The following is a 55,093-nucleotide window of genomic DNA, read 5'->3' as shown; positions in this document are numbered from 1 at the left end:
TCTGGGTGATCAGCTCGGGGACGATCCGCGAGTCGGCACAGGTGATGAACATGGCGCGCGGCGTTTGCGCGGTGGCGAGCTTCTTGAACAGCTCTTGCTGCTCGGGGAAGACGTCATGGTGAAAACGCAGGAAGCCGTCGACGATGTGCTTGAGGGCGGCATCGGCGCTCTCAGCAGGGACCTGCGGAACGACCTTGGATGGGTCCTTGACGGGCATGATTCATCCTCTTGACGGTGTGTAGGTAAATCCATTTTACCGGTGAAAGATTCTGGCTATGCGCAGATTTAGATGACGCACACGGGTAAATAATCACAGTCTTCGCTGACTGGATTTCTACGCTAGCGGGGAAAACTTAACTGAAGCTTAATTCGGAGGCTCTAGAACGGGCGTTCCAGACAGTAAAGGCGGGATCTGAATAATAGCAAAAAAACATCAACTGCCAAGACCCCCGCATGAAATTATGCACTTGGATTAGTTGCACTGAGGTATCAAAACAATGCCATCTGACCGCCTGGCGGGCAGAACGCGGAACAATCCAATGCCTGTGCTTCCCGCCCTGCGAACTCCAGCCGCCGCATGGCCTTGGCAAAGCGCTGCGCCAGCAGCTCGGCGAACACCCCCTCACCGCGCATTCGCGCACCGAAACGGCTGTCATACAACTCGCCACCTCGGCTTTGGCGAATCAGGCTCAAGACATGGCTGGCGCGTTGCGGGTAGTGGTCCTGCAGCCACTGCTCGAACAGCGGCGCCACTTCCAGCGGCAGGCGCAGCATCATGTAGGCCGCACTCTGTGCGCCTGCTTCTTTGGCGGCTTCGAGCAGGCGCTCCAGTTCGCTGTCGTTGATCATGGGAATCATCGGCGAACACAACACACCCACCGGCACCCCCGCCTCGCGCAGCACGCGGATCGCCCGCAACCGCGCCCTGGGCGATGCCGCACGGGGCTCCAGCACGCGCTTGAGGTCGTCGTCCAGTGTGGTCAGGCTGATCATCACCCGCGCCAGCCGCTGGCTGGCCATCTCGGCCAATAGATCGAGATCGCGCAGCACCAGCGAGCCTTTGGTGACGATGGTCACCGGATGGCGAAAACGCAGCAGCACCTCCAACAAGCGCCGGGTCAACTGCTGCTCGCGCTCGATCGGCTGGTAAGGGTCGGTGTTGGACCCAAGGTTGATCGGTGCGCAGACGTAGCCTGGCTTGCTGAGTTGCTGTTCGAGCACTTCGGCGGCATTGGTCTTGGCGATCAGCTTGGTTTCGAAATCAAGGCCCGGGGACAAGTCCCAGTAGGCGTGGGAAGGGCGCGCATAGCAGTAGATGCAGCCATGCTCGCAGCCTCGATAAGGATTGATGGAACGGTCGAACGGCAGGTCGGGCGAAGTGTTGCGGCTGATGACCGACTTGGCGGTCTCGATCCTGACCTCAGTGCCTTGAGTCAGCGGCACTTCCTGATACCAACCGTCATCCTCTGCCACCGAATGGCTCGGGGCGAAGCGGTTATGAGGATTGTGCGCCGTGCCACGGCCTTTTTGCGCTGCTGGAGGATTCATGGCTCACCCCGATACTGTATTCATATACAGTATCGGGATTGCCCATTCGTTACCAGCGCCTCCGGTCAGGGCAAGCCTTACTCAGAGGGTTTCTTCAGCTTCGGATTGGGGAAGAACTGCACGGTCTGAACCTTGGCCGGCGCCGCCTTGGGTGCCAGGTGGTTGACCCGGGTACCCAGCTCCTTGGGCACCGACAGGCCCTGTTCATTCAGGGTGTCGGTGAAGCCGCAGGCCACGCACTCGCGGTGCGGCACGTCGTCTTCGTTCCACATCATCAGCTTGTCCGGCTCGCTGCACGCCGGGCAGACCGCCCCGGCGATGAAGCGCTTCTTGGTCTTGTTCACAGCTACCTCGCTCATGCCGCCGCGTCCTCGCTCAGCCCGCAGTGGCGCAGCAATGCATCGATGGAAGGCTCACGGCCACGGAAGTCGACGAACAGCACCATCGGCTCACGCGAACCGCCCCGGGCCAGGATCGCCTCGCGGAAGGCGCGGCCGGTTTCGGCGTTGAGCACGCCTTCTTCTTCAAAGCGCGAGAAGGCATCGGCCGACAGCACTTCGGCCCATTTATAGCTGTAGTAGCCCGCCGCGTAACCGCCAGCGAAGATGTGCGCAAAGCTGTTGGGGAAGCGGTTGTACGCCGGCGGGCGCATGACCGACACCTCGTCGCGCACGCCTTCGAGCACCTGCAGCACGCTGCGGCCATCGCCATGACTGGCGTGCAGCTCGAAGTCGAACAGCGAGAACTCCAGTTGGCGCACCATCATCATGCCGGACTGGAAATTCTTCGCTGCCAGCATCTTGTCCAGCAGGTCCTGGGGCAGGGCAGCAGCGGTTTCATAGTGGCCGGAGATCAGCGCCAGGCCTTCCGGCTCCCAGCACCAGTTTTCCATGAACTGGCTCGGCAGCTCGACCGCATCCCAGGCCACACCGTTGATGCCGGATACGCCGGCATGCTCGATGCGGGTCAGCAGGTGGTGCAGGCCGTGGCCGAATTCGTGGAACAGGGTGGTGACCTCATCGTGGGTCAGCAGCGCAGGCTTGCCAGGGGCGGCCGGGGTGAAGTTGCACACCAGGTTGGCCACCGGGCTCTGCAGCTCGCCGACGGCGGTGCGGCGACGGTCGCGAGCGCCGTCCATCCAGGCGCCGCCACGCTTGTTGGCGCGGGCGTAGAGGTCGAAGAAGAAGCGGCCAACGTGCTGGCCGTTTTCCTTGATCTCGAACAGGCGCACGTCCGGGTGCCAGCTGTCGAAGCCCTTGAGTTCGGCGATTTCGATGCCGTACAGGCGCTGGACGATGCCGAACAGGCCGGACAGCACCTTGTCGATCGGGAAGTAGGCGCGCAGGGTTTCCTGCGACACGCTGTAGCGTTGCTCGCGCAGCTTCTCGCCGAAGTAACCCGCGTCCCAGCTGGCCAGCTCGGCGCAGCCTTGCTCGGCGGCGTAGGCCTTGAGCTGCTCCAGGTCCTGGGCGGCGAATGGCTTGGAACGCTTGGCCAGGTCGCGCAGGAAGCTCAGCACCTGGTCGCTGGACTCGGCCATCTTGGTCGCCAGGCTCAGTTCGGCGTAGTTCTTGTAGCCCAGCAGGCCGGCCAGCTCCTGACGCAGGTCGAGGATCTCGCGCATCACCGGGCCGTTGTCGAACTGGCCGGCATTCGGGCCTTGGTCCGAGGCGCGGGTGCAGTATGCGGCGTACAGTTCTTCGCGCAGGGCGCGGTCGCTGGCGTAGGTCATCACCGCGTAGTAGCTGGGAAATTCCAGGGTGATCAGCCAGCCGTCGAGGCCCTTGGCCTGGGCGGCGGCAGCCATCTGCGCCTTGGCCGAATCGGTCAGGCCGGCCAGCGCGGCCTCGTCGGTCACGTGCTTGGTCCAGGCCTGGGTGGCGTCGAGCAGCTGGTTGGAGAAGCGGCTGCCCAGTTCGCTGAGCTTGCTCTGCACTTCAGCGTAACGCTGCTGCTGGTCGGCCGGCAGGTCGATACCCGACAGGCGGAAGTCACGCAGGGCGTGTTCGAGGATGGTTTTCTGGGCCACGTCGAAGCCTGCGGCTTCCGGGCTGTTGATCAAAGCCTGATAGGCTTCGAACAGCGCTCGGTTCTGGCCCAGTTCGGTAGAGTAGGCACTCAGGGCCGGCAGGCAGGACTCATAGGCCTCGCGCAGCTCTTTGCTGTTGCACACCGCATTGAGGTGGCTGACCGGGCTCCAGGCGGCGCCCAGGCGGTCATTGAGTTCGTCCATGGCCAGCACCAGGCCGGCCCAGGTGGGGTTCTTGCCTTGCTTTTCGAGGATCTCGGCAATGGCTTTGCGGTTGTCGGCCAGGATCGCTTCGATCGCCGGCAGCACGTGTTCGGCACGGATCGCCGAGAAGGGTGGCAGATCATAGGACTGCAGAAGTGGGTTGTTCGCACTCACGGTTTGGCTACCTTGGCAGAAGAAACACTGGCCCATCTTAATTACAATCGACGCCGACCGCAGCAGGCAGCCTGCCTATCGGCACAGATGAGAGACCCTATCATGGCCATCCGAAGCTTCCAGCAACACACTCCGAAAGTTGGACTGCGGGCCTTCGTCGACCGTTCGGCGGTAGTGCTGGGCGACGTGGAGATCGGTGAAGACAGCTCGGTGTGGCCGCTGACGGTGATCCGCGGCGACATGCACCGCATCCGCATCGGCGCGCGCACCAGCGTGCAGGACGCCAGCGTGCTGCACATCACCCATGCCGGCCCGTTCAATCCCGACGGTTTTCCGCTGATCATCGGCGACGAAGTAACCATTGGTCACAAAGTCATGCTGCATGGCTGTACCCTGGGCAACCGCATCCTGGTCGGCATGGGCAGCACGATCATGGACGGCGCCATCGTCGAAGACGAAGTGATCATTGGCGCTGGCAGCCTGGTACCGCCCGGCAAGCGCCTGGAGAGCGGCTACCTGTACGTCGGCAGCCCGGTGAAACAGGCCCGGCCACTGACCGACAAGGAGCGCGCCTTTTTCCCCTACAGCGCCGGCAACTACGTGAAGCTCAAGGACCAGCACCTGGCCGAAGGCTACGACCGCCCGGAATGAACCTGACTACCGAGACCTCCATGCACCAGCAGAACATCCTTTTCGACCTCGACGGCACCCTGACCGACCCGCGCCTGGGCATTACCCGTTCGATCCAGTACGCCCTGGCCAAGCTGGGTATCGACGAACCGGACCTGGCGCGCCTGGAACACTTCATCGGCCCACCCCTGCTGCAGGCCTTCATGCAGCACTACAGCTTCGATGAGGCCAAGGCGTGGGAGGCGGTGAATTTCTACCGCGAGCGTTTCCGCGTCACCGGGCTGTACGAAAACCTGGTGTTCGAAGGGGTGCCGGAATTGCTCGAGGCCCTGAATGGCCAAGGTCGTACCCTGTACATAGCGACGTCCAAGCCGTGGGAGTTTGCCCGCGAGATTGCCCGGCATTTCGCTTTCGACCATCACTTCAAGGTGATCTACGGCAGCGAGCTGGATGGTACCCGCACCAACAAGGTCGAGCTGATTCGTTACCTGCTGGATGAGGAAGGGCTGGATCCGGCGCAGACGCTGATGATCGGCGATCGCAAGCATGACCTGATCGGCGCGCGCAACAATGGGCTGCAGGCGGTGGCGGTGGGGTATGGGTTTGGGAGTGATGAAGAATTGAAGGCGCATACGCCGGAATTTCACTTTGCGACCTTGGCTGAGATGCATCAGGCATTTATCAAGGCCTGATGCCCATGGGGCTGCTTCGCAGCCCATCGCGGATGAATCCGCTCCTACAGGTGCAGCGCCAGCCCGTAGGAGCGGATTCATCCGCGATGGGCCGCGCAGTGGCCCCAGGTTCTCACTGACTCGCCAACAACCGGACCAACGCCGCCTTGCGCTCTGCAGCCGGTAACCGCCCCAACATTTCAACCCGCTCATAAAACCGCACCCAATCCCCACCAACCTCACGAAACACCGCCGCAAACGCCGGCACCCACTGGTCATACAGCCCAAACGGCAACAGCTTGGCATTGCTCATCGGCCCGTACATCCAGGCGTCATAACGCTTATCCCCCGCCCACTCGCTGTCACGCACCTGCCGATACTCGCGCCGCAATCGCTCGAACTCGGCCTGTTTGGCCATCCGCTTGTGCGCATCATCCAGTGGCCCGACATAGATCGCCTGCAGCCGCTCGCGACTGGCCAGCACCAAGCGGATGAACTGCTCGCGCTGCTGGCCCTGATCCCCTTGATCCGCTGCAAGCCCACGCGCCACGCGCCATTGCCGCGTCCCCTCCTGTTCGACGAAGCTGGCAAACGACTCGTTGAACTCGGTATCGTCCTGCACATAAAAGCGCTGATGCGCCAGCTCATGGAATATCAGCGTGGCCAGGCGCTCGTCCCCCCAGGCGACCATCGACGAGAGGATCGGGTCATCGAACCAGCCCAGCGTCGAGTAGGCTTCGACCCCGCCCACATAAACATCCATGCCTTGCTCGCGCATCAGCGCTGCGGCGCCGCGCGCGGCGCCCTGGCGGTAGTAACCGCGGTAGGCCACGCACCCGGCGATGGGGAAGCAATGCGTCACCGGCTGCAGCGACAGCTCCGGCGTGGCGAACACGTTCCACACCACATAAGGCCGCCCCAGGTCGGCATACACCCGGTAGCTATCGTTATCCGGCAGCTTCAACTGCGCGCTGGCGAACACCCGCGCCTGTTCCGCGTGTTGCAAGCGGGCGCGTAATTGAGGGCTGCTGGCGGGGTCGGCGAGCACCTTTTCCACAGGTTGGCGCGCGCGCAGCAACTGCCACTGACCTTCGCCCAACTGGGCGTAATAGCCGACGCTTGTGCAACCGTTCAGCAGAAAGGCACCCAGCACGGGAACCAACCCCCTGAAAACACGGTCGAGTGGCCCAGGGCCTGAGCGCTTCAAAAGAAAAAACCACACCATCTTGGGCAATCCAACTCGCTCACGGCCGACGCTCCAAGACTATCTCGCCAAGGGGGAGTTTCGCCATGCGTGCACTGTTCGTCGCCGGTTCGTTGTTACTGGTATCGGCCTGTTCGACCCTGCCAGACCCCGACCCGAATCAGGCCTGGGTCGACCTGGCCCCACAAGATGACAACGCGCTGCACGCCGTCCAGGTGGACGAACGCGATTGGGCAGACACTCGCTATTTCGAAGTGCAACCCGGCAGCCACGAGTTGACCGTGCGCTACCAGTTCCCGGTCACACCCAGCAATATCGGCCCGGTCAACGAGCCGTTGTGGCGCGATTGCCAGCTCAACCTGACCTTCAAGGATTTCAGTGCCGGGCAGCGATATCAGTTGCAGGCCGGCAGTATTGGCTTCCGCCCATGGATCAAACTCTACGATCACCAGCAAAAACTGGTCGGCCAAGGGTTACCAGCAGGTTGCCAACGCACCTGAACTGCGCAAACGGCGCTATGCTTGGGTATGTAAATCGCAAGTGGGAGTTTCACCATGCGCCAGCCCATGATGCTGATGGCCCTCAGTGCACTGGGGGGTTGCGCCAGCCCCTTGCCCCCCGTCGACGCAAAACAGGCCTGGATCGACCTCTACACCACCACCCCCGGCCGCGTGATCATGGCCGACAAACTCGATGGTCAGCGCCTTGAGGACGGCCGCTATTTCCAGGTAACGCCTGGCAAGCACGAGTTGGTGGTGCGTTTCGATTATGAGTTCTACGGCGGTGGCATGATGACCGAGCCACGTGATCGCATCTGCTACCTGACCGTGCGCTATGACGGTTTCAAGGCCGGCGAACGCTATCGTCTGGAGGCGCGGGCCCCCGCGATGCAGCCGCAGGTTCTGTTGTACGACGCCAGCCGCAAGGTGGTGGTCAACGAACCGAGCAACGTGTTCTGCATTCCCTGAATGCCTGAGGGCCGCAGCGCGGCCCTCAGCTTTTAACGACCATTCTTCTGGTAAATGATCTTCTTGGTCCCGCCATCACAGCTGCCGACGATCATGTTCTGATCCTTGACCTCGCTGTTTGGCACGATCTCCAAGGTGTACGACTGAACACCCTGGGCCTGGATCTTGGCTTCGATCTCGGCTTTCAGTTCCTCGCACGGTTTGACCGCCGCCAGTGCAGAAGTGGCCAGCAGAGACGCCAGCACGGCGATTGCTACGCGGATCATGGAACGGCTCCTGGAAGGGCAGCAGCGCTGCCGACGCTGTTTAGACTACAGCAAACCGCCCCTGTTGCGCCGCTTAGCCCACCAGCGTTGCATCCAGACTGATCTTCGCGTTCAGCACCTTGGACACTGGGCAACCGGCCTTGGCCTTGTTGGCAATCTCAAGAAACTGCTCCTGGCTCGCTCCTGGCACCTTGGCCTTGAGAATCAGGTGCACGGCGGTGATGGCGAAGCCGTCCGGCTGCTTGTCCAAGGTCACTTCGGCAATGGTGTCGATACGGTCAGCTGTCAACCCCGCCTCGCCGAGCATCATCGACAGCGCCATCGAGAAACACCCGGCATGGGCAGCGCCGATCAGCTCTTCGGGGTTGGTCCCCGGTGAGCCCTCGAAACGCGTGTTGAAACCGTAGGGGTTCTGCTTGAGCGCGCCGCTTTCGGTCGAAAGCAGGCCCTTGCCGTCCTTCAAGCCGCCTTGCCAGATCGCCGATGCTGTCTTTTTCATGTTGCCTCCTGGTCACACGGTTACTTGCCTATGGGTTCAGAGGCTACCCACCTACAGCAAGTTCAGCGCAATCGCACAGCAAGCATTGAATCCACCGAATGTGCCCATACAGAGATGAAAAGGCCTTCGGCCATTCACTCTTGCGGAGGCTCCGATGACGCAGCTGCGTGACCTGAAAATTTCCACCCTCGACCTGGTGCCGGTGCGTGCCGACGGCGGCCCCGCGCAAGCGCTGCGCAATTCGCTGGACCTGGCGCAACACGTCGAGCGCTTTGGCTACAACCGTTTCTGGGTCGCCGAACACCACAACATGGATGGCATCGCCAGCTCGGCGACTTCGGTACTGCTCGGCTACCTGGCTGGCGGCACCTCGACCATCCGGGTCGGCTCCGGTGGCGTGATGTTGCCCAACCATGCGCCACTGGTGATCGCCGAACAATTTGGCACCCTGGCCAGCCTGTATCCGGGGCGCATCGACCTGGGCCTGGGCCGTGCGCCGGGCTCCGACCAGATGACCGCCCACGCCCTGCGCCGCGAGCGCTCGGGCAGCGCCGACGACTTCCCGGACGATGTTGAGGAGCTGTCGCGCTACCTGGGCCCGCGCACCGATGATCAGAAAGTGATCGCAGTACCCGGCCACGACACTGAAGTGCCCATGTGGCTGCTCGGTTCAAGCCTGTTCAGCGCTCAGCTGGCCGGGATGCGCGGCATGCCCTACGCGTTTGCCTCGCATTTCGCACCGCGCTTCATGCATGAGGCGATCCGCGTTTACCGCAACCATTTCAAGCCGTCCACCACGCTGGACAAACCCTACGTGATGCTGGGCATCCCCATGGTGGTGGCTGACACCGACGAGCAGGCCGAGTACCTGGCCACCTCGGTGTACCAGCGTATTCTGGCCCTGATTCGCGGGCAGAGCCTGATGCAACGCCCACCCGTGGCCAGCATGGACGGGCTGTGGCTGCCGCATGAACGGGAGACGGTGGCCAGCTTCCTGGGGCTGGCGATGATCGGCAGCCCGCAGAAGGTGCGGGCCAAGGTTGAAGTGCTGCTGGAGCAGACTGGAGCGGATGAGCTGATCTTTACCTGCGACCTATATGAGCATTCGGACCGGGTCCGGTCGTATGAATTGATGGCGCAGGCCTTGAAAACCGAGTGAAATTCTTCGCGGATGAATCCGCTCCTACAGGGCTCTGTGGGAGCGGATTTAGCCGCGAAAAGGCCGCCGCTTAACTACGGCGATAGACAATTTCCTTGCTGCCAGCCTCACAACTACCCACGACCTTGCCAGCCGGCTCGCCTTTCTTGACCACTTCCAGCGTGTAACCCTTCACACCCTTGGCATCGAGCTTCGCGGCAATCTCCGCCTTGAGCTCTTCGCAAGGTTTGCCCGCAGCCAGCGCGCCGCCAGCCAGTGTCATCAGGCCCATCGCCAGAATCACTTTCTTCATCACTCGCGTTCCTTGATCAGACGAACATTGAAAGGGCGCCGTCAAAGGCGCCCCTTGACTGTATAACGCCATCACGCCCGACGTTACCAACTGGAAATGTTTCAGCTGTTGGCGATACGGAAGCCCACCTTCAGCGTCACCTGAAAGTGCGCCGCCTTGTTGCCTTCGATGTGGCCACGGGTATCGACCACTTCGAACCACTCCAGGTGCTTGATGCTCTTGGCCGCTTCGGCCAGGGCATTGTTGATCGCCTCTTCGATGCTGGTGGGCGAAGAACCTACCAGTTCGATCTTCTTGTAAGTGTGATGATCGGTCATGAGCGCTCTCCTTGGATGACAGTGAGATTGAGCCTAGCAGCGCAGGCCTGTTTTACCTGCGAGCCGTCACCCCACGGGAAAGTTCGATCGCACTTTCCCCACACGGCGCAGTCGCAATCTTTACAGCCCATACTGCAAAGGAGAGTCAACATGCACCGCAACTCGCTGCGTAAAACGTCCCTGGAGAGCATGGAAGCAGAGATCGAAAGCCTGCTGAAAACCTTGGAAAGCCTCAAGCACGACGCGTCTGAGGAGTCCCAGAAATCGGTGAAGGCCATCCGCAGCAACGCCGAAAGTGCGCTGAAACACTCGCGCAGCCTGATCAGTGATGCCTACGAGGAAGTGAAGACCCGCACCCGCGAGACCGGCATCGCCACCCGTGATTACGCTCAGGAACACCCGGTGACCACCGCAGGTGTAGCCATTGGCGCCCTCGGCCTGCTGGCCGCCTACCTGTTATACCGCCGTAACTAACCTGCCTGCCGTTCCAGCTCGCGGCGCAGCCACTGCGCCAACTGCTCGGCGCGCCCGTCTGCGGCGCGCCGGGGCACCCACAAAGCCAGCGCTGCCGGGGTAGGGGAGAACCCCCACGGTGCGCTCAGGCGCCCGGCGCGCAAATCGTCAGCTACTAGCGGCTGTGGCGCAATGGCGACACCCAGGCCTGCGACTGCAGCCTCCAGCAGATAATACAAATGCTCGAAAGCCTGGCCGTACTTCAACGCGGAAGGTGTCAGCCCCTGATCATCAGCCCAGGTTGGCCATGCCTGGGGACGCGATGTGGTATGCAGCAGCGCCTCATCCAGCAGGGCGGTGGCGGCAGCCCCACGCAACCGCTCAAAGCCGGCGAAATGCGGGCTGAGCACAGGCCCGATGCGCTCCTCGGCCAATACATGGACCTGCATGTCCGCAGGCCAAGGTGGTTCGGCATACACCAGTAACGCATCCAAACCAGGCCGGCGCGGGTCGAGGTCGCCTTCACCTGCCGAAAGGTGCAGGCGCAGTTCCGGCAGGTCGGCCTTCAAACGCCCAAGCCTGGGGATGAACCAGCGCGCCAGCAGGCTCCCCGAGCAACCCAGCACGAAAGGTGCCTCGCTGACATCCCGGCTCAGCTCGGCACACACACCTCGCAGCCGGTCGAACGCTTCGCCGCTGGCATCACGCAGCCTGACACCGGCATCTGTGAGTTTGATGCCACGCCCGTCCTTGACGAACAGCGCCACGCCCAGATGCTCTTCAAGCACCTTGAGCTGCCGGCTGACCGCCCCATGCGTGACGTGCAGCGCTTCCGCCGCCTGGCTGACGCTATTGAGTCGGGCAGTCGCCTCGAAGGCCCGCAGGGCATTCAGAGGAGGGAGATCGTGGGCCATTTGACGTGTGAGATTTCCTGACAGGTTGGCGCAATCTTATCGGTTTTCAACCGGGCTTGCCGTGGTTAGAGTAAAGCCCATCACTCATTCATTACGCTCTGGAGCGACCCATGACCCAGTCCCAATACCGCGCCGGCCCCGATGCCAACGGCCTGTTCGGCTCGTTCGGCGGCCGCTACGTGGCCGAAACCCTGATGCCACTGGTGCTGGACCTGGCACGCGAATACGAAGCGGCCAAGGCCGACCCCAAGTTCCTCGAAGAACTGGCCTACTTCCAGCGCGACTACATCGGCCGCCCAAACCCGTTGTACTTCGCCGAACGCCTGACCGAGCACTGCGGCGGCGCGAAGATCTTCTTCAAGCGTGAAGAACTGAATCACACCGGCGCGCACAAGGTGAACAACTGCATCGGCCAGGTGCTACTGGCCAAGCGCATGGGCAAGAAGCGCCTGATCGCCGAAACCGGTGCTGGCATGCACGGCGTGGCCACCGCCACCGTCGCCGCGCGCTTCGGCCTGCCCTGTGTTATCTACATGGGCGCCACCGATATCGAGCGACAGCAGGCCAACGTGTTCCGCATGAAGCTGCTGGGCGCCGAGATCGTCCCGGTCACTGCCGGTACCGGCACGCTGAAGGACGCCATGAACGAGGCCCTGCGCGACTGGGTCACCAACGTCGACGACACCTTCTACCTGATCGGCACCGTGGCCGGCCCGCACCCGTACCCAGCGATGGTCCGCGACTTCCAGTCGATCATCGGCAAGGAAACCCGCGCCCAGCTGCAAGAGAAGGAAGGGCGCCTGCCCGATAGCCTGATCGCCTGCGTAGGCGGCGGCTCCAATGCCATGGGCCTGTTCCACGACTTCCTCGAAGACGAAAGCGTCAAGATCATCGGCGTCGAAGCCGGCGGCCATGGTGTGCACACCGACAAGCATGCGGCCAGCCTCAACGGCGGCGTACCGGGCGTGCTGCACGGCAACCGTACCTACCTGCTGCAGGACGACGACGGCCAGATCACCGACGCCCACTCGATTTCCGCCGGCCTCGACTACCCAGGCATCGGCCCGGAACACGCCTACCTGCATGAAGTGAAGCGCGTGGAATACGTCAGCATCACCGACGACGAAGCCCTCGACGCGTTCCACGCCACCTGCCGCCTGGAAGGCATCATCCCGGCGCTGGAGAGCTCGCACGCGCTGGCCGAGGCGATCAAGCGCGCGCCGAACCTGCCCAAGGACCACCTGATGGTCATCTGCCTGTCCGGCCGTGGCGACAAAGACATGCAAACCGTGATGAACCACATGGCCGCCCAGGAGAAACAGGCATGAGCCGTCTTGAACAACGCTTCGCCGATCTGAAAGCCGAAGGCCGCGCCGCGCTGGTCACCTTCGTCACCGCTGGCGACCCTGGCTATGACGCTTCGCTGCAGATCCTCAAGGGCCTGCCGGCAGCTGGCGCCGATGTGATCGAGCTGGGCATGCCGTTTACCGACCCGATGGCCGACGGCGTGGCCATCCAGCTGGCCACCCTGCGTGCCCTGGAAGCCGGCCAGACCCTGGCCAAGACCCTGCAGATGGTCCGCGAATTCCGTGTGGATAACCACACCACGCCGATCGTGCTGATGGGCTACTACAACCCGATCCACCGCTTTGGCGTGGAGAAGTTCGTCGCCGAAGCGAAGGAAGCGGGTGTCGATGGCCTGATCATCGTCGACCTGCCGCCAGAGCACGACGCCGAGCTCGCCACCCCAGCCCAGGCCGCAGGCATCGACTTCATCCGCCTGACCACCCCGACCACCGACGATGCGCGCCTGCCGCGTGTGCTGGAGCGCAGCTCTGGGTTCGTCTACTACGTATCGGTGGCCGGTGTGACCGGTGCGGGTTCCGCCACCACCGAACACGTGACCGAGGCCATTGCCCGCCTGCGTCGGCATACCGACCTGCCGATCAGCGTTGGTTTCGGCATTCGCACGCCGGAGCAGGCTGCGGCAATTGCGCGCTTGGCTGACGGCGTAGTGGTGGGTTCGGCGCTGGTCGACAAGATCGCCCAGGCCAAAGATGCCGACCAGGCAGTGGCCGATGTGCTTGGCTTATGCTCGGCGCTGGCTGAAGGTGTGCGCAGCGCACGACGCTGATCCGCGTCGCCTGATTCGCGGGCAAGCCCGCTCCCACACGTTCAGTGCCGCTCTTGAGGGTTGTGCATAACTGTGGGAGCGGGCTTGCCCGCGAAGAGGGCCGCTCAGCCACCAAAAATCGACAGCTTCAACGGCCTCACAGCCCCCATCCAGATCGCATGATCCCGGTGATCCGCCAGCTCATCCCCCGTCTCCGGGTGCAAAAACACCACTAGCCCCTTGCGATACAACGCCAACCACGGCAACACCACCCCTACCACCTCCGGCCCGAACGCCAACTGGCAGCTCCAATCCGGATGCGGCCCGACTGGTTTCTGGTGCATGCGCCCCATGGTCACGGGAAACAGCCGCGTCGCTTCCTCGCACAATTCCCGCGCCTGTTCCATGGTCGATGCGTCGTAGTAAATATGGGCGTGGTAACCCTTGATCCTCTGCACGATGTCTCCTGATTGCGGTCCAACCATCACCCACCTGCAAAGGGAGCGATGCGGTGAAAAATGCCGAAACCCCAGTATTCAAGCTGGTGCTGTTCGGGGCTGAAAACAGCCTGGGCAGTGCTCTGATTGCCGAGATGCTGTCGCGCCAGCACGAAGTCACGGCCGTGGTCGACGACCTCAACCGCCATGCCCCGCGCCCGGGCCTGCATTTCAAGATAGGCGGGTTGGGCGATGCCGACCAGGCGGAGCAGAGCGCGGCAGGTGGCTCGGCGGTGGTTGCGCTGTTGTCGGGTGAGCTGGCCGGACAAGGGCAGATGGCCGAGGCGCTGGTGGCTGGGTTGTCTCGCACGACTATACGCCGGGTGTTGCTGGTGGGCGATTTCGATGTGCTGGATGCGCCGGGCAAGCACACCGACGAGGAGCGTGAGAGCGTGGACCGGGTAGTGGATGTGCTGCAGCGCAGTGCGTTGCACTGGACGGTGATCAATGCTCCAGCTGCCTTGGCAGATCTTGAGAGAGTCGCAGCAGGGATGGCCGATATGCTGGAGCTGGATCTGCATCGCGGCGAGCATCTGAACTTCAGGTAGTGCGCTCCTGCTCCAGCCAATCCACAAACCGCTCGATCAGCGCCCCCCGCCGTTTACGGGGCGGCAGCACCACGTAATACCCCCGCTTGGAGCGCAAACTGCCCTCCAGCGGCCGGCACAGCAACCCTTGTTCGACCAACCCATCGACCAGGTGCCCCCAGCCGATCGCCACCCCTTGCCCGGCAATCGCCGCCTGGATCAGCAAGGTGTAGTTATCGAAGCGTAACTGCCCAGGCGGCGGTGCACTGGCCACGCCAAAGCCACGAAACACCCCCGCCCAATCGAACCATCCACTGGCCTGCTCGCCGCGTAAATGAAGTAACGGCAATCGTTGCAAAGCCACGGCTGACAAGGGTTTGCCATGAATCAGCCGTGGGCTGCAAACCGGAAAAACCTCTTCATCGAACAGCCAGCGACTCTCACCCTGGTGAAACCGCCCATCGCCAAACAGCACCGCCACATCGATATCCGGTCGCAGCATGCCCTGGCTGCGCTCACCGGTCACCAGGCTTACATCCACTTGTGGATAAGCCTCGTGAAAGCGCTGCAGCCGTGGCATCAGCCAGAACGACGCAAAGGCAAAGTCGGTGGCCACCTGCAGCACCTCGCGCTGGCCGCGACCACTCGCTTGGGAAATACCGTCGTCCATGGCCTGCAGGCCTTGGTGCACCTGCTCGAAGAGCATCTGGCCCGCATCGGTAAGCGCGATACCGCGGTAGATGCGGTCGAACAACCGGGTGCCCAGTTGTGCCTCCAGCCTTTTCACCTGCTGGCTCACCGCCGGCTGGGTGGTGCCCATCTCCAGCGCCGCCGCCGTGAAGCCACGCAGGCGAGCAGCAGCCTCGAACACGCGCAGGGCATCGAGCGACAGTTCGGCGAGGTGATCAAACATAAGCTCAACTAATCCCAGTCATTGCCCGCCATGGGCTTTACCCACGTTATCCACAGTCGCATCTTGAAAGGCAAGCGGTTCGCATAACCTTCAACGATGGAAGCCAACCATGACGCGCCCCAACATCCTGTTCATCATGGCCGACCAGATGGCCGCACCCCTGCTGCCGATCTACGGCCCTTCGCCCATCCAGATGCCGCACCTAAGCCGGCTTGCTGAACAAGCCGTGGTATTCGACTCGGCCTATTGCAACAGCCCGCTGTGCGCGCCATCGCGCTTCACCCTGGTCAGCGGCCAGTTGCCCAGCCGCATCGGCGCCTATGACAACGCCGCCGATTTCCCCGCCGATGTGCCGACCTACGCTCATTACCTGCGCCGCCTCGGCTACCGCACGGCGCTATCGGGCAAGATGCATTTCTGCGGCCCGGACCAGTTGCACGGCTACGAAGAACGCCTGACCAGCGACATCTATCCCGCCGACTATGGTTGGGCGGTGAACTGGGATGCCCCGGACGAGCGCCCGAGCTGGTATCACAACATGGCGTCCGTGCTGCAAGCCGGCACCTGCGTGCGCACCAACCAGCTGGATTTCGACGAAGAGGTGGTGTTCAAGGCCCGCCAATACCTCTACGACCATGTGCGCGAGAATGATGGGCGGCCGTTCTGCCTTACCGTGTCGATGACTCACCCGCACGACCCATACACCATCCCCAAGCGCTATTGGGATCGTTACGAGGGTGTGGATATCCCTATGCCGCGCGCCGAGTTCAGCCAGCACGAACAGGACCCGCATTCGCAACGCCTGCTCAAGGTCTACGACCTGTGGAACAAGCCCCTGCCTGTGGACAAGATCCGCGACGCCCGGCGCGCCTACTTCGGCGCCTGCAGCTACATCGACGACAACATCGGCCAGTTGCTGCAAACCCTGGAAGACTGCAACCTGGCCGACGACACGCTGATCGTGTTTTCCGGCGACCACGGCGACATGCTTGGCGAGCGTGGGCTCTGGTACAAGATGCACTGGTTCGAGATGTCGGCGCGGGTGCCATTGCTGGTCCACGCCCCCAAACGCTTCGCCCCAGGCCGGGTCAGCGCCTCGGTATCGACCTGCGACCTGCTGCCGACCCTGGTGGAACTGGCCGGCGGCGCTGTGGATAACAGCCTGCACCTGGACGGCCGCTCGCTGCTTGGCCATCTGCAAGGGCAGGGCGGCCACGACGAAGTGATCGGCGAGTACATGGCCGAAGGCACGGTCGGCCCATTGATGATGATCCGCCGCGGCGCGTACAAGTTCGTGTACAGCGAGGACGACCCCTGTCTACTCTATGACCTGAGCCGCGACCCGCACGAGCGGGAGAACCTCACCGGCAGCCCGGACCATCAGGCGCTGCTGCAGGCATTGCTCGATGAAGCCAGGCAGCGCTGGGATATCCCCAGCCTGCGCCAACAAGTTTTGGCCAGCCAGCGGCGCCGCCGCCTGGTGGCCGAAGCCCTGGCCATCGGCAAACTGAAAAGCTGGGACCACCAACCGCTGGTTGACGCCAGCCAACAGTACATGCGTAACCACATCGATCTCGACGACCTCGAGCGCAAGGCACGTTATCCACAGCCCGCACCCATGGATTGAGAAGAGAGGCCGCCATGCACAAGTTCTCCCCCGCCGCGATCGCCCTGGCCCTGAGCCTGGGCGCCGCCACGGCCCACGCCGAAGACGCGCAATGCACTACCGTCAAGCTCGCCGACCCTGGCTGGAGCGATATTGCCAGCACCAACGCCGTCGCCCGCCTGCTCCTGGAAAGCCTCGGCTATCAGGTGAAGATCGACAGCCTGGCGGTGCCGATCATCTATGGTGGCCTGAAGGACGGAAAGGTCGATGCCTTCCTGGGCAACTGGATGCCAGCCCAGCAAGGCTTTCACGACAAATTCATCGCCACTGGCGACGTGCAACAGTTGTCGCGCAACCTGGAAGGCACCGAATTCACCCTGGCCGTACCCGACTACGTGTGGAATGCCGGTGTGAAGGATTTCGCCGACCTGCAAAAGCATGCCGACCAGTTCGACAAGAAGCTGTACGGGATTGGCTCGGGGGCACCCGCCAACCTGTCGCTGAAGGAAGTCATCGACAAGAATGAATTCAACCTCGGCCAGTGGAAGCTGGTCGAATCCAGCGAGCAGGCGATGCTCGCGCAAGTGGACCGCGCGGTGAAGAAAAACCAGTTCATCACCTTCTTGGGCTGGACACCGCACCCGATGAACGTGAAGCTGAAGATGCATTACCTGACGGGTGGCGAGAAGTGGTTTGGCAGCAAGGGCGAGGTCTATACCCTGACCCGCAAAGGTTATCCACAAGCCTGTCCGAACCCGGCCAAGTTGCTGAGCAATCTGAAATTCACCCTGGACATGGAAAACAGCATCATGGCCGAGGTTGTGGATAAAAAGATCAGCTTCGATGAAGCAGCCAAGGCCTGGGTCAAGGCGCATCCAACATTGCTGGAAGATTGGTTGGCGGGGGTCACTACCAAAGGGGGTGGTGACGCTGCTCAGGCTGTGAATGCCAGACTTTGAGATCGTGGGAGCGGCTTAAGCCGCGAACACCGGCTAAGCCGGTGCCATTCACCGCGTCGCCTGCTTCGCGGCTAAAGCCGCTCCCACCCGCTCGCGCGCATTGTGCTCTGCGCAAGGAATTTGATTAACCATGCACCGCCTCATCCACCTGCTGCCCTTTCTCACCTGGCTGCCCCGTCAATCGGGCCGCAGCCTGCGTCAGGACCTGCTGGTAGGCCTGAGCGGTGCCATCCTCGCCCTGCCGCAATCCATCGCCTACGCCTTGATCGCCGGGTTGCCTGCCGAATTCGGCCTGTACGCGGCCATCGTGCCGGTCTTGATTGCTTGTTTGTGGGGCTCGTCCTGGCACCTGATCTGCGGCCCGACCGCCGCCATTTCCATCGTCCTGTACGCCAGCATCAGCCCGCTGGCCGTGGCTGGCAGCAGCGACTATGTGACGCTGGTGCTGCTGCTGACCTTCCTCGCTGGCATCTTCCAACTGCTGCTCGGGCTGTTGCGCTTCGGCGCGCTGGTCAATTTCGTGTCCCATTCGGTGGTGCTCGGCTTTACCCTCGGCGCCGCCATCGTCATCGCCCTCGGCCAACTGCCCAACCTTCTTGGCATGGACTTGCCGAGCCAGGCAACGGCGTTGAAAACGGTGCAAGACCTGGCCAGCCATGCCGGTGAGGTCGACCTGCCATCCCTGATCCTGGGCCTGGCCACGGTGTTGATCGGCGTCGCCTTCAAACTTTTGCGGCCACGCTGGCCGAGCCTGTTGATAAGTTTGATCGCCGTCAGCCTGCTGGCCTGGCTGCTTCCCGGCTACTTTGGCCACGTACCGCGGGTGCCCTCGTTTACCGGCCAATTGCCGCCGCTCAGCCCGCTACCGCTGCTGGATGTGGAACTGATACTGAGACTGCTGCCCAGTGCCGTAGCGGTGGGCATGCTCGGCCTGGTCACCAGCCTGTCGATTGCTCGCTCATTGTCGGCACGCTCGGAACAACTGATCGACGCCGACCAGGAGATCCGCGCCCAAGGCCTATCGAACATGGTCGGCGCGTTCTTCTCCGGTTACTTGTCGTCCGGCTCTTTCACCCGCTCGGGCCTGAGCTACGACGCCGGTGCTCGCTCGCCAATGGCCGGAGTGTTCTCGGCATTGTGGGTAGCGTTGTTCGCCGTCGCGGGCGCCAGCCTGATCGCGCACCTGCCGATTCCGGCCATGGCTGGCAGCATTCTGCTGATCTGCTGGGGGTTGGTGGACCATCGGGGGATACGCGCGCTGTTCCGCGTCAGCCGTGCGGAGTTTCTGGTCATGGCCCTGACCGCCGCCGCCACCTTGCTGTTGGAGCTACAGACAGCGATCTACGCGGGCGTGCTGGCTTCGCTGTTTTTCTACCTCAAGCGCACCTCACGGCCTCGGGTGCAGCAGAGCCGCGAAGGGCAGGCCGATGTGCTGCGGGTGGGTGGGTCGATCTTTTTCGGTGCGGCGCATTATCTGCAGGTGCGGCTGCAACGCTGCCAGGGGCCGGACGTGGTGATCGATGCCCGGCAGGTGAATTTCATCGATTACTCGGGGGTGGATATGTTGCATCGCGAGGCGCGGCGGTTGCAGCGGGGCGGGGGGAGTTTGACGTTGCAGCGGGCCAGGCCGCAGGTGATCGAGGAGCTGCAGAAGCTAGAAGGGGTTGAACTGTGCCCGATTCGGTTTGAGGAGTGACTGGGGCCGCTTCGCGGCCCATCGCGGATGAATCCGCTCCTACAGGGATTGCGCTGAACCTGTAGGAGCGGATTCATCCGCGATGGGCTGCAAAGCAGCCCCAAAAATCTCAGCCGCGAGCCAATTGCCGACGCAACTCAGCCAATACAGGCGCCGTATCCGGCCGCACCCCGCGCCAGATAAAGAACGCCTCGGCCGCCTGCTCAGCCAGCATCCCCAACCCGTCCAGCACCTTGGCCGCACCCAACCGACTGGCCCACTGGCAAAACGGGGTCGGCTCCTTGCCATACATCATGTCGTAGCACACCGTCCGCCCAGCCTCGACCAGGCTGTCCGCAATCGGCGGCAGATCACCGGACAGGCTCGCCGAGGTAGCGTTGATGATCACATCCACCGGCTCCTGCAGCCAGGCGAACCCGCTGGCCACCACCGGCCCCAGCTCATCGAACTCGCGCGCCAGCTGTTCGGCTTTTTCCACTGTGCGGTTGGCAATCACCAGCGACTGCGGGTTGTGGGCCAGAATCGGCTCCAATACACCGCGCACCGCACCACCGGCACCCAGAATCAGAATGCGTTTGCCTGCCAACTCGACCCCGGCATTCACCGTCAGGTCACGCACCAGCCCGGCGCCGTCGGTGTTGTCACCGCGCAGCGTGCCGTCGGCCAGTTTGCTCAAGGTGTTCACCGCGCCGGCACGCTGGGCGCGAGGGGTGAGGCTGTCGCACAGGCGGTAGGCCTCTTCCTTGAACGGCACGGTGACGTTGGCGCCGCTGCCTTGCTTGAAGAAGCCACGGGCGCAATCGCTGAACTCGTCCAGCGGCGCCAACAAGGTGGCGTATTCCAGGTCTTCGCCGGTCTGCTCGGCGAACAGCCGGTGAATCAACGGCGACTTGCTGTGGCCGATGGGGTTACCAAATACGACGTACTGGTCCATGGGGGCTCCTCGGTTATCCACAGGCTTATTGGGCGAGCCAGTCGCGGTCTTGCAGGAAGTACTCGGTCAGGCGGGCTTCTTCGCTGCCGGGCGCGGCCTTCCAATCGTAACCCCAGCGCACCTGCGGCGGCAGCGACATGAGGATCGACTCGGTGCGGCCACCGGATTGCAAGCCGAACAGGGTGCCACGGTCGTAGACCAGGTTGAATTCCACGTAGCGGCCACGGCGGTATTCCTGGAACTCGCGCTGCTCGGCGGTATAGGGCGTGGCTTTGCGGCGCTGGACGATCGGCAGGTAAGCGTCGACGAAGGCATCACCGATGGCGCGGATGAAGGCGAAGCAGGTGTCGAAGTCCCACTCGTTCAAGTCATCGAAGAACAGCCCGCCGATGCCGCGCGGCTCACCACGGTGCTTGATGTGGAAATAGCGGTCGCACCAGGCCTTGTAGCGTGGGTACACGTCGGCGCCGAACGGCGCGCAGGCCTGCTCGGCCACGCGGTGCCAGTGGATGCAGTCTTCTTCGTTGCCGTAGTACGGCGTCAGGTCGAAGCCGCCACCGAACCACCACACCGCTTCCTCACCCTCTTTTTCGGCGATGAAAAAGCGCACATTGGCGTGGGACGTTGGCACATGCGGGTTGTGCGGGTGGATCACCAGCGACACGCCCAGGGCCTCGAAGCCACGGCCTGCCAGCTCAGGGCGATGGGCACTGGCCGACGGCGGCAGGCCGGCGCCGAACACATGGGAGAAGTTGACCCCACCTTTCTCGATCACCTGGCCGTCACCGATCACCCGCGTGCGGCCCCCGCCACCGGCTTCGCGCACCCAGGCATCCTCGACGAAGCGGGCGCCGCCGTCCTCGGTTTCGAGGGCGGAACAAATGCGGTCTTGCAGGTCGAGCAGGTAGGCTTTCACGGCCTCGGTGCGGCTAGTCATCGGGTCACCAGAAACGGGCAGGGAAGAATTCGCCGCGTAGCATATCACCGCCAGCGCGCGCGCCGCAGTTGACGGCGATCAAGCAAAGGCGTCCGATAGAAGGCCTTTCCCGATCCCGACAACAGGAGTGCGAGATGGCCAAGCGTATCCAGTTCAGCCAGCATGGCGGCCCCGAAGTGTTGCAGCTTGTGGAATTCGACCCGGCACCGCCCGGGCCGCAGCAAGTCCGCGTGCGCAACCATGCGATCGGCCTGAACTTCATCGACACCTATTTCCGCAACGGGCTGTATGCCCCGCCAGCGCTGCCTTCGGGCCTGGGCACCGAAGGTGCCGGGGTGGTCGAGGCAGTAGGTGAGGGCGTCACCCGCCTGAAAGTGGGCGACCGCGTGGCCTACGGTGGCGGTCCGCTGGGCGCCTACAGCGAGGTGCACACGCTGCCGGAAGCCAATCTGGTCAAGCTGCCCGACAACATCAGTTTCGAGCAGGCGGCGGCAGTGATGCTCAAAGGTTTGACCGTGCAGTACCTGTTGAAGCAGACCTATGCCGTGCAGCCGGGCGACGTGATCCTGTTCCACGCAGCGGCTGGCGGGGTCGGTTCGCTGGCGTGCCAGTGGGCCAAGGCGCTGGGAGCCAAGCTGATCGGCACTGTGAGCTCTGCCGAGAAAGCCGAGCGGGCCAAGGCGCTGGGTGCATGGGCCACCATCGACTACAGCTTTGAGGATGTGGCCAAGCGGGTGCTGGAGCTGACCGATGGCAAGAAGTGCCCGGTGGTGTATGACGGCGTGGGTGCCGACACCTGGCTGACCTCGCTGGACTGCCTGCAGCCGCGCGGGTTGATGGTGAGTTTTGGTAATGCGTCGGGTGCGGTGAGCGGGGTGAACCTGGGGATTCTGGCGCAGAAGGGGTCGCTGTATGTGACCCGGCCGACCTTGGCGACCTATGCCAACAATGCCGAGAACACCCAGGCGATGGCGGATGACCTGTTTGCGGTGATCGCCAGCGGCAAGGTGGTGGTGGATATTCAGCAGCGGTATCCGCTGAGTGAGGCGGCGAAGGCGCAGGCCGAATTGTCCGCACGCAGAACCGTCGGCTCTACTGTTTTGCTGCCTTGAGCATGTGGGAACGGCTTTAGCCGCGAAGCAAGCGACGCGGTGAATGGCACCGGCTTCGCCGGTGTTCGCGGCTGAAGCCGCTCCCACAGTATGGACGCTATGCCGATGTCGACTCGATGCCATCGAGTATCGCCTCGACCAATCCCTCAGCCAGTTCAATCGCATGCAGGTTCGACCAGTACATGCCGCGGCCTTCTTCGCTCATGTAGTCGAGCGTCTTGTAGCCGGTTTCGTAGGCGCTGCGCAGGTAGAGGGCGACGTGCACCAAAGCATCGGCGGCGCAGATGTTGGGGTTTACGCTGAACAGGGCTTCATGGCCGGCGTCGCAGCGGCCGAAGGCTCGGATGGAGGTGCAGGGAAGGGGTGGATCGGGAACGATTTTCTTGCTCATTGGAATTCACCTGGTCAAGGCTAGCCCTCAATCCGTTACCACACGAATTGGTGGCAGCTGTACGCAGGGTGGTAAACCGGACGAATCCCAAACCCGGCAGGCTCGAAAGCCTCCCGCGCACAGCCGCCATGGACTGCCATCAGGAATCAGATTTTCCGGGTTACCACACCCGATCGCCAAGTTGTTCGGCGACGGTCTGAAGCCTAGAGACAGGACTTCCCACTGAGAAGGTGATGGTATTCGATACGGGGTGTAGGAATTTTCCCAAACTGAGGTATGGGGTGCGAAGTGCTCGCCGACAGAGATTCATCGCCTACGAAATCGAGCGCCGCGCGGGCGGCGCTCGATCTTACCGGCGACGAATCACTATCGGCTTACACTTGGTAGCCTTCACACCATCCCGCTTATAAATTCAGCCAGGCCGCACAACCTCACCCGTCACCAAATCCCGAATCACACTTGGATTCTTCCGCCCCCCCAGCGCCCCACCGAGCACCAGGTCCAGCTGACCATGGAAATACTGCTCCACCCGCAACCGCGTCTTCGCAGCAGGCCGCCCGCCCGGGTTGCACGAGGTGGAAATCAACGGCCCCACCAGCGCGCACAACTCACGCACCTGCGGATGATCACTGACCCGCAGCGCCACGGTGTCGTGCTGCCCCGTCACCCACTCCGGCAACAAGTCCTGATGCGGCACCAGCCAGGTGTTCGGCCCAGGCCAAGTGCTGCCCATGCGGTCAATCCAGTCTTCGGGGAAATCCTCGAACAGGAAGTCGAACTGGCGGATGTTGTCGGCGATCAGAATCAGCCCTTTATCCACAGGCCGGGATTTGAGCGCCAGCAGGCGATACACCGCGTCCTCGTTCCAGGGGTCACAGCCCAGGCCCCAGACCGCCTCCGTCGGGTAGGCGATCACTGCGCCCGCCCGGATCTCACGTGCGGCTTGTTGCACACGAAAACTGCTCACCATTTGTGTCTCTCCGCATTTAAGCCATGCGCGCAGTTTACTTAGCCCACGCGGGCAAACCAACGGCCAGCTTCATTACTCACCCGGCCTTCGAGTTCCAGCTCGGTCAGTTGCGCCAGCACCTGTGCCAGCGGCTGATCGCTGCACAGCGCCAGTGCCTCGCTGGTCTGCGGCGCGGCATGCAGCAAAGCGAGCAAGGGATTGCCGGGTTTATCCACAGCAACCGGCGGTAGGTTCTGCCACCCCTGCAACGTTTCCAGGATCTGCTCCACGCTTTCCACCAGCAACGCTCCATCGCGGATCAACTGGTGGCAGCCCTTGGCACCGGGGTGGTGGATGGAGCCGGGCAGGGCATAGACCTCGCGGCCCTGTTCGGCCGCCAGGCGGGCCGTGATCAGTGATCCGCTGGCCAGACTCGCCTCGACCACCAGCACGCCAAGCGACAGCCCGCTGATGATGCGATTTCGTCGCGGAAAGTTGCCCGGCAGCGGCCCGGCATCCAGCGGGTACTCGGAAACCAGCGCGCTACCGCTGTCGATCATCGCGTTGGCCAAGTCGCGATGGCGCTGTGGATAAAGTTTTTGCAGCCCCGTGCCGAGCACACCGATCGTGCTTCCTCCAGCCTGCAGAGCGCCCCGATGAGCGGCGCCGTCGATGCCCAAGGCCAAGCCGCTGGTGATGGTGAAACCGGCTCGCGACAGGTATTGGGAAAACGCCCTGGCGTTGTCAATTGCCGTCGGTGAAGCACGCCTACTGCCCACAATGGCCAGTTGCGGTCGGTCGAGCAGGGCAGGGTCGCCCGCGACGAAAAGCAGCGGCGGCGCATCGTCGATTTCAGCCAGCAGCGCGGGGTAGCCAGGGCTGTCCCACATCAATAAATGCTGGCCGGGGCGCTCTATCCAGGCCATTGCAGCCATTGCCCCATCACGCACTTCGGCACTGCGGCGGGCGTCAATAGTCGCCTGTGTAAATCCCAATGCGCGCCACGCGCCAGCAGGTGCAGTGAGCGCAGAAGAAGCACTGCCGAACGCTTCAACCAACGTTTGAAACCGACGCAGCCCCGTGCTGGGAAGGCGATGCAGGCGCAGTCGCGCCTCAAGTTCGGCGGGCGAGCAAAGCGACGAATGGTGAATCGGCATGGTGATCATCCTTGATCGAAACAGGGCCATTTACGTGGCACAACCTGTGGATAACTGTGTGGGTAACACTTTGAAAAGCTGTCCATGAAATGAACGCTATCAACCCCATAGACACCCTAGACGACCTTGCCAGGTGCCGAAATCGCCGATTCCCTTTATTATGTGTGCTCAGTTTTCAACCGAACGCACAGTGACTGCCTGACCTTATGGCCATCTTGAACATTCTCGAATTCCCAGACCCGCGCCTGCGCACCATCGCCAAACCGGTGACGGAGTTCAACGACGCCCTGCGCCAGCTGATCGACGACATGTTTGAAACCATGTACGAAGCGCCCGGCATCGGCCTGGCCGCGACCCAGGTCAACGTGCACCTGCAGGTCGTGGTCATGGACCTGAGCGAAGACCGCAGCGAGCCGCGCGTCTTCATCAACCCGACCGTCGAAGAGCTGACCCACGACATGGGCCAGTACCAGGAAGGCTGCCTGTCGGTCCCCGGCTTCTACGAAAACGTCGACCGCCCGCTTCGGGTACGGGTCAAGGCCCAGGACCGCGACGGCAAGCCTTACGAGCTGGAATGCGAAGGCCTGCTGGCGGTGTGCGTGCAGCACGAGTTCGATCACCTCAACGGCAAGCTGTTCGTCGACTACCTGTCGCAGCTCAAGCGCGACCGGATCAAGAAGAAGCTGGAAAAGCAGCACCGCCAGCAAGCCTGATCCCCACCTTCCAGAAGGCTTGCTCCGGCAAGCCTTTTTCTTTTTTGAAGCGAGAACTCCATGCGCATCGTCTTTGCAGGCACTCCAGAGTTTGCCGCCGAACACCTCAAGGCCCTGCTCGACAGCCCTTACCAGATCGTGGCCGTCTACACCCAGCCCGACCGCCCGGCCGGCCGTGGCCAGAAGCTCATGCCGAGCGCGGTCAAAGCGCTGGCCGTGGCCCATGACATCCCGGTGTTACAGCCGCCAACCCTGCGCAATGCTGATGCCCAGGCCGAACTCGCCGCGCTCAAGCCGGACCTGATGGTGGTGGTCGCCTACGGCCTGATCCTGCCGCAAGCCGTGCTGGACATCCCGCGGCTGGGCTGCATCAACAGCCACGCCTCCCTGCTGCCGCGCTGGCGCGGCGCTGCGCCGATCCAGCGCGCTGTGGAAGCCGGCGACGCCGATAGCGGCGTGACCGTGATGCGCATGGAGGCGGGGCTGGACACCGGCCCGATGCTGCTCAAGGTGGTCACCCCGATCAGCGCCGAAGACACCGGTGGCAGCCTGCACGACCGCCTCGCTGAAATGGGCCCGCCAGCGGTGGTACAAGCCATCGCCGGCCTGGCCGACGGTTCGCTGCAAGGTGAAGTGCAGGACGATGCCCTGGCGACTTATGCACACAAGTTGAACAAAGACGAAGCGCGCATCGACTGGGGCCGCCCGGCCGTCGAGCTGGAGCGCCTGATCCGTGCATTCAACCCGTGGCCGGTGTGCCACAGCACGCTGGACGGCGAAAGCGTCAAGGTGCTGGCCGCCACGTTGTCCACAGGTCAGGGCGCCCCAGGCGAGATCCTCTCCGCCAGCAAGGACGGCCTCGTCGTCGCCTGCGGTGATCAGGCCCTGAGCCTGACGCGTCTGCAGCTGCCGGGTGGTAAGGCCCTCAACTTCGCAGACCTGTTCAACAGCCGCCGCGAGAAGTTCGCCAGCGGCAAGGTGCTCGGCCAATGAACCCACGCCTCGCCGCCGCCCGCGCCTTGGCCGCTGTCCTCAGCGGCAAGGCGTCGCTGAACAGCTCGCTGCCGGCACAACTGGACAAGGTCGACGAACGCGACCGTGGCCTGACCCAGGACCTGGCATTCGGTACTGCCCGCTGGCAGCCGCGTCTGGAATTGCTGGCCGCGCAATTGCTGCAGAAGCCTTTCAAAGCCGCCGATGCCGATGTGCAGGCGCTGCTGCTGGTCGGCCTGTACCAGTTGTTCTACACGCGGATCCCGGCCCACGCCGCCATCGGCGAGACCGTTGGCTGCGCCGACAAGCTGAAAAAGCCTTGGGCCAAGGGCCTGCTCAATGCCGTGCTGCGCCGCGCCCAGCGTGAGGGCAAGGAATTGCTCGCTGGCATGGAACGCGACCCGGTGGCCCGCACCGCGCACCCGCGCTGGCTGCAAAAAGCACTCAAAGCCTTCTGGCCCGAGCAGTGGGAAGCCATCTGCGCCGCTAACAATGCGCACCCGCCGATGATTCTGCGGGTCAACCGCCGTCACCAGAGCCGCGATGCGTATCTGGCTCTGTTGAGCGAAGCGGGTGTCGGCGCCAGCGCCTGCCAATACAGCCACGACGGCATCGTGCTGGACGAGGCCTGCGACGTGCGCAGCCTGCCGGGCTTCGCCGAAGGCTGGGTGAGCGTGCAGGACGAAGCCGCGCAGCTGTCGGCCGACCTGCTCGAACTGGCCCCCGGCCAGCGCGTGCTCGACGCTTGCTGCGCTCCAGGCGGCAAGACCTGCCACCTGCTCGAAGCCGAAGCTGGCCTGGCGCACCTGGTCGCCATCGACCTGGAAGCCAAGCGCCTGACCCGCGTTCGCGAAAACCTCGACCGCCTGCAACTGGACGCCGAGCTGATCGCCTGCGACGCCCGCGACACCGCCAGCTGGTGGGACGGCAAACCATTCCAGCGCATTCTGCTCGACGCCCCGTGCTCGGCCACCGGCGTGATCCGCCGCCACCCGGACATCAAGCTGACCCGCCAGGCCGACGACATTCCAGCCCTGGCCGCGCTACAAGGCGAATTGCTCGATGCCCTGTGGCCGACCCTGGAAGTGGGCGGCATGCTGCTGTATGCCACCTGCTCCAGCCTGCCGACCGAGAACACCGAAGTGATCGAAGCCTTCCTCGCCCGCACCCCGGGTGCCCGTGAGCTGGACCTGGCGACCGAAGCCGGCGTGCGCCAACCCCATGGCCGCCAGTTGCTGGCCCAGGAAGGCGGCCACGACGGGTTCTACTATGCCAAGCTGATCAAGATCGCCGCCTCGCGCGGATAAGTAAAAAGGTTAGGGAGTAGCGGATGAAGATCATCATCCTCGGCGCAGGGCAGGTGGGCGGTACGCTGGCGGAACACCTGGCGAGCGAAGCCAACGACATTACCGTGGTAGACACCGACGGCGACCGCCTGCGCGACCTCGGCGACCGCCTGGACATCCGCACCGTGCAGGGCCGCGGCTCGCTGCCGACGGTGCTGCGCCAGGCCGGCGCCGACGACGCCGACATGCTGGTGGCGGTGACCAACAGCGACGAAACCAACATGGTCGCCTGCCAGGTCGCCTACACGCTGTTCCACACCCCGACCAAGATCGCTCGGGTACGTGAGTCGGCGTACCTCACCCGCGAGGAGCTGTTCGACAACGACCATATTCCAGTGGACGTGCTGATCAGCCCCGAGCAGGTGGTGACCAACTACATCAAGCGCCTGATCGAACACCCAGGCTCGCTGCAGGTGATCGACTTCGCCGAAGGCAAGGCGCAGCTGGTGGCGGTCAAGGCGTACTACGGCGGCCCGCTGGTGGGCCAGCAACTGCGCCAGATCCGTGCCCACATGCCCAACGTCGACACCCGCGTGGCGGCGATCTTCCGTCGCGACCGGCCGATCACCCCCCGCGGTGACACGGTGATCGAGGCCGACGATGAAGTGTTCTTCATCGCCGCCAAGAAAGACATCCGCGCGGTGATGGGCGAGCTGCGGCGCATCGACGAGACCAACAAGCGCGTGGTCATCGCCGGTGGCGGGCAGATCGGCGAGCGCCTGGCCGAGGCCATCGAAAGCCGTTACCAGGTGAAGATCATCGAGATGAGCCCGGCCCGCTGCCGGCACCTCTCCGACACCCTGGAAAGCACGGTGGTGCTGCAGGGCAGCGCGTCGGACAAGGACCTGATGCTTGAAGAGAACATCGCCGACGCCGATATCTTCCTGGCCCTGACCAACGATGACGAAGCCAATATCATGTCCTCGCTGCTGGCCAAGCGCCTGGGCGCGCGCAAGGTGATGACCATCATCAACAACCCGGCCTACGTCGACCTGGTGCAGGGCGGCGAGATCGACATCGCCATCAGCCCGCAGCTGGCCACCATCGGCACGCTGCTGGCACACGTGCGCCGTGGCGATATCGTCAGCGTGCACTCCCTGCGCCGTGGCGCGGCCGAGGCCATCGAGGCGGTGGCGCACGGCGATGCGAAGTCGAGCAAGGTGGTCGGCAAGGCCATCGAAAACATCGCCCTGCCACCGGGCACCACCATCGGCGCGATCATCCGCGACGAAGAGGTGCTGATCGCCCATGACGACACGGTGATCGAGTCGGGTGACCATGTGATCCTGTTCGTTGTGGATAAAAAGCATATTCGGGACGTGGAGAAACTGTTCCATGTTGGCTTGAGTTTCTTCTAGGAGAAGAGGGCATGCGCGAATCGCTGGAGAAGATGCTGGCCAAGGGTGTGGATAACCCGCTGCTGAGGTTCGGCCTGGGCAAAGCCTGGCTGGATGAGGGCAATGGCGCTGAGGCGGCGGTGCACCTGGCGCGGTGCGTGGAGCAGGATCCGAAGTACTCCGCAGCCTGGAAACTACTGGGCAAGGCGTATCAGCTGCAGGGTGACCTGGCAGCGGCGCGCAAGGCCTGGGAGGACGGGATCGTCGCGGCGCAGGCACATGGCGACAAGCAGGCCGAGAAAGAGATGACCGTGTTCCTGAAGAAGCTCAACAAAACCTCAAGCTGACACGGTCCCCGTAGGAGCGGCTTCAGCCGCGAACACCGGCGAAGCCGGTGCCATCCACCGCATCGCCAGCTTCGCGGCTAAAGCCGCTCCCACAAGGGGATTTGTGGAGATCAATACCAGCGCGGCTCGCCAGCCGGGCGCTTCTTGAAGCGCTTCATGCTCCACATGTACTGGCTCGGATACTCGCGTACATAACGCTCGACCACCTTGCTCATGGCCGCCGCCGATTCAGTCACATCGGTGCTGTACATCGCCTCGGGCGCCGCTTCCAGAATCACTCTGAAGCCCGAACCATCCGGCAACCGCAGCGCATGCAGGAACACCCCCACCGCCTTGCCGCCGGCCAGCATGTTCGGCACAAACTTGCTGGTCAGCGCCTGGGTGCCAAGGAACGGCACGAACACCCCCGCCGATTCAGCCGGCTCCGGGTCGGCCGGAATACCCACCTGGCCACCGCGACGCACTTCCTTGATCACGCTGAGAATGCCTTCCTTGGTAGAAGGCGCCACGCGGTTGCCCATCTGCACCCGCTGCTCGCGCAGCAGGTCATCCACCGCCTTCAGTTTCGGCGGGCGGTAGAAAATGATCGGTTTGCACTGGTTGCAGTAGAAGTGGTTGAGCACTTCCCAGTTGCCCAGGTGGCTGGTGATGCCGACCACACCCTTGCCCGAGGCCAGGGCCTGCTCCAGCACTTCAAGGCCGTGCACTTCCTTGACCAGGTCTAGCGAGCGCTGTGGCGGCCAGATCCAGGCACAGGCGCTTTCGACGAAAGACTTGCCGATGTCCCGAAGGGCTTGGCCAACCAGTTGCTCGCGGACAACCGGGTCCATCTCCGGGAAGCACTTGGCCAGGTTGATCCGCACGACGTTGCGCGAACCGTTGGGGATTTTCCACATCAGCCAGCCGATCCCGGCGCCGACGCGCTGCACCGCGCCCCAGGGCAGCTTGGCAAACAGACGCAGCACCCCGACCATCAGGGCGCCCTTGAACTTTTCCACAGGCGAATTCCTTATTTCAGCAAGGCGCGCATTGTAACCCCTCAGCGCAGCAAGGCGGCGTAGCGATCGCAATCGGTGGTGTGGTCCATGACCATGCCGGTGGCCTGCATGAAGGCGTAGCAGATGGTCGGGCCGACGAAGGTGAAGCCGGCTTTCTGCAACGCCTTGCTCATGGCCTTGGCCTCGTCGGTGACCGCCGGCACATCACCACGGGCCTTGAAGTGGTTGATCTTCGGCTCGCCGCCGACGAACGACCAGAGCCACTCGGCCGGGTCATCCATAGCCAGCCAGGCCTTGGCGTTGCGCCGCACGGCATTGAGCTTGAGGCGGTTGCGGATGATGCCGGCATCGAGCATCAATTCTTCGATGCGCTCGTCGCTCATCTGCGCCAGTTTGACCGGGTCAAAGCCCTCCAGCACCTCGCGATAACGCTCGCGTTTACGCAAAACGGTGATCCATGACAGCCCGGCCTGGAACCCTTCGAGCAAAAGCATCTCGAACAGCAACGCCGGATCGCGCTGCGGTGTTCCCCATTCCTGGTCATGGTAGGCCTGGTACAACGGATCGTCGGTACACCAAAAGCAGCGTGGCATAAGGCTCCAATGAGTAGAGGGCGAGGCGAATCAGGTTATACTCCCGCTCTTTACATCCGCATCCCCAGATACAGGTGAATTTCGTGAGCCAGCCTACGCCAGCCGTGCGTACCTTCCAAGACCTGATCCTCGCCCTGCAGAACTACTGGGCAGCTCAAGGTTGTGTGGTGCTTCAGCCCTACGATATGGAAGTAGGCGCCGGCACTTTCCATACCGCCACGTTCCTGCGCGCCGTCGGCCCAGAGACCTGGAACGCCGCCTACGTGCAGCCCAGCCGTCGCCCTGCCGACGGGCGGTATGGCGAAAACCCCAACCGCCTGCAGCACTACTACCAGTTCCAGGTGGTGCTCAAGCCCAACCCTGCCAACTTCCAGGAGCTGTACCTCGGCTCGCTGAAAGCCATCGGCCTGGATCCGCTGGTCCACGACATCCGCTTCGTCGAAGACAACTGGGAGTCGCCGACCCTGGGCGCCTGGGGCCTGGGCTGGGAAATCTGGCTCAACGGCATGGAAGTCACCCAGTTCACCTACTTCCAGCAAGTGGGCGGCATCGAGTGCTACCCGGTGACCGGTGAAATCACCTACGGCCTGGAGCGCCTGGCCATGTACATCCAGGGTGTCGACTCGGTGTACGACCTGATCTGGGCCGACGGCCCGTTCGGCAAGGTCACCTACGGCGACGTGTTCCACCAGAACGAAGTGGAGCAGTCGACCTACAACTTCGAGCATGCCAACGTCGAAAAACTGTTCGAGCTGTTCGACTTCTACGAAAGCGAAGCCAACCGCCTGATCAAGCTGGAGCTGCCGCTGCCGACCTACGAAATGGTGCTGAAGGCCTCGCACACCTTCAACCTGCTCGATGCTCGCCGCGCCATCTCGGTGACCGAGCGCCAGCGTTACATCCTGCGCGTGCGTACCCTGGCCCGGGACGTGGCGCAAAGCTATCTGCAAGCCCGCGCACGCCTGGGCTTCCCGATGGCCACCCCTGAACTGCGTGACGAAGTGTTGGCGAAGCTGGAGGCTGCACAATGAGTGCTCAAGATTTCCTGGTAGAACTGGGCACCGAAGAGCTGCCACCCAAGGCCCTGTCGGCCCTCGGCGACGCCTTCCTGGCCGGCATCGAGAAAGGCCTGCAGGCCGCTGGCCTGAACTACACCGGCAAGCAGGTGTACGCAGCACCCCGCCGCCTGGCCGTGCTGATCCGCCAGCTGGACGTGCAGCAGCCTGACCGCAGCATCAACATCGACGGCCCGCCCCTGCAGGCGGCCTTCAAAGACGGCGAGCCGACCCAGGCAGCCTTGGGCTTCGCCAAGAAGTGCGGCGTGGAGCTGTCGGAAATCGACCAGAGCGGCGCCAAGTTGCGCTTCTCCCAGCACATTCCGGGCAAGGCCACCGCCAGCCTGCTGCCGACCATCGTCGAAGATTCGCTCAACGACCTGCCGATCCCCAAGCGCATGCGCTGGGCGGCCAGCCGTGAAGAGTTCGTGCGCCCGACCCAGTGGCTGGTGATGCTGCTGGGCGATCAGGTCGTCGATTGCACCATCCTGTCCCAGCAGGCCGGCCGTGAATCGCGCGGTCACCGCTTCCACCACCCGGAAAACGTGGTGATCACCACCCCGGCCAACTACGTCGAAGACCTGCGCAAAGCCTACGTGCTGGCCGACTTCGCCGAGCGCCGCGAGCTGATCGCCAAGCGCACCGCGGAACTGGCCATGCAGCAGGAAGGCAGCGCCATTGTGCCACCGGCGCTGCTGGATGAAGTGACTGCGCTGGTCGAGTGGCCAGTGCCGCTGGTGTGCTCGTTCGAGGAGCGTTTCCTCGACGTGCCGCAGGAAGCCCTGATCACCACCATGCAGGACAACCAGAAGTACTTCTGCCTGCTGGACAGCGAAGGCAAGCTGCTGCCGCGTTTCATCACCGTGGCCAACGTCGAAAGCCGTGACCCGCAGCAGATCGTCCAGGGTAACGAGAAGGTCGTGCGCCCGCGCCTGACCGACGCCGAGTTCTTCTTCAAGCAGGACAAGAAGCAGCCGCTGGAAACCTTCAACGAACGCCTCAAGAATGTGGTGTTCCAGGCTCAGCTGGGCACTGTCTACGACAAGGCCGAGCGCGTTTCCAAGCTGGCCGCGTTCATCGCCCCGCTGATCGGCGGCGACGCCCAGCGCGCTGCTCGTGCCGGCCTGCTGTCGAAATGCGACCTGGCCACCGAGATGGTCGGCGAGTTCCCCGAGATGCAGGGCGTTGCCGGTTACTACTACGCGCTCAACGATGGCGAGCCGCAAGACGTCGCCCTGGCCCTGAACGAGCAGTACATGCCGCGCGGTGCTGGCGCCGAGCTGCCGCAGACCCTCACCGGTGCGGCCGTGGCCATCGCCGACAAGCTCGACACCCTGGTCGGCATCTTCGGCATCGGCATGCTGCCCACCGGCAGCAAAGACCCGTATGCCCTGCGCCGTGCCGCCCTGGGCGTGCTGCGCATCCTGATCGAGAAGCAGCTGGACCTGGACCTGACCGGTGCGGTCGAGTTCGCGGTCAAGCAGTTCGGCGCCAAGGTCAAGGCCGCAGGCCTGGCCGAGCAGGTGCTGGAATTCGTCTTCGATCGCCTGCGTGCACGCTACGAAGACGAAGGTATCGACGTCGCCACCTACCTGTCGGTACGTGCCCTGAAGCCGGGTTCCGCCCTGGACTTCGACCAGCGCGTGCAGGCCGTGCAGGCCTTCCGCAAGCTGCCGGAAGCCGAAGCCCTGGCCGCGGTGAACAAGCGCGTGTCGAACCTGCTGAGCAAGGCCGAAGGCGCCATTGCCGAGCAGGTCGAGCCGAAGTACTTCGACAATGCCAACGAGTTCTCCCTGTACTCGGCCATCCAGCAGGCCGATCAGGCCGTGCAACCGATGGCTGCCGCGCGTCAGTACAGCGAATCGCTGGCCCGCCTGGCGGCCCTGCGTGACCCGGTCGACGCCTTCTTCGAGGCGGTGATGGTCAACGCCGAAGACGCCAAGGTGCGTGCCAACCGTTATGCCCTGCTCAGCCGCCTGCGCGGTCTGTTCCTGGGCGTGGCCGACATTTCGCTGCTGGGGTAAGCCTTGAAACTGCTGATTCTCGATCGTGACGGGGTGATCAACCAAGACTCCGACGCCTACATCAAGTCGCTGGAGGAGTGGATCCCGATCCCCGGCTCGATCGAGGCCATCGCGCAGTTGAGCAAGGCGGGCTGGACGGTGGCCGTGGCCACCAACCAGTCCGGTATTGCCCGTGGCTACTATTCGCTGGCAACCCTCGACGCCATGCATGCGCGCCTGCGCACGCTGGTGGCCGAGCAGGGCGGCGAAGTCGGCCATATCGTGTATTGCCCGCACGGGCCGGACGAGGGTTGCGAATGCCGCAAGCCCAAGCCCGGGATGCTGCGGGCAATCGCCGACCATTACCAGGCCGACCTGCGCGGCGTATGGTTCGTCGGCGACAGCAAAGGTGACCTGGAGGCCGCCCTGGCCGTCGGTGCACAGCCTGTGTTGGTGAAAACCGGCAAGGGTGAGCGAACCCTGGAAAAGGGCGTCGCGGAAACTACACTGATTTTCGACGATCTGGCAGCTATCGCCAGAGAACTAATTTAAACGATGCGCCTACGGGCGCATTTTTCTCAGGCGGGCACGCCCCGCAACGGTACATGCCACTATGTCGATCCTGCAGGCGATCAGAATCTTTCTTTTTTACCTGCTGCTGGGCACCAGTTCGCTGCTGTGGTGCTCGCTGAGCTTTTTTGTCGCGCCGTTCTTGTCGTTCCCCAAGCGTTACAAGTTCATCAACGTGTACTGGTGCCGTTGTGCGTTGTTTTTGAGCCGCACAATCCTTGGCATCGATTACAAGATCACTGGCGCCGAGCATGTGCCGAGTGAGCCCTGTGTGATCCTGTCCAACCACCAGAGCACCTGGGAGACGTTCTTCCTGTCCCAGTACTTCTCGCCCCTGAGCCAGGTGCTCAAGCGCGAGCTGCTGTACGTGCCGTTTTTCGGTTGGGCCATGGCCATGCTGCGGCCGATCGCGATCAACCGCGACAACCCCAAGGAAGCCCTGCGCCAGGTGGCCAGCAAGGGTGATGAACTGCTCAAGCAGAAGATCTGGGTGTTGATCTTCCCGGAAGGCACCCGGGTGCCTTTCGGTACCGTGGGCAAGTTCTCCCGCGGCGGCACCGCCCTGGCGGTGAATGCCGGGTTGCCAGTGCTGCCGATCGCGCACAATGCCGGCAAGTTCTGGCCGAAGGCGGGATGGGGCAAACGCGCGGGCACCATCGAGGTGGTGATCGGTGAGCCGATGTACGCCAACGGCACCGGCCCACGCGCCATTGCCGAGCTCAATGACCGCGCTGCGGCCTGGAACGAGGCTACCCAGCGGGCAATGGGTTCGCTGCCACCGGTAGACGAAAAACCTGAGGAAAAGATTGCCTGACGATCTGTGGATAACTTGTTAGCAATTTTTCCGCCAACTGCCATTGATGATCGCTAAGTGTATGAATTAGCTATTTATTTCAGCACATGACATTTTTCTGAAAAACGTGCATAAGTTTTTTCAGGGCATAAGAAAACCGGCTTTTACAGCCGGTTTTTTTATGGCTTCAGTCAAACCTTGTCGATGTCCACATCCTTGGTTTCTTTCAGGCAGAAGATCCCCACCACCAGGCTGATGCCGGTCACCAGCACCGGGTACCACAAGCCGTAGAAGATGTCCCCGGTGTACACCACCAGCGCGAACGACACCGTGGGCAGGAAGCCCCCGAACCAGCCGTTACCAATGTGGTAGGGCAGGGACATCGAGGTGTAGCGGATGCGGGTCGGGAACAGCTCGACCATCACCGCCGCCAGCGGCCCGTAGGTCATGGTCGCGATCAGGATCATCACCACGATGAGCACCACCACCATCACCTGGTTGACCTGCGCCGGGTCTGCCTTGGCCGGGTAGCCGGCCTGCTCGATTGCCGAGCGCATGGCCGCTTCGTCGAAGCCATTGATGCTCTTGTCACCGATGTTCACCACCACCTGGCTGCCGGCCACATTCACCGAGCTGTAGGGCAGGCCCTGCTTGACCAGGAAGGTCTTGACCTTGTCGCACGGGCTGTCGAAACGCGCCTTGCCGACCGGGTCGAACTGGAAGGTGCAGCCTTGCGGGTCAGCGGTGACCACAATCGGCGCCTGGCGGCTGGCCGCGTCGATCTGCGGGTTGGCGTAGTGGCTCAGTGCCTTGAACAGCGGGAAGTACAGCACCGTGGCCAGCAGCAGGCCAAGCATCAGGATAGGCTTGCGACCGATGCGGTCGGACAGCCAGCCGAAGAACACGAAGAACGGTGCACCGATCACCACGCTGATGATCAGTAGCGTGTTGGCCTGGGCCGGGTCCATCTTGAGCATCTGCGTCATGAAGAACAGCACATAGAACTGCGCGGTGTAGAAGGTCACGGCCTGGCCCGCGTTGATACTGAACAGCGCGGTGAGCACCACCTTGAGATTCGGCCAGGAGGTGAACGACTCACGGATCGGCGACTTGCTGACCTTGCCCTGGGCCTTCATTTTCACGAAGGCCGGCGACTCGTGCATGCTCATGCGGATCCAGGTGGAAATCGCCAGCAACACGATTGACAGCAGGAATGGCAGGCGCCAGCCCCACGTCTCGAACTGGTCGCCACTGATGTAGCGGCTGCCGAGCACCACCAGCAAGGACAACAGCAAGCCAAGGGTGGCGGTGGACTGGATGAAACCGGTGTGGAAGCCACGCTTGCCGTGTGGCGCGTGCTCGGCCACATAAGTGGCTGCGCCGCCGTATTCACCGCCCAGTGCCAGGCCCTGGAGCATGCGCAGTATCACCAGGATGATCGGTGCGGCGATGCCGATGCTGGCGTAGGTGGGCAACAGGCCAACGGCGAAGGTCGACAGGCCCATCAGCACGATGGTCACCAGGAAGGTGTACTTGCGCCCGATCATGTCTCCCAGGCGGCCGAACACCAGCGCACCGAAGGGCCGTACCAGGAAGCCGGCGGCAAAGGCCATCAAGGCGAAGATGAAGGCGGTGGTGTCGTTTACACCGGCAAAGAACTGCTTGCTGATGACCGCTGCCAACGCGCCATAGAGAAAAAAGTCATACCACTCGAAAACCGTCCCGAGGGATGACGCGAAAATGATCTTTCGTTCTTCGCGACGGCTGGGGCTGGCCGCCGTCGCACCCTGCTCTTGGATGTAATCCGACATCGTTGCTGTCCTCGGCCCACAGGCCACAGTGATTATTCTTTTTGTTCCACTGTCGGCAGCGTCTGACCGCGCGCTGCCGGTACTGCACGCACCCGGTCAGGGCGTCGGTAGCGCGTCTTCGTTCAGGTAGGTCTGGGTTGCGGCTCCTTTGAGGATCAGTTGTGCCGCCTTTTCGGCGATCATCAGTGTGGGTGAACAGGTATTGCCGGAGGTGATCTGCGGCATGATTGAGGCATCTGCCACGCGCAGGCCAGGGATGCCGTGCACGCGCAGCTGGTTATCCACAACGTCCAGCGGGCCGCTGCCCATGCGACAGGTGCCCACTGGGTGGAAAATGGTGGTGCCGATCTTGCCGGCGGCGTCGAACAGGTCTTGCTCGGTTTGCAGGGCAGGGCCGGGCAGGTATTCCTGTGGATCGAAAGCGGCGAGGGCAGGGGCCTGGACGATGCGCCGGGTGATACGGATAGCATCGGCGGCAACGCGCAGGTCCTGCGGGTCGCTGAGGTAGTTGGGGTCGATCAGCGGCGCGCTGTTCATATCGGCGCTGCGTATATCGATACGGCCGCGGCTCAGCGGGCGCAGGTTGCACACCGACGCAGTGAACGCAGGGAACTGATGCAGCGGCTCGCCGAAGCGCTCCAGCGACAGCGGTTGCACATGGTATTGCAGGTTGGCAGTGGCCTGCTCGGGACTGGAGCGTACAAATGCTCCCAGTTGGCTCGGCGCCATTGCCAGCGGGCCGCTGCGATCGTAGAGGTAACGCAGGCCCATGCCCATCTTGCCCCACAGGCTGTTGGCCATCTGGTTGAGGGTGCGGGTATTGCGAATCTGATAGATCAGGCGCAATTGCAGGTGGTCTTGCAGGTTGCCGCCGACACCGGGCATATCGTGGCGTACACCAATGCCCAGGGATTCCAGCAGCGGGCGCGGGCCGATGCCGGAGCGCTGAAGGATGCCGGGTGAGCCCACGGCGCCAGCGCAAAGGATGATCTCGCGGCGCGCGGCAAACTCATGCCATGCGCCTTGCCAGAGCCCTTTCACCGCGCGGGCGCGGGTGTTGTTCAGCAACACCTGGTCGACTTGTACGCCGGTCAGCACGGTGAGGTTGGGGCGCTTGTCCACAGGCCGCAGGAAAGCCTTGGAGGCGTTCCAGCGAACGCCGCTGCGCTGGTTTACCTGAAAGTATCCACAGCCCTGATTGTCGCCGGTGTTGAAGTCGTCGACCTTGGCGATGCCACTCTGCTCGGCGGCATCGCGGAAGGCATCGAGGATCGGCCAGCTATAACGCTGGCGCTCGACCCGCCATTCGCCAGCGCCGCCGTGGTGCTCACTGTCGCCGGCAAAGTGATTTTCGCTGGTCTTGAACAGGGGCAGCACGTCCTTCCAGGCCCAGCCGTCGTTGCCTTGCGCGGCCCAGGCGTCGTAGTCGGCCGCCTGGCCTCGCATGTAGATCATGCCGTTGATCGATGAACAGCCACCCAGCACCTTGCCCCGTGGATAACCCAGAATACGACCGCCAAGGCCGGCTTGCGCTTCGGTCTTTAAGCACCAGTCAGTGCGGGGGTTGCCGATGCAGTAGAGGTAACCGACAGGGATGTGAATCCAGGGATAGTTGTCGCGGCCACCTGCTTCGAGCAGCAAGACGCGGCAGGAAGGATCGGCGGACAAACGATTGGCCAACAGGCACCCAGCAGGTCCGGCGCCTACGACCACGTAATCAAAGACAGAATCGGCTGATGGCATGTGCAACCTCGCGCCTGATTTTTATTCTTGTTCCGATCCATCTTAGTGCGTAATTTCGCGGTGGGAACACGAGTTTTCGCGCAGCCGCTGTGCGTTTTAGCACAGCGACAAACAGGGAATGGATGCATGTTCGACTGGAATGATCTGCGGTTTTTCCTCGAGTTGCAGCGCAGCGGCCGTCTGCTCAGTGCCGCCAAGCGCCTCAACACCACCCACAGCACCGTCGCCCGGCATATCGAGAGCATCGAGAAAAGCCTGGGCACGCCGTTGTTCGTGCAACACGCCCAAGGTTATGAACTGACGCCCTCCGGCCAGGCGCTGCTCAAGCACGCCGAAGCCATGGAGAACGTCGCGTTGCTGGCGCAGGAAGAAATCACCCAGGCCATCACTCCCCTGGGCAAGATCCGCCTGGGCGTCACTGAAGGCATCGGCATCATGTTCTTCACGCCGCGCATGAACGCGTTGTTCGAGCGTTATCCGGGGCTGGAAGTGGAACTGGTGGCGGTGCCGCGCTTCGTCAGCATCCTCAACCGCGAAGCGGAGATCAGCATTCACCTGGAGCGGCCCAACGCCGACCTGCTGATCACCCGTAAGCTCACCGACTATCGCCTGGCGCTGTATGCCAGCCAGGCGTACTTGGACCGCGCACCGCCGCTGCGCAACCGCGAAGACCTGGCGCGCCACAGCTGGATCGGTTACGTCGATGACTTGCTGTTCAGCCAGGAGCTGCTGTTTCTCAACAGCTTCTGCCGAACGCCCAACGTGGCCTTTCGCAGCACCAGCGTGATCGCCCAGCAGACCGCGGCCCGCGCTGGCCTGGGCATTGCCGTGCTGCCCAACTACATGGCCCGCCACGACCCGACGCTGGTTCGCGTGTTGCCCAATGAAACCATCCAGCGCAGCTACTGGATCTGCACCCGCCGTGAGCTGCACAAGTCGGTGCGCCTGCGGGTAGTCTGGGACTACCTGCTGGCGCTGTGCGCTGCCGAACAGGATGAATTGTTAGCCGAGTAGCGCCTTGCCGGCCAACATCAACGCCGCGCTGCAGCCGACCACCGCGAACAGCTGCTGCAGGCGAGGGCCAGCCAACTTGCTCGCCAGTGGTCGCGCCAGCAACAGGCCTAGCACCGCGCCCACGGCAAAGGGTGCGCCGACCCGCCAGTGCATCACACCGGCCAGGCTGGCGCTGACCACACTGCCGGTGGACACCAGGGCGATCACCGCCAGTGAGGTCGATACGATGCTTTTCATCCGCAAGTTGGTGTAGCGGTTCAAGGCAGGAATGATCACGAAGCCACCGCCCACGCCCAGCAAACCAGACAACAACCCCGACACAGCGCCGGTCATGGCCAGGGCTCGTGCGCAAGGCAAGGTCCAGCGCAAACGGCCCTGCAACGGGTTGAGCACGCAGGGTTCGATGAAGCGGTGGGCGTCGTTGTTTTCTCCGCGCAACTCCCTCGTCGCTTTGCGCCAGATACGCACACAGGCATACACCAGCACTCCAGCGAACACCAACGCCAAGGGTGTGTTGGGCAAGCGATGTGCGAGCATCAGGCCGAACGTCGCAGCGGCAATGCCGATCAGGGCGATGAACAGGGCAGCGCGATAGCGCACCAAGCCTTGGCGCAAACCGAGTATCGCCCCCACAGCTGCAGCGAGACCCACAGCGAGCAGGCCGATCGGTGCCGCTTCGACCATCGACAGGCCAAGGCCGAAGACCAGCAGCGGCACAGCGAGGATGCCGCCACCCGCACCGGTCAGCGCCAGCACCGCGCCAATGATTGCGCCCAACCCGGCACCCAGCAATTGCTGTTCGATCACTGCACGCCCTCGACCCGCGGCTGCGGACGTGCCAGCCATTCACGACCTTTAAGCATGCCCTGCCAGTACAGCGGTGGCAGCACCCGCGCCTTCAGCAGCCATGCCAGTCGTGTTGGCTGGCGGCCATCGAGCAGCCAGCGCGGGAAGCTCGGCGCTACCTTGCCCCCATAGGTGAACTCGGCGAGAACGATCTTGCCACGCTCGACCGTAAGCGGGCAGGAGCCGTAACCGTCGTACTGAGCGAGGGTCGACAACCTGCCCAATGCCACCAGCACATTGTTGGCGACCACCGGTGCCTGCTTGCGCGCAGCAGCGGCAGTCTTGGCATTGCTGGTGCTGGCCACGTCGCCGAGGGCGTGAATGTTGGCGAACTGGCGATGACGCAGCGTGTGCGGGTCGACATCGACCCAACCAGCAGCATCGGACAGCGGGCTTTGGCGGATGAAGTCCGGAGCCACTTGCGGGGGTACGACGTGGAGCATGTCGAAAACTTCGCTGCGGGTTTCGCTAGTGCCATCGGGCAGGGTACGTGCGAACGTCGCGCGCCTGTTCGGGCCATCCACCGCCACCAGGCGTTGGCTGTAGTTGAGGTCCACCCCATATTTGTCGATGTAGGCCATCAACGCGGGCACATAGTCCGGTACCCCGAACAGCACGGCGCCGGCATTGAAGAAGCTGGCTTTCACGTCGCCTAAGCGCCCCTTGCGCAACCAATGGTCGCAGGACAGATACAACGCCTTCTGCGGTGCCCCGGCACATTTGATTGGCATGGGCGGCTGGGTGAACAGGGCGCGACCTTGCTTGAGGTTCTGCACCAGCTCCCAGGTGTAGGGCGCCAGGTCATAGCGGTAGTTGGAGGTCACGCCATTGCGCCCGAGGGTTTCGCTGAGGCCGTCGATGGCAGCCCAATCCAGCTTGAGACCGGGACAGACCACCAACTGCTCATAACTGATGGAGCGGCCATCATCCAGGATGACCAACTGGCCCGACGGGTCGAAACTCTGTACCCGCGCTTTGATCCAGCGCACGCCCGCGGGAATGGTGGACGCCAGGGTGCGAGCAGTGCTGGGCGCCTTGAACACGCCAGCACCGACCATGGTCCAGCCGGGTTGGTAGTAATGCACATCGGCGGGGTCGATCAGCGCAATATCCAGTGAAGGGTCACGCTTGATAAGGCTGGAGGCCGTGGCGATCCCGGCGGCGCCGGCACCGACGATGACCACCTTGTGATGGTCGGAATTGGCAGGGGACAACGAGGCAGGCATGGCAGTCAATCCTGGAAATCTAGTTATGTGGGGCAGGGCGGTCAGAGCTTGTTCAACGGGATCTTCAGGTAACTCACGCCGTTTGCTTCGGGCTCCGGGAAGTGGCCGCTGCGCATGTTGACCTGTACCGAGGGCAAGATCAGCACGGGCATGTCGAGCGTCTTGTCGCGAGCCTCGCGCATGGCCACGAAGCTGTCCTCGTCGATGCCTTGATGGATGTGGATGTTGCTGGCGCGCTGCTCGGCCACGGTGGTGACGTATTGCATGTCGCGCCCGCCGGGGAGGTAGTCGTGGCACATGAACAGCAAGGTCTGGTCAGGGAAGGCCAGCAAGCGGCGGATCGATTGGTACAAGGTGCGCGCGTCGGCTCCGGGGAAGTCGCAGCGCGCAGTGCCGTAGTCAGGCATGAACAGGGTGTCACCAACGAACAGCGCCTGTTCACCTGCATCGGATACCAGGTAACTCATGCAGGCCGGGGTGTGCCCCGGCGTGTGCAAGGCTCGGGCATGCAGATTACCGATCGAGAAGCCTTCCTCGTCCATCAGCAAAACATCGAACTGGCTGCCATCGCGGGCAAAGCCTGGTTCGGCATTGAACAATGCACCAAAGGTCTTCTGCACCTTGGTGATATCGGAGCCGATGGCGGTATGCCCGCCGAGTTTTTCCTTGAGGTAGGCCGCTGCCGAAAGGTGGTCAGCGTGCACATGGGTTTCCAGCACCCATTGCACCTTCGCACCCAGGGCCTGAACCCGTTCGATCAACCGGTCCGCTGAAGCGGTTTTGGTGCAGCCCGATTTTGGATCGTAGTCCAGCACGCTGTCGATCAACGCGCAGTGAAGAGTCTCACGGTCCAGCACCAGGTAGCTGATGGTCGAGGTTGCTTCGTCGAAGAAGGCTTCCACCTGAAGGTTGTTGCCGATGATCATCACGTTCTCCAAATAATCCACCGCGCCTTGTACAGGCGTAGGCAGTAACAGGTGGTTTATCAAGATGCATGCCAGCCAATTTCCCTGACCAAGGCCCGCAAAAGCAGTGGGTAGTGGCGCCTGCCTGGCACGCTGACAGCTGTGCTGGCAGTCGACTGTCAGCCAATGGCAGTGTTTGGCAGTCCTTGTTACCCTGCGCCGGGTTAACTCACCGGTGCCGTCATGCCTGAATCCCGTCCCCTCATCCTAGCTCTGGTTTCCTACCTCGAACACGATCCGCTGCCTAGCATCGTGCTGGACACCGACTACAACATCCTCGCCGCCAATGCTGCTTATCGCCGGCAGTTCGGCCGCGACGATCAGGCGCCGCTGGGTGAGAAATGCCACCGGGTTTCCCATCACTACGCCGTGCCTTGCGATCAGGCCGGCGAGCATTGCCCCCTGCGTAAGGCCTGGGACAGCAAGTTGCCGGAACGCGTGCTGCACATTCATCACACACCACGCGGGCCTGAGCATGTGGATGTGGAACTGCGGCCAATCCTCGATGAACAGGGCAGGGTGATAGCCTTTGTCGAACGCCTGACCACCATCACCCTGGCGTCGGCGCAGCCTGCACAACAGGGCCTGGTCGGCCGCGCGCCAGCGTTCAAGACGGCGCTGGCCAGCCTGCAGCGTGCGGCACCCGCGCAGATTCCGGTGCTGCTGCAGGGCGAATCCGGTACCGGGAAAGAGCTGTTCGCTCGGGCGCTCCACATGGGTAGCCCACGCGCCAACGGCCCTTTGGTGGTGGTCGACTGCACCGGCCTGACCGAGTCGCTGTTCGAGAGTGAGTTGTTTGGCTACGAGAAGGGTGCGTTCACGGGTGCCAACCAACGCAAGACCGGCCTGGCCGAAGCCGCGCATGGCGGCACGTTGTTCCTCGACGAAATCGGCGAAGTGCCGTTGGCCATGCAGGTCAAATTGCTGCGCCTTATCGAATCCGGCAGTTTCCGCCCGGTCGGCAGCACGCGCACCGTGCATGCGGATTTCCGCCTGGTGTGCGCAACCCACAAACCGCTCAAGCAGATGGTGGCGGACGGGACATTCCGTGAAGACCTGTACTACCGCATCAGCGGTTTTCCGATTCGGCTACCGGCATTGCGTGAGCGGGTGGAAGATTTGCCGTTGCTTGCACAGAGCCTGTTTCAACGTATGACCGGCAAGCCGACCGCTAGCCTGACCGATGCCGCGCTGCAGCAACTGGCGCTGCACCCGTTTCCGGGCAATATCCGCGAGCTGCGTAACATCCTGGAAAGGGCGCGGCTGTTTACTGATGACGGGCTGATCCGGCCAGAGCATCTGCCAGAGGATATTGGCCCGCAACCAGTCGGTTTGGCCAAGCCACGCGACTTGAGTGATCTGGCACAGGCGCTGGCGCAATTCCAAGGACCACGCAGTGAATTGGCGCGCCATTTGGGCATGAGTGAGCGCACACTGTATCGGCGCCTGAAAGCCTTGGGGCTGAATGCGACTTGAGACTAAAAAGCCCGCTTGCGCGGGCTTTTTATTGGCTGTGGATCTACACCGGATCAGAAGTCCAGGTTCGATACCGACAGGGCATTGCTTTCGATGAACTCACGACGAGGCTCAACCGCATCACCCATCAGGGTGTTGAAGATCTGGTCGGCTGCAATCGCGTCCTCGATGGTGACCTTGAGCATGCGGCGCACAGTCGGATCCATGGTGGTTTCCCACAGCTGATCCGGGTTCATCTCACCCAGCCCTTTGTATCGCTGGATGGTGTGACGCTTGGTGGTCTCGTTCATCAGCCAGTCCAGGCCTTCCTTGAACTCGACAATCGCCTTGCGACGCTCACCACGCTGCACATAGGCACCTTCACCCAGCAGGCTGGACAGCTTGGCACCGATGTTGACCACGGTGCGGTAGTCGTTGCTGCCGAAGAAGTCGCGGTTGAAGGTGATGTAGCTGGCCAGGCCGTGGGAGGTGATTTCCACTTCCGGCAGCCAGACATTACGCTCCTTGTCCTCACGCAAGCTGGCCTTGTACACCAGGCCGGACTTCTGGCTGTTGTTCAGGCGTTCCTGGAACTTGCCCAACCAGCTTTCCATGACGGCGTGGTCGCCCAGTTGTTCAAGCGTGACTTCCGGCAGGTAGATGAAGTGCTCGGTCAGCTCTTCCGGGTACAAACGCGACAGGCGCTTGAGCGTCTTCATCACGCTGCGGAATTCGTTGACCAGGGCCTCCAGCTGTACACCGGAAACGGCTGGCGCCGATTCGTCGAGGTGCAGGCTGGCATCTTCGAGGGCCGACTGGGTCATGTACTCTTCCATGGCCTCGTCGTCCTTGATGTACTGCTCCTGCTTGCCTTTCTTAACCTTGTACAGCGGCGGCTGGGCAATGTAGATGTAGCCACGCTCGACCAGCTCAGGCAGCTGACGGAAGAAGAAGGTCAGCAGCAGGGTGCGGATGTGCGAACCGTCAACGTCAGCATCGGTCATGATGATGATGTTGTGATAACGCAGCTTGTCGATGTTGTACTCTTCGCGGCCGATGCCACAGCCCAGTGCGGTGATCAACGTGCCAACTTCCTGGGACGAGATCATCTTGTCGAAGCGAGCTTTCTCGACGTTGAGAATCTTGCCCTTCAGGGGCAGGATCGCCTGGGTGCGACGGTTACGGCCTTGCTTGGCCGAACCACCTGCGGAGTCACCCTCCACCAGGTACAGTTCGGAAAGGGCAGGGTCCTTCTCCTGGCAGTCCGCCAGTTTGCCCGGCAAGCCGGCGATGTCCAATGCGCCTTTACGGCGAGTCATCTCACGCGCCTTGCGCGCCGCTTCACGGGCGCGGGCGGCGTCGATCATCTTGCCGACCACGGCCTTGGCTTCGTTGGGGTTCTCCAACAGGAAGTCGGCGAAGTACTTGTTCATCTCCTGTTCCACGGCAGTTTTCACTTCCGAGGAGACCAGCTTGTCCTTGGTCTGCGAGCTGAACTTGGGGTCTGGCACCTTGACCGAGATGATCGCGGTCAGGCCTTCACGGGCGTCGTCACCGGTGGTGGCGACCTTGTTCTTCTTGGCCAGGCCTTCCTGCTCGATGTAGCTGTTCAAGCTGCGGGTCAGCGAGGAACGGAAGCCGACCAGGTGAGTACCACCGTCGCGCTGCGGAATGTTGTTGGTAAAGCACAGCAGGTTTTCGTTGAAGCTGTCGTTCCACTGCAAGGCGACTTCAACACCGACGCCGTCATCACGCTGCACGTTGAAGTGGAACACTTGCGAGTTGACTGGCGTCTTGTTGGTGTTCAGGTACTCAACGAAGGCACGCAGGCCGCCTTCATATTTAAAGAATTCTTCTTTGCCCGAGCGCTCGTCCTTCAGCAGGATGCCAACGCCAGAGTTGAGGAACGACAGTTCGCGAATACGCTTGGCCAGGATGTCCCAGCTGAAGTGGATATTCTTGAAGGTCTCAGCCGAAGGCTTGAAGTGAATGTGAGTACCGGTAGTTTCGCTTTCGCCCACAACAGCCATCGGCGCTTGTGGAACGCCGTGTACGTAGGTCTGTTCCCAGATCTTGCCGCTACGGCGAACGGTGAGTACCAGTTTCTCGGACAGGGCGTTAACTACCGAAACACCCACACCGTGCAGACCACCGGAAACTTTGTAGGAGTTGTCGTCGAACTTACCGCCGGCGTGCAGCACAGTCATGATGACTTCGGCTGCGGAAACGCCTTCTTCTTTATGCACGTCGACCGGAATGCCGCGACCGTTGTCGCGCACACTGATGGATTCGTCCGTGTGGATGATGACGGTGATGTCATCGCAATGCCCGGCGAGGGCTTCGTCGATCGAGTTGTCGACCACTTCGAAGACCATGTGGTGCAGGCCGCTACCGTCATCGGTGTCGCCAATGTACATGCCGGGACGCTTGCGCACGGCATCCAAACCTTTCAGCACCTTGATGCTGGAGGAATCGTACGTTTGATTTTCGCTCATGCCTTCACTCCCGATGGTCGTGGGTCTGGGTGATACAGCCCTGTTCCACGTGGAACAAAGCAACTGGCGTTTCCGTCTGCCAGCCTTCCCTCAGTAATTCTTGATCTACACAGGTGATAAATACCTGGCAGCGTAATTCTTCAAGCAAGCGGCACAGCGCGCGGCGATGTTTGTCGTCCAATTCCGACGGCAAATCATCCACGAGATAAATACAGTGACCGCGGCGAGCCTGGTTAACGAGGTGGCCTTGGGCAATGCGCAATGCACACACCACCAGCTTTTGCTGACCTCGCGACAGAATGTCGGCCGCGTTATTGGCAGCCAGACGAAGACGCAGATCAGCACGCTGCGGGCCGGCTTGGGTGTGGCCCATCTGCTGATCGCGAAGGAGAGAGGAGGCGAGTACTTCGTTGAGTTCCCGGTCCTTGTCCCAGCCTCGATAATAGCTAAGGGTCAACCCGTCCAGCTCGACCAGTTCGCTCAGGGTTTGCTCGAAGACGGGCTTCAAGGCCTTGATGTAGTTGCGACGGTATTCATCTATTTCCGCGCTGGCCAGGCACAATTCCCGGTCCCAGGCGGCTTGCGAAGCTGGGTCAAGTGTACCATGACGCAACCATGAGTTCCGCTGCCGCAACGCCTTCTGCAGCCGTTGCCATGCTGGCATGAAGCGGGGTTCCACGTGGAACACTCCCCAATCGAGGAACTGCCGCCGAATTTTTGGGGCACCTTCCAGCAGGCGGAAACTGTCGGGGTTGATCAATTGCAGTGGTAGCAGTTCTGCCAACTGCGCTGCGCTCTTGGCGTTCTGCCCGTCGATGCGAATGGTGAAATCGCCGGTCCGCTCTCGGGAAACACCCAGGTTGCTGGTGCCACCTTCAGCCAGCTGTACTTCGCCAAACACCGTGCATGCCGCTTGATCGTATTGAATGACCGGGTTCAACCGGGTACTGCGAAACGACCTGGCCAGGCCAAGCAGGTGCACGGCTTCAAGCACGCTGGTCTTGCCGCTGCCGTTGGCGCCGTAGAGGATGTTGATGCGGGGGGAGGGTGAGAGAGTCACCGGGTGCAGATTGCGCACCGCGGTGACCATGATCCGTCGAAGGGACATTTGGCCTGCTACGGTTACAGGCGCATCGGCATGACAACGTAGGACGAGTCGTCATTACCGGCTTCCTGCAGCAGCGCACTGCTGTTGGAGTCGGACAGAATCAGACGCACCTGCTCTGTAGTCATCACGCCCAAGACATCCAGCAAGTAACTGACGTTGAAGCCAATCTCCAGCGAGCTGCCCTCATAGTCCACGCCAATCTCTTCTTCCGCTTCTTCCTGCTCAGGGTTGTTCGCCTGAATCTTCAATTGACCGGCAGCCAGTTGCAGGCGGATACCGCGATACTTCTCGTTGGACAGAATCGCGGTGCGGCTGAACGCTTCGCGCAGCGCCTGACGATCACCGATCACCAGCTTGTCGCCACCCTTAGGCAGTACACGCTCGTAGTCGGGGAATTTACCGTCGACCAGTTTTGAGGTGAAGGTGAACTCGCCAGTTGTCGCGCGAATGTGATGCTGGCCCAGAACGATGCTTACCATACCTTCCGGATCGGTCAGCAGGCGCGCCAATTCGAGGATGCCCTTACGCGGCACGATAACCTGGTGACGCTCATCCTGCTCGATGGCTGCACTCATCGAGCACAGGGCCAGGCGGTGGCCATCGGTGGAAACTGCGCGCAGGGTATTGCGCGACACTTCCAGCAGCATGCCGTTGAGGTAGTAACGCACGTCCTGCTGGGCCATGGCGAAGCTGGTGCGCTCGATCAAGCGACGCAGTTTGCTCTGCTCCAGGTTGCAGGTCAGCGAACCCGGGCCTTCTTCCACAGTAGGGAAATCGTTGGCAGGCAGAGTCGACAGGGTGAAACGGCTACGGCCGGCTTTGACCAACAGCTTCTGCTCATCGACCTTGATATCGATCAGGACGTCGTTCGGCAGGCTCTTGCAGATGTCCATCAGCTTGCGCGCAGGAACAGTAATCTCGCCCGGCTCAGCTGGTTCTTCCAACTGCACGCGGCCTACCAGTTCGACTTCCAGGTCGGTACCGGTCAACGACAGCTGCTGGCCTTGCACGACCAGCAGTACGTTGGACAGGACCGGCAAGGTCTGACGGCGCTCGACGACACCGGCGACCAGTTGCAGGGGTTTCAACAGGGCTTCGCGTTGAATGGTGAAATGCATGGTCTAGTCCCTTGCCTTCAATTAACTGCGCTGGCGGCCATCAGGTGGTCAGTGTCCGCAGCAGGTTCTTGTAGTCCTCGCGGATGTCCGCGTCGGATTCCTTCAATTCGTTGATCTTGCGGCAGGCGTGCAGCACCGTGGTGTGGTCACGGCCGCCAAACATGTCGCCAATCTCGGGCAGACTATGGTTGGTCAGCTCTTTGGACAACGCCATGGCTACCTGGCGCGGACGCGCAACAGAGCGCGAACGTCGCTTGGACAACAGATCGGAGATCTTGATCTTGTAGTACTCAGCGACCGTGCGCTGAATGTTATCCACACTCACCAGCTTGTCCTGCAGCGCCAGCAGGTCTTTCAGCGATTCGCGAATCAGCTCGATGGTGATGTCGCGGCCCATGAAGTGCGAGTGCGCGATGACTCGCTTCAATGCACCTTCGAGTTCACGCACGTTGGAGCGAATCCGCTGGGCGATGAAGAACGCGGCATCGTGCGGTAGTTCGACCTTGGCCTGGTCGGCCTTCTTCATCAGGATCGCCACACGGGTTTCCAGCTCTGGCGGCTCCACCGCCACCGTCAAACCCCAGCCGAAACGCGACTTCAGGCGTTCTTCCAGGCCTTCGATTTCCTTCGGGTAGCGGTCGCTGGTGAGAATTACCTGTTGGCCACCTTCAAGCAGGGCGTTGAAGGTGTGGAAAAACTCTTCCTGCGAACGCTCCTTGCGGGCGAAGAACTGGATGTCATCGATCAGCAAGGCATCGACCGAACGGTAGAAGCGCTTGAATTCGTTGATAGCGTTGAGCTGCAGCGCCTTGACCATGTCCGCGACGAAGCGCTCGGAATGCAGATAAACGACCTTGGCATTCGGGTTCTTCTTCAGCAGGTGGTTACCTACAGCATGCATCAAGTGCGTCTTGCCCAGGCCCACGCCGCCATAGAGGAACAGCGGGTTGTAGCCGTGCTTGGGATTGTCGGCCACCTGCCAGGCAGCCGCCCGGGCCAATTGGTTCGACTTACCTTCAACGAATGTTTCAAAGGTAAAGGTGCGGTTCAGGTAGCTGGTGTGCTTGAGCGCACCCTCGACCTGAACATTGCGCTGTTCGGTACGGCCTGAAGCCACCGGTGCCGGTGCGCTGTCCGCCGGCGAATCGTAGCCGTCGTGCGAGGTAGTTTGCGCCATCTCGTTGATTTGTACCGCCTCGACTACCGGCGACGAGACCACATCTGCGACAGCCGAAACCTGCACGGGGGCTGGCTGCGCGTGATTCTGTGCGAGCGATGCGGCCATTGCTGCGCTGACCGGGGCATTCGGTGCAGCCCGTGGTGCAGAGCTGCGACGGCTGCCTATTAATAAGGAAAGGGCAGGCGCGATGCCGCTGCCGTGCTCACCCAACAGTTCGAGCAGACGGCCAAGGTACTTTTCATTCACCCAATCGAGAACGAATCGGTTAGGCGCATACACGCGCAACTCGTCGCCTTCGGCTTCGACCTGTAGCGGACGGATCCAGGTGTTGAATTGCTGGGCAGGCAGTTCATCGCGCAGAAGCTCCACGCACTGCTGCCAAAGTTCCACTGACACGGATATCCCCTGAGTTTGAAAGCCGGATGAGGCAAAAACAAACCGCCATTGTACCGGTCGAGCGATCAGTTATCCACATGTGGAAACATTTCTGCCCATGACAAAACAGCCATTTAGCGACCAAAAAGCCCCTCAGGTGGTGTGAATAAGCTCTGTGGATAACCGCGCATAAGGGCTATGCACAACCCTGGGTTGAGACCTGTTGATAACTCAGCTGTGGATAATCGGCCTTTTAATCCACAGGCTATATTCACGAACGGCACAAGCGCAGCACCGCTTGTGGACAAGGTTTCAAATCGCTGTACGCACCGTGGATAAAGGGCTGTGAGATGTTATCCACAGAAGGTTATCCACTTAAGAGTTATAAGTTCTTCAGAAAAGCTTTTTATATGTCTCTTCTTTTTTTTCATTTTGTCGTCCGTATGCCTGCACCATCAAGCTCCGCCCGTTCGAACGCCAGTGCACCTCCTCCAGGGACGCCATCCATAAGGAAAGGCTGGTTGGAAATTGACCTATCGGCTTGCTTTCTCTAGAATCGCCGATCTCTTAAAAAGGGGGCCATTCCGGCCCGTTGTCGACAAAACCAGGTAACAACGCCATGAAACGTACTTTCCAACCAAGCACCATCAAGCGCGCTCGCACCCACGGCTTCCGTGCCCGTATGGCTACCAAGAACGGCCGCGCTGTTCTGTCGCGTCGTCGTGCCAAAGGCCGTAAGCGTCTGGCCATTTGATTTTTCGGCACAGGTGGTGAGTCAGGACTTCAGTCGGGAAAAGCGACTGCTTACACCCCGGCACTTCAAAGCGGTCTTCGACTCCCCAACCGGCAAGGTTCCAGGGAAAAACCTGCTGATCCTTGCTCGCGAGAACGGACTCGATCATCCACGCCTCGGCTTGGTGATCGGCAAGAAGAGCGTCAAGCTCGCCGTTCAACGCAATCGCCTCAAGCGCTTGATGCGCGATTCCTTCCGTCTGAACCAGCAAATGCTCGCTGGCCTGGACATTGTGATCGTCGCGCGCAAGGGATTGGGTGAGATAGAAAACCCGGAATTGCACCAACATTTTGGCAAGCTCTGGAAACGCCTGGCACGCAGCCGGCCCACTCCAGCGGCAGATGCCAATTCCGCAGGGGTAGACAGTCAAAATGCGTAAACTGGCCCTCGTTCCGATCCAGTTTTACCGTTACGCCATCAGTCCCCTGATGGCCAACCACTGTCGTTTCTACCCCAGTTGCTCCTGTTATGCGTTGGAAGCCATCGAAACACATGGCCTCTTGCGTGGCGGGTGGCTAACCGTTCGTCGCCTGGGGCGTTGTCATCCGTGGAACGACGGCGGTTTCGATCCCGTTCCCCCCACGCCTTCCTCCCGAACTTCTTCGATAGCCGAGTAATCATGGATATTAAACGCACGATCCTGATCGCCGCGCTGGCAATCGTGTCCTACGTCATGGTCCTGAAGTGGAACGATGACTACGGCCAGGCTGCCCTGCCGACTCAGAATACTGCTGCCAGCACTGTTGCTCCGGGCCTGCCCGATGGCGTACCGGCCGCGAACAACGGCGCCAGCGCCGATGTACCTAGCGCCAACGCCGAGTCGAACGCTGCCGAACTGGCACCCGTTGCACTCAGCAAGGATCTGATCCGGGTCAAGACCGATGTCCTGGAACTGGCTATCGATCCAGTCGGTGGTGACATCGTCCAGCTGAATCTGCCGAAGTACCCGCGCCGTCAGGACCATCCGGACATTCCTTTCCAGCTGTTCGACAACGGTGGTGAGCGTGTTTACCTGGCCCAGAGCGGCCTGACCGGCGCCAACGGCCCGGATGCCCGTTCCACTGGTCGCCCGCTGTACGCCGCCGAGCAGAAGTCCTACCAGCTGGCCGATGGCCAGGAACAACTGGTCGTCGACCTGAAGTTCAGCGACAACGGTGTCAACTACATCAAGCGCTTCAGCTTCAAGCGCGGTGAGTACGACCTGACCGTCAGCTACCTGATCGACAACCAGAGCGCCCAAGCCTGGAGCGGCAACATGTTTGCCCAGCTCAAGCGTGACGCCAGCGGCGATCCGTCCTCGAGCACGGCTACCGGCACCGCCACTTACCTGGGCGCAGCCCTGTGGACAGCTGGTGAGCCGTACAAGAAAGTGTCGATGAAAGACATCGACAAGGGCAGTTTGAAAGAAAATGTGTCCGGCGGCTGGGTCGCCTGGCTGCAGCATTACTTCGTGACCGCCTGGATCCCTGCAAAATCGGACAACAACGTCGTCCAAACCCGCAAGGACAGCCAGGGCAACTACATCATCGGCTACACCGGCCCAGCCATCAGCGTGCCTGCTGGCGGCAAGGTCGAAACCAGCGCCATGCTGTACGCCGGTCCGAAAATTCAGTCCAAGCTCAAAGAGTTGTCCCCAGGCCTGGAACTGACTGTCGACTACGGCTTCCTGTGGTTCATTGCCCAGCCGATCTTCTGGCTGCTGCAACATATCCACAGCCTGCTGGGTAACTGGGGCTGGTCGATCATCGTCCTGACCATGCTCATCAAAGGCCTGTTCTTCCCGCTGTCGGCCGCCAGCTACCGCTCCATGGCGCGTATGCGTGCCGTTGCGCCGAAGCTTGCCGCACTGAAGGAACGCTTCGGTGACGATCGCCAGAAGATGTCCCAGGCAATGATGGAGCTGTACAAGAAAGAGAAGATCAACCCGCTGGGCGGCTGCCTGCCGATCCTGGTGCAGATGCCGGTGTTCCTGGCCCTGTACTGGGTACTGCTGGAAAGCGTGGAAATGCGCCAGGCCCCATGGATGCTGTGGATCACCGACCTGTCGATCAAGGATCCGTTCTTCATCCTGCCGATCATCATGGGCGCCACCATGTTCATCCAGCAGCGCCTGAACCCGACCCCACCGGATCCGATGCAGGCCAAGGTGATGAAAATGATGCCGATCATCTTCACCTTCTTCTTCCTGTGGTTCCCAGCTGGTCTGGTGCTGTACTGGGTTGTGAACAACTGCCTGTCGATTTCGCAGCAGTGGTACATCACCCGCAGTATCGAAGCAGCAACCAAAAAAGCTGCTGCTTGACGGGCTACTGCGCTAGCCTGTGAATAAAAACGCCCCCTCGGGGGCGTTTTTGCTATCTGTCGTTTTTGTCGTAGAGGCTTTCGAGCATGAACACTGTGCGTGAAACCATTGCCGCCATCGCCACCGCCCAGGGCCGCGGGGGTGTCGGCATCGTCAGGCTGTCCGGGCCACTGGCGGCCGAGGCTGGCCAGCTCATCACCGGCCGAACACTGACGCCGCGCCATGCCCATTACGGCCCGTTCCGCGACCAGGAAGGGCTGGTGCTGGATGAAGGCATCGCGCTGTTCTTCCCTGGGCCAAACTCGTTCACCGGCGAAGATGTGCTCGAGTTACAGGGGCATGGCGGCCCCGTGGTGCTGGACATGCTGCTGCAGCGCTGCGTGCAGGTCGGCTGTCGCCTGGCACGCCCGGGCGAATTCAGCGAGCGGGCATTTCTCAACGACAAGCTCGACCTGGCCCAGGCCGAAGCCATCGCCGACCTGATCGAGGCCAGCTCCAGCCAGGCCGCGCGCAATGCCTTGCGCTCGCTGCAGGGCGAATTCTCCAAACGTGTGCACTTCCTCACCGAAGCGTTGATTGCATTACGCATTTTCGTCGAGGCAGCCATCGACTTCCCGGAGGAAGAGATCGACTTCCTCAACGATGGCCATGTGTTGTCGATGCTCGATACTGTTCGTGCCGAGTTAGCCAATGTGCAGCGTGAAGCCGGTCAGGGTGCCTTGCTGCGCGACGGTATGACAGTGGTAATCGCCGGCAGACCGAATGCTGGTAAATCAAGCCTGCTGAATACGCTGG

Annotated in this window: 57 protein-coding genes (2 of these 57 cut by a window edge); 29 read left to right on the top strand and 28 right to left on the bottom strand. The window is 62.0% G+C overall.

The annotated features are described in order from the left end of the window. The 4 genes from ACIQUF_RS14215 to prlC form a co-directional block, all read right to left on the bottom strand. Positions 1-217: the 5' portion of a carbonic anhydrase gene (locus ACIQUF_RS14215; RefSeq protein ID WP_400802602.1), read on the bottom strand. 503 nt of this gene lie to the left of the window's left edge; only the first 217 of its 720 coding nucleotides appear in the window; the start codon lies at positions 215-217; its stop codon lies beyond the left edge, outside the window. A 272-nt stretch (positions 218-489) separates the two neighbouring features. Beyond that, entirely contained in the window at positions 490-1,548 is a 1,059-nt protein-coding gene (locus ACIQUF_RS14210) for a PA0069 family radical SAM protein (RefSeq protein ID WP_403132383.1), read from the bottom strand. 77 nt (positions 1,549-1,625) lie between these two features. Further along, entirely contained in the window at positions 1,626-1,907 is a 282-nt protein-coding gene (locus ACIQUF_RS14205; protein ID WP_400802664.1) for a YheV family putative zinc ribbon protein, read from the bottom strand. Then, entirely contained in the window at positions 1,904-3,991 is a 2,088-nt protein-coding gene (prlC, locus tag ACIQUF_RS14200) for an oligopeptidase A (RefSeq protein WP_403132380.1), read from the bottom strand. Before prlC ends, ACIQUF_RS14205 begins: the two co-directional genes overlap by 4 nt. A 66-nt stretch (positions 3,992-4,057) precedes the next feature. Here prlC and ACIQUF_RS14195 point away from each other — a divergent pair, with 66 nt between their 5' ends. Together ACIQUF_RS14195 and ACIQUF_RS14190 are read left to right on the top strand one after the other, a co-directional pair. Further along, a complete protein-coding gene (locus ACIQUF_RS14195) occupies positions 4,058-4,606 on the top strand; it encodes a gamma carbonic anhydrase family protein (RefSeq protein WP_403132377.1) in 549 nt (182 codons plus the stop codon). A gap of 20 nt (positions 4,607-4,626) precedes the next feature. Continuing rightward, on the top strand, positions 4,627-5,277 hold the full coding sequence (locus tag ACIQUF_RS14190) for an HAD family hydrolase (RefSeq protein ID WP_403132527.1): 651 nt from the start codon (positions 4,627-4,629) through the stop codon (positions 5,275-5,277). 112 nt (positions 5,278-5,389) lie between these two features. On the opposite strand, the gene ACIQUF_RS14185 is transcribed toward ACIQUF_RS14190, so the two are convergent. Continuing rightward, positions 5,390-6,463, bottom strand: a complete 1,074-nt coding sequence (locus ACIQUF_RS14185) for an aminopeptidase (RefSeq protein ID WP_403132372.1) — start codon at positions 6,461-6,463, stop codon at positions 5,390-5,392. Between the two features lie 83 nt (positions 6,464-6,546). Here ACIQUF_RS14185 and ACIQUF_RS14180 point away from each other — a divergent pair, with 83 nt between their 5' ends. Together ACIQUF_RS14180 and ACIQUF_RS14175 are read left to right on the top strand one after the other, a co-directional pair. Beyond that, the gene (locus tag ACIQUF_RS14180) at positions 6,547-6,960 is read left to right on the top strand and encodes a hypothetical protein (RefSeq protein WP_403132369.1); all 414 of its coding nucleotides are present in this window, start codon (positions 6,547-6,549) and stop codon (positions 6,958-6,960) included. A 54-nt stretch (positions 6,961-7,014) separates the two neighbouring features. Next, positions 7,015-7,428, top strand: coding sequence for a hypothetical protein (locus tag ACIQUF_RS14175; RefSeq protein WP_403132368.1), 414 nt, complete (start codon positions 7,015-7,017; stop codon positions 7,426-7,428). Positions 7,429-7,460: 32 nt separating this feature from the next. Here ACIQUF_RS14175 and ACIQUF_RS14170 read toward each other — a convergent pair whose 3' ends face one another. After that, positions 7,461-7,694, bottom strand: coding sequence for a DUF1161 domain-containing protein (locus tag ACIQUF_RS14170; RefSeq protein WP_403132367.1), 234 nt, complete (start codon positions 7,692-7,694; stop codon positions 7,461-7,463). Positions 7,695-7,767: 73 nt separating this feature from the next. Next, positions 7,768-8,193 (bottom strand): OsmC family protein, encoded by a 426-nt coding sequence (locus tag ACIQUF_RS14165; protein ID WP_403132366.1) that lies wholly within the window; start codon positions 8,191-8,193, stop codon positions 7,768-7,770. A gap of 154 nt (positions 8,194-8,347) precedes the next feature. On the opposite strand from ACIQUF_RS14165, the gene ACIQUF_RS14160 reads away from it, so the two are divergent. Continuing rightward, positions 8,348-9,352: an LLM class flavin-dependent oxidoreductase gene (locus ACIQUF_RS14160; RefSeq protein WP_403132364.1), complete on the top strand. Its 1,005-nt coding sequence runs from the start codon at positions 8,348-8,350 to the stop codon at positions 9,350-9,352. A gap of 70 nt (positions 9,353-9,422) precedes the next feature. On the opposite strand, the gene ACIQUF_RS14155 is transcribed toward ACIQUF_RS14160, so the two are convergent. Both ACIQUF_RS14155 and ACIQUF_RS14150 read right to left on the bottom strand, forming a co-directional pair. After that, complete coding sequence (locus tag ACIQUF_RS14155; protein ID WP_403132363.1) at positions 9,423-9,644, bottom strand: DUF1161 domain-containing protein; 222 nt, start codon at positions 9,642-9,644, stop codon at positions 9,423-9,425. A 101-nt stretch (positions 9,645-9,745) separates the two neighbouring features. Next, complete coding sequence (locus ACIQUF_RS14150; protein ID WP_400802690.1) at positions 9,746-9,961, bottom strand: dodecin; 216 nt, start codon at positions 9,959-9,961, stop codon at positions 9,746-9,748. Positions 9,962-10,111: 150 nt separating this feature from the next. Here ACIQUF_RS14150 and ACIQUF_RS14145 point away from each other — a divergent pair, with 150 nt between their 5' ends. Next, positions 10,112-10,435, top strand: coding sequence for a YqjD family protein (locus ACIQUF_RS14145; RefSeq protein ID WP_403132360.1), 324 nt, complete (start codon positions 10,112-10,114; stop codon positions 10,433-10,435). On the opposite strand, the gene ACIQUF_RS14140 is transcribed toward ACIQUF_RS14145, so the two are convergent. Then, positions 10,432-11,328, bottom strand: coding sequence for a LysR family transcriptional regulator (locus ACIQUF_RS14140; RefSeq protein WP_403132357.1), 897 nt, complete (start codon positions 11,326-11,328; stop codon positions 10,432-10,434). The genes ACIQUF_RS14145 and ACIQUF_RS14140 overlap by 4 nt on opposite strands. Positions 11,329-11,438: 110 nt before the next feature. Here ACIQUF_RS14140 and trpB point away from each other — a divergent pair, with 110 nt between their 5' ends. Next, complete coding sequence (trpB, locus tag ACIQUF_RS14135; protein ID WP_403132354.1) at positions 11,439-12,656, top strand: tryptophan synthase subunit beta; 1,218 nt, start codon at positions 11,439-11,441, stop codon at positions 12,654-12,656. Then, positions 12,653-13,462, top strand: coding sequence for a tryptophan synthase subunit alpha (trpA, locus tag ACIQUF_RS14130; RefSeq protein WP_403132351.1), 810 nt, complete (start codon positions 12,653-12,655; stop codon positions 13,460-13,462). The genes trpB and trpA overlap by 4 nt, the downstream gene beginning before the upstream one ends. 104 nt (positions 13,463-13,566) lie before the next feature. Here trpA and ACIQUF_RS14125 read toward each other — a convergent pair whose 3' ends face one another. Then, positions 13,567-13,899 carry a DOPA 4,5-dioxygenase family protein gene (locus ACIQUF_RS14125; protein ID WP_403132348.1) on the bottom strand — a complete coding sequence of 111 codons (333 nt, stop codon included), beginning with the start codon at positions 13,897-13,899 and terminating at the stop codon, positions 13,567-13,569. A 53-nt stretch (positions 13,900-13,952) separates the two neighbouring features. On the opposite strand from ACIQUF_RS14125, the gene ACIQUF_RS14120 reads away from it, so the two are divergent. Then, positions 13,953-14,486, top strand: coding sequence for an NAD(P)-dependent oxidoreductase (locus ACIQUF_RS14120; protein ID WP_403132346.1), 534 nt, complete (start codon positions 13,953-13,955; stop codon positions 14,484-14,486). Here the strand turns inward: ACIQUF_RS14120 and ACIQUF_RS14115 are convergent. Continuing rightward, entirely contained in the window at positions 14,479-15,378 is a 900-nt protein-coding gene (locus ACIQUF_RS14115; RefSeq protein ID WP_403132345.1) for a choline sulfate utilization transcriptional regulator, read from the bottom strand. The two genes, ACIQUF_RS14120 and ACIQUF_RS14115, sit on opposite strands and share 8 nt — an antisense overlap. Positions 15,379-15,487: 109 nt before the next feature. Between ACIQUF_RS14115 and betC the strand changes: the two genes are divergently transcribed. The 3 genes from betC (at position 15,488) to ACIQUF_RS14100 (ending at position 19,639) form a co-directional block, all read left to right on the top strand. Next, complete coding sequence (gene betC / locus ACIQUF_RS14110; protein ID WP_403132343.1) at positions 15,488-17,005, top strand: choline-sulfatase; 1,518 nt, start codon at positions 15,488-15,490, stop codon at positions 17,003-17,005. 14 nt (positions 17,006-17,019) lie between these two features. Then, positions 17,020-17,943, top strand: coding sequence for a choline ABC transporter substrate-binding protein (gene choX, locus ACIQUF_RS14105; RefSeq protein ID WP_403132340.1), 924 nt, complete (start codon positions 17,020-17,022; stop codon positions 17,941-17,943). A 130-nt stretch (positions 17,944-18,073) separates the two neighbouring features. After that, positions 18,074-19,639: a SulP family inorganic anion transporter gene (locus ACIQUF_RS14100; RefSeq protein ID WP_403132337.1), complete on the top strand. Its 1,566-nt coding sequence runs from the start codon at positions 18,074-18,076 to the stop codon at positions 19,637-19,639. Between the two features lie 109 nt (positions 19,640-19,748). Here ACIQUF_RS14100 and aroE read toward each other — a convergent pair whose 3' ends face one another. After that, positions 19,749-20,573 (bottom strand): shikimate dehydrogenase, encoded by an 825-nt coding sequence (gene aroE / locus ACIQUF_RS14095; RefSeq protein WP_403132334.1) that lies wholly within the window; start codon positions 20,571-20,573, stop codon positions 19,749-19,751. Between the two features lie 25 nt (positions 20,574-20,598). After that, positions 20,599-21,510, bottom strand: coding sequence for an oxygen-dependent coproporphyrinogen oxidase (gene hemF, locus ACIQUF_RS14090; protein ID WP_403132332.1), 912 nt, complete (start codon positions 21,508-21,510; stop codon positions 20,599-20,601). Between the two features lie 134 nt (positions 21,511-21,644). On the opposite strand from hemF, the gene ACIQUF_RS14085 reads away from it, so the two are divergent. Then, positions 21,645-22,622, top strand: coding sequence for an NADPH:quinone reductase (locus ACIQUF_RS14085; RefSeq protein ID WP_403132330.1), 978 nt, complete (start codon positions 21,645-21,647; stop codon positions 22,620-22,622). Positions 22,623-22,719: 97 nt separating this feature from the next. On the opposite strand, the gene ACIQUF_RS14080 is transcribed toward ACIQUF_RS14085, so the two are convergent. The 3 genes from ACIQUF_RS14080 to dprA all read right to left on the bottom strand — a co-directional run bounded on the left by ACIQUF_RS14080 (position 22,720) and on the right by dprA (position 25,119). Then, on the bottom strand, positions 22,720-23,013 hold the full coding sequence (locus tag ACIQUF_RS14080) for a hypothetical protein (protein ID WP_403132328.1): 294 nt from the start codon (positions 23,011-23,013) through the stop codon (positions 22,720-22,722). A gap of 412 nt (positions 23,014-23,425) precedes the next feature. After that, positions 23,426-23,983 carry an L-threonylcarbamoyladenylate synthase gene (locus tag ACIQUF_RS14075; protein WP_403132327.1) on the bottom strand — a complete coding sequence of 186 codons (558 nt, stop codon included), beginning with the start codon at positions 23,981-23,983 and terminating at the stop codon, positions 23,426-23,428. A gap of 38 nt (positions 23,984-24,021) precedes the next feature. Further along, positions 24,022-25,119, bottom strand: coding sequence for a DNA-processing protein DprA (dprA, locus tag ACIQUF_RS14070; RefSeq protein ID WP_403132325.1), 1,098 nt, complete (start codon positions 25,117-25,119; stop codon positions 24,022-24,024). 206 nt (positions 25,120-25,325) lie between these two features. On the opposite strand from dprA, the gene def reads away from it, so the two are divergent. From def to ACIQUF_RS14045, 5 genes are read left to right on the top strand one after another with little or no spacing between them, the layout of a single operon-like run. Next, positions 25,326-25,832 carry a peptide deformylase gene (def, locus tag ACIQUF_RS14065; RefSeq protein ID WP_400802735.1) on the top strand — a complete coding sequence of 169 codons (507 nt, stop codon included), beginning with the start codon at positions 25,326-25,328 and terminating at the stop codon, positions 25,830-25,832. A gap of 60 nt (positions 25,833-25,892) precedes the next feature. Then, a complete protein-coding gene (gene fmt / locus ACIQUF_RS14060) occupies positions 25,893-26,825 on the top strand; it encodes a methionyl-tRNA formyltransferase (protein ID WP_403132322.1) in 933 nt (310 codons plus the stop codon). After that, positions 26,822-28,132 (top strand): 16S rRNA (cytosine(967)-C(5))-methyltransferase RsmB, encoded by a 1,311-nt coding sequence (gene rsmB / locus ACIQUF_RS14055; protein ID WP_403132319.1) that lies wholly within the window; start codon positions 26,822-26,824, stop codon positions 28,130-28,132. The genes fmt and rsmB overlap by 4 nt, the downstream gene beginning before the upstream one ends. 23 nt (positions 28,133-28,155) lie before the next feature. After that, positions 28,156-29,529 carry a Trk system potassium transporter TrkA gene (trkA, locus tag ACIQUF_RS14050; protein ID WP_403132317.1) on the top strand — a complete coding sequence of 458 codons (1,374 nt, stop codon included), beginning with the start codon at positions 28,156-28,158 and terminating at the stop codon, positions 29,527-29,529. Between the two features lie 11 nt (positions 29,530-29,540). Continuing rightward, the gene (locus tag ACIQUF_RS14045) at positions 29,541-29,855 is read left to right on the top strand and encodes a tetratricopeptide repeat protein (RefSeq protein ID WP_306580554.1); all 315 of its coding nucleotides are present in this window, start codon (positions 29,541-29,543) and stop codon (positions 29,853-29,855) included. Between the two features lie 110 nt (positions 29,856-29,965). Here the strand turns inward: ACIQUF_RS14045 and ACIQUF_RS14040 are convergent, their stop codons facing one another. Next, on the bottom strand, positions 29,966-30,853 hold the full coding sequence (locus tag ACIQUF_RS14040; protein WP_403132314.1) for a lysophospholipid acyltransferase: 888 nt from the start codon (positions 30,851-30,853) through the stop codon (positions 29,966-29,968). 41 nt (positions 30,854-30,894) lie between these two features. Then, on the bottom strand, positions 30,895-31,446 hold the full coding sequence (locus tag ACIQUF_RS14035) for a DNA-3-methyladenine glycosylase I (RefSeq protein WP_403132312.1): 552 nt from the start codon (positions 31,444-31,446) through the stop codon (positions 30,895-30,897). An 83-nt stretch (positions 31,447-31,529) separates the two neighbouring features. Here ACIQUF_RS14035 and glyQ point away from each other — a divergent pair, with 83 nt between their 5' ends. The 4 genes from glyQ to ACIQUF_RS14015 all read left to right on the top strand — a co-directional run bounded on the left by glyQ (position 31,530) and on the right by ACIQUF_RS14015 (position 35,888). Continuing rightward, complete coding sequence (glyQ, locus tag ACIQUF_RS14030) at positions 31,530-32,477, top strand: glycine--tRNA ligase subunit alpha (protein WP_403132308.1); 948 nt, start codon at positions 31,530-31,532, stop codon at positions 32,475-32,477. Beyond that, positions 32,474-34,525, top strand: a complete 2,052-nt coding sequence (glyS, locus tag ACIQUF_RS14025) for a glycine--tRNA ligase subunit beta (RefSeq protein ID WP_403132306.1) — start codon at positions 32,474-32,476, stop codon at positions 34,523-34,525. The genes glyQ and glyS overlap by 4 nt, the downstream gene beginning before the upstream one ends. A gap of 3 nt (positions 34,526-34,528) precedes the next feature. Then, positions 34,529-35,056 carry a D-glycero-beta-D-manno-heptose 1,7-bisphosphate 7-phosphatase gene (gene gmhB / locus ACIQUF_RS14020; RefSeq protein WP_403132303.1) on the top strand — a complete coding sequence of 176 codons (528 nt, stop codon included), beginning with the start codon at positions 34,529-34,531 and terminating at the stop codon, positions 35,054-35,056. A 61-nt stretch (positions 35,057-35,117) separates the two neighbouring features. After that, positions 35,118-35,888 (top strand): lysophospholipid acyltransferase family protein, encoded by a 771-nt coding sequence (locus ACIQUF_RS14015; RefSeq protein ID WP_403132301.1) that lies wholly within the window; start codon positions 35,118-35,120, stop codon positions 35,886-35,888. 170 nt (positions 35,889-36,058) lie between these two features. Here the strand turns inward: ACIQUF_RS14015 and ACIQUF_RS14010 are convergent, their stop codons facing one another. Both ACIQUF_RS14010 and ACIQUF_RS14005 read right to left on the bottom strand, forming a co-directional pair. Then, the gene (locus ACIQUF_RS14010) at positions 36,059-37,678 is read right to left on the bottom strand and encodes an MFS transporter (RefSeq protein ID WP_403132299.1); all 1,620 of its coding nucleotides are present in this window, start codon (positions 37,676-37,678) and stop codon (positions 36,059-36,061) included. A 96-nt stretch (positions 37,679-37,774) separates the two neighbouring features. Beyond that, a complete protein-coding gene (locus ACIQUF_RS14005; RefSeq protein ID WP_403132297.1) occupies positions 37,775-39,421 on the bottom strand; it encodes a GMC family oxidoreductase in 1,647 nt (548 codons plus the stop codon). Between the two features lie 126 nt (positions 39,422-39,547). Here ACIQUF_RS14005 and ACIQUF_RS14000 point away from each other — a divergent pair, with 126 nt between their 5' ends. Next, positions 39,548-40,435 (top strand): LysR family transcriptional regulator, encoded by an 888-nt coding sequence (locus ACIQUF_RS14000; RefSeq protein ID WP_403132294.1) that lies wholly within the window; start codon positions 39,548-39,550, stop codon positions 40,433-40,435. Here the strand turns inward: ACIQUF_RS14000 and ACIQUF_RS13995 are convergent. From ACIQUF_RS13995 to ACIQUF_RS13985, 3 genes are read right to left on the bottom strand one after another with little or no spacing between them, the layout of a single operon-like run. Then, positions 40,424-41,242 carry a sulfite exporter TauE/SafE family protein gene (locus tag ACIQUF_RS13995; RefSeq protein WP_403132293.1) on the bottom strand — a complete coding sequence of 273 codons (819 nt, stop codon included), beginning with the start codon at positions 41,240-41,242 and terminating at the stop codon, positions 40,424-40,426. The genes ACIQUF_RS14000 and ACIQUF_RS13995 overlap by 12 nt on opposite strands. Next, on the bottom strand, positions 41,239-42,507 hold the full coding sequence (locus tag ACIQUF_RS13990) for an FAD/NAD(P)-binding oxidoreductase (protein ID WP_403132291.1): 1,269 nt from the start codon (positions 42,505-42,507) through the stop codon (positions 41,239-41,241). Before ACIQUF_RS13990 ends, ACIQUF_RS13995 begins: the two co-directional genes overlap by 4 nt. A 41-nt stretch (positions 42,508-42,548) precedes the next feature. Continuing rightward, positions 42,549-43,433, bottom strand: coding sequence for an MBL fold metallo-hydrolase (locus ACIQUF_RS13985; RefSeq protein WP_403132288.1), 885 nt, complete (start codon positions 43,431-43,433; stop codon positions 42,549-42,551). 222 nt (positions 43,434-43,655) lie between these two features. Here ACIQUF_RS13985 and ACIQUF_RS13980 point away from each other — a divergent pair, with 222 nt between their 5' ends. Next, positions 43,656-44,948 (top strand): sigma-54 interaction domain-containing protein, encoded by a 1,293-nt coding sequence (locus ACIQUF_RS13980; protein WP_403132287.1) that lies wholly within the window; start codon positions 43,656-43,658, stop codon positions 44,946-44,948. A 53-nt stretch (positions 44,949-45,001) separates the two neighbouring features. Here ACIQUF_RS13980 and gyrB read toward each other — a convergent pair whose 3' ends face one another. From gyrB to dnaA, 4 genes are read right to left on the bottom strand one after another with little or no spacing between them, the layout of a single operon-like run. Then, positions 45,002-47,422 (bottom strand): DNA topoisomerase (ATP-hydrolyzing) subunit B, encoded by a 2,421-nt coding sequence (gene gyrB / locus ACIQUF_RS13975; RefSeq protein ID WP_403132286.1) that lies wholly within the window; start codon positions 47,420-47,422, stop codon positions 45,002-45,004. A gap of 4 nt (positions 47,423-47,426) precedes the next feature. Beyond that, a complete protein-coding gene (gene recF, locus ACIQUF_RS13970; RefSeq protein ID WP_403132283.1) occupies positions 47,427-48,530 on the bottom strand; it encodes a DNA replication/repair protein RecF in 1,104 nt (367 codons plus the stop codon). 14 nt (positions 48,531-48,544) lie between these two features. Next, positions 48,545-49,648: a DNA polymerase III subunit beta gene (dnaN, locus tag ACIQUF_RS13965; RefSeq protein WP_403132280.1), complete on the bottom strand. Its 1,104-nt coding sequence runs from the start codon at positions 49,646-49,648 to the stop codon at positions 48,545-48,547. Between the two features lie 40 nt (positions 49,649-49,688). Continuing rightward, on the bottom strand, positions 49,689-51,224 hold the full coding sequence (dnaA, locus tag ACIQUF_RS13960) for a chromosomal replication initiator protein DnaA (RefSeq protein ID WP_403132278.1): 1,536 nt from the start codon (positions 51,222-51,224) through the stop codon (positions 49,689-49,691). A gap of 598 nt (positions 51,225-51,822) precedes the next feature. Between dnaA and rpmH the strand changes: the two genes are divergently transcribed. The 5 genes from rpmH to mnmE all read left to right on the top strand — a co-directional run. Next, positions 51,823-51,957 (top strand): 50S ribosomal protein L34, encoded by a 135-nt coding sequence (gene rpmH / locus ACIQUF_RS13955; protein WP_003253163.1) that lies wholly within the window; start codon positions 51,823-51,825, stop codon positions 51,955-51,957. A 13-nt stretch (positions 51,958-51,970) separates the two neighbouring features. Next, entirely contained in the window at positions 51,971-52,375 is a 405-nt protein-coding gene (gene rnpA, locus ACIQUF_RS13950) for a ribonuclease P protein component (protein WP_403132525.1), read from the top strand. Continuing rightward, on the top strand, positions 52,368-52,613 hold the full coding sequence (gene yidD / locus ACIQUF_RS13945; RefSeq protein ID WP_400804301.1) for a membrane protein insertion efficiency factor YidD: 246 nt from the start codon (positions 52,368-52,370) through the stop codon (positions 52,611-52,613). The genes rnpA and yidD overlap by 8 nt, the downstream gene beginning before the upstream one ends. 2 nt (positions 52,614-52,615) lie before the next feature. Then, positions 52,616-54,298 carry a membrane protein insertase YidC gene (yidC, locus tag ACIQUF_RS13940; protein WP_403132275.1) on the top strand — a complete coding sequence of 561 codons (1,683 nt, stop codon included), beginning with the start codon at positions 52,616-52,618 and terminating at the stop codon, positions 54,296-54,298. 86 nt (positions 54,299-54,384) lie between these two features. Then, positions 54,385-55,093, top strand: the 5' portion of a protein-coding gene (gene mnmE, locus ACIQUF_RS13935; protein ID WP_403132273.1) for a tRNA uridine-5-carboxymethylaminomethyl(34) synthesis GTPase MnmE. The gene runs 662 nt beyond the window's last position; the window shows 709 of its 1,371 coding nt (coding positions 1-709); it begins with the start codon at positions 54,385-54,387; its stop codon lies beyond the right edge, outside the window.

It is taken from the genome of Pseudomonas sp. NPDC090233, assembly GCF_044772285.1.
Taxonomy (GTDB): Bacteria; Pseudomonadota; Gammaproteobacteria; order Pseudomonadales; family Pseudomonadaceae; genus Aquipseudomonas.
This window is presented reverse-complemented; position numbering and strand designations above follow the sequence as displayed.

Excerpts from the sequence above, each read along its gene's own strand:
- glyS (WP_403132306.1), top strand. The coding sequence starts at position 32,474 with ATGAGTGCTCAAGATTTCCTGGTAGAACTGGGCACCGAAGAGCTGCCA.
- ACIQUF_RS14175 (WP_403132368.1), top strand. The coding sequence starts at position 7,015 with ATGCGCCAGCCCATGATGCTGATGGCCCTCAGTGCACTGGGGGGTTGC.
- dnaN (WP_403132280.1), bottom strand. The coding sequence starts at position 49,648 with ATGCATTTCACCATTCAACGCGAAGCCCTGTTGAAACCCCTGCAACTG.
- rsmB (WP_403132319.1), top strand. The coding sequence starts at position 26,822 with ATGAACCCACGCCTCGCCGCCGCCCGCGCCTTGGCCGCTGTCCTCAGC.
- yidC (WP_403132275.1), top strand. The coding sequence starts at position 52,616 with ATGGATATTAAACGCACGATCCTGATCGCCGCGCTGGCAATCGTGTCC.
- dprA (WP_403132325.1), bottom strand. The coding sequence starts at position 25,119 with ATGCCGATTCACCATTCGTCGCTTTGCTCGCCCGCCGAACTTGAGGCG.
- rpmH (WP_003253163.1), top strand. The coding sequence starts at position 51,823 with ATGAAACGTACTTTCCAACCAAGCACCATCAAGCGCGCTCGCACCCAC.
- yidD (WP_400804301.1), top strand. The coding sequence starts at position 52,368 with ATGCGTAAACTGGCCCTCGTTCCGATCCAGTTTTACCGTTACGCCATC.
- ACIQUF_RS13980 (WP_403132287.1), top strand. The coding sequence starts at position 43,656 with ATGCCTGAATCCCGTCCCCTCATCCTAGCTCTGGTTTCCTACCTCGAA.
- ACIQUF_RS14140 (WP_403132357.1), bottom strand. The coding sequence starts at position 11,328 with ATGGCCCACGATCTCCCTCCTCTGAATGCCCTGCGGGCCTTCGAGGCG.
- ACIQUF_RS14085 (WP_403132330.1), top strand. The coding sequence starts at position 21,645 with ATGGCCAAGCGTATCCAGTTCAGCCAGCATGGCGGCCCCGAAGTGTTG.
- ACIQUF_RS14000 (WP_403132294.1), top strand. The coding sequence starts at position 39,548 with ATGTTCGACTGGAATGATCTGCGGTTTTTCCTCGAGTTGCAGCGCAGC.
- ACIQUF_RS14165 (WP_403132366.1), bottom strand. The coding sequence starts at position 8,193 with ATGAAAAAGACAGCATCGGCGATCTGGCAAGGCGGCTTGAAGGACGGC.
- trpB (WP_403132354.1), top strand. The coding sequence starts at position 11,439 with ATGACCCAGTCCCAATACCGCGCCGGCCCCGATGCCAACGGCCTGTTC.
- ACIQUF_RS14080 (WP_403132328.1), bottom strand. The coding sequence starts at position 23,013 with ATGAGCAAGAAAATCGTTCCCGATCCACCCCTTCCCTGCACCTCCATC.
- ACIQUF_RS14010 (WP_403132299.1), bottom strand. The coding sequence starts at position 37,678 with ATGTCGGATTACATCCAAGAGCAGGGTGCGACGGCGGCCAGCCCCAGC.
- ACIQUF_RS14045 (WP_306580554.1), top strand. The coding sequence starts at position 29,541 with ATGCGCGAATCGCTGGAGAAGATGCTGGCCAAGGGTGTGGATAACCCG.
- ACIQUF_RS14205 (WP_400802664.1), bottom strand. The coding sequence starts at position 1,907 with ATGAGCGAGGTAGCTGTGAACAAGACCAAGAAGCGCTTCATCGCCGGG.
- ACIQUF_RS14190 (WP_403132527.1), top strand. The coding sequence starts at position 4,627 with ATGCACCAGCAGAACATCCTTTTCGACCTCGACGGCACCCTGACCGAC.
- ACIQUF_RS14115 (WP_403132345.1), bottom strand. The coding sequence starts at position 15,378 with ATGTTTGATCACCTCGCCGAACTGTCGCTCGATGCCCTGCGCGTGTTC.
- ACIQUF_RS14155 (WP_403132363.1), bottom strand. The coding sequence starts at position 9,644 with ATGAAGAAAGTGATTCTGGCGATGGGCCTGATGACACTGGCTGGCGGC.
- fmt (WP_403132322.1), top strand. The coding sequence starts at position 25,893 with ATGCGCATCGTCTTTGCAGGCACTCCAGAGTTTGCCGCCGAACACCTC.
- ACIQUF_RS14195 (WP_403132377.1), top strand. The coding sequence starts at position 4,058 with ATGGCCATCCGAAGCTTCCAGCAACACACTCCGAAAGTTGGACTGCGG.
- ACIQUF_RS14170 (WP_403132367.1), bottom strand. The coding sequence starts at position 7,694 with ATGATCCGCGTAGCAATCGCCGTGCTGGCGTCTCTGCTGGCCACTTCT.
- aroE (WP_403132334.1), bottom strand. The coding sequence starts at position 20,573 with ATGGACCAGTACGTCGTATTTGGTAACCCCATCGGCCACAGCAAGTCG.
- betC (WP_403132343.1), top strand. The coding sequence starts at position 15,488 with ATGACGCGCCCCAACATCCTGTTCATCATGGCCGACCAGATGGCCGCA.
- ACIQUF_RS13990 (WP_403132291.1), bottom strand. The coding sequence starts at position 42,507 with ATGCCTGCCTCGTTGTCCCCTGCCAATTCCGACCATCACAAGGTGGTC.
- ACIQUF_RS14075 (WP_403132327.1), bottom strand. The coding sequence starts at position 23,983 with ATGGTGAGCAGTTTTCGTGTGCAACAAGCCGCACGTGAGATCCGGGCG.
- ACIQUF_RS13985 (WP_403132288.1), bottom strand. The coding sequence starts at position 43,433 with ATGATCATCGGCAACAACCTTCAGGTGGAAGCCTTCTTCGACGAAGCA.
- ACIQUF_RS14180 (WP_403132369.1), top strand. The coding sequence starts at position 6,547 with ATGCGTGCACTGTTCGTCGCCGGTTCGTTGTTACTGGTATCGGCCTGT.
- choX (WP_403132340.1), top strand. The coding sequence starts at position 17,020 with ATGCACAAGTTCTCCCCCGCCGCGATCGCCCTGGCCCTGAGCCTGGGC.
- ACIQUF_RS14150 (WP_400802690.1), bottom strand. The coding sequence starts at position 9,961 with ATGACCGATCATCACACTTACAAGAAGATCGAACTGGTAGGTTCTTCG.
- ACIQUF_RS14160 (WP_403132364.1), top strand. The coding sequence starts at position 8,348 with ATGACGCAGCTGCGTGACCTGAAAATTTCCACCCTCGACCTGGTGCCG.
- hemF (WP_403132332.1), bottom strand. The coding sequence starts at position 21,510 with ATGACTAGCCGCACCGAGGCCGTGAAAGCCTACCTGCTCGACCTGCAA.
- ACIQUF_RS14035 (WP_403132312.1), bottom strand. The coding sequence starts at position 31,446 with ATGCCACGCTGCTTTTGGTGTACCGACGATCCGTTGTACCAGGCCTAC.
- recF (WP_403132283.1), bottom strand. The coding sequence starts at position 48,530 with ATGTCCCTTCGACGGATCATGGTCACCGCGGTGCGCAATCTGCACCCG.
- prlC (WP_403132380.1), bottom strand. The coding sequence starts at position 3,991 with ATGGGCCAGTGTTTCTTCTGCCAAGGTAGCCAAACCGTGAGTGCGAAC.
- trpA (WP_403132351.1), top strand. The coding sequence starts at position 12,653 with ATGAGCCGTCTTGAACAACGCTTCGCCGATCTGAAAGCCGAAGGCCGC.
- ACIQUF_RS14100 (WP_403132337.1), top strand. The coding sequence starts at position 18,074 with ATGCACCGCCTCATCCACCTGCTGCCCTTTCTCACCTGGCTGCCCCGT.
- ACIQUF_RS14145 (WP_403132360.1), top strand. The coding sequence starts at position 10,112 with ATGCACCGCAACTCGCTGCGTAAAACGTCCCTGGAGAGCATGGAAGCA.
- ACIQUF_RS14005 (WP_403132297.1), bottom strand. The coding sequence starts at position 39,421 with ATGCCATCAGCCGATTCTGTCTTTGATTACGTGGTCGTAGGCGCCGGA.
- ACIQUF_RS14015 (WP_403132301.1), top strand. The coding sequence starts at position 35,118 with ATGTCGATCCTGCAGGCGATCAGAATCTTTCTTTTTTACCTGCTGCTG.
- gyrB (WP_403132286.1), bottom strand. The coding sequence starts at position 47,422 with ATGAGCGAAAATCAAACGTACGATTCCTCCAGCATCAAGGTGCTGAAA.
- def (WP_400802735.1), top strand. The coding sequence starts at position 25,326 with ATGGCCATCTTGAACATTCTCGAATTCCCAGACCCGCGCCTGCGCACC.
- ACIQUF_RS14210 (WP_403132383.1), bottom strand. The coding sequence starts at position 1,548 with ATGAATCCTCCAGCAGCGCAAAAAGGCCGTGGCACGGCGCACAATCCT.
- trkA (WP_403132317.1), top strand. The coding sequence starts at position 28,156 with ATGAAGATCATCATCCTCGGCGCAGGGCAGGTGGGCGGTACGCTGGCG.